Origin of the sequence: Sinorhizobium sp. 7-81 (assembly GCF_030124405.1) — a bacterium.
Lineage (GTDB): Bacteria > Pseudomonadota > Alphaproteobacteria > Rhizobiales > Rhizobiaceae > Sinorhizobium > Sinorhizobium psoraleae.
Map to the genome: position 1 here is coordinate 173015 of NZ_JASKLT010000008.1, position 54639 is coordinate 227653.

The window sequence follows — 54639 nt, forward strand, 5'->3', positions numbered from 1 at the left end:
CCTGTATGTCTGGATGGACGTGCGCTTGCTGCGGATGCGTGAACTATATGAACGGGCGCGCCGCCGAGTTCAAGAAGCGTCGCCCGGCACGCGCGACGACTTGACGCTCCCCGCCGATTTGTCGATATCGGAGGGGAATGGGGAAAATGAAGTGCAATGAACGACGTGACCGAACCGGTTTCCGCGACGCTTGCCGAACGGGCGAAGCTCGCCCTCGGTAAGCGCAACCTCGTTTTCATCGGATTGATGGGGGCGGGAAAATCGGCGATCGGTCGACTGACCGCACAGGCGCTCGGCGTTCCATTCATCGATTCCGATCATGAGATCGAACGGGTTTCCCGCATGACGATCAGCGAGCTTTTCGCGGCCTACGGGGAGGAAGAGTTTCGCGCTCTCGAGGCCCGCGTGCTGAAACGTCTGCTAAGATCCGGTCCGCGGGTGGTCTCGACCGGTGGCGGGGCCTACATCAACGAGCGCTCGCGCCGGCAGATCAAGAAGGGCGGCGTTACGGTCTGGCTCAATGCGGAGCTCGACGTTCTGTGGGAGCGGGTGAGCAAACGCGATACGCGGCCGCTCCTGAAAACCGAGAACCCGAAGCAGACACTCGAAAACCTGATGCGCGCGCGTTACCCGATCTATGCCGAGGCGGATCTGACGGTCCTCTCGCGCGATGTGAGGAAGGAGATGATCGTCGAGGAGGTTCTTACCGCCATCGCCGATCGCCAGAAAGCTCAAAGCCATGACTAGCCATGTGATACCCGCCGCCGAGCGCAAGGTCCGTGTAGACCTTGGAGATCGCTCGTATGACATCCTCATCGGTCCCGGCCTCATCGCCGCGGCGGGCAAGGAAATCGCGTCGCGCCTCAAGGGTCGGAAGATGGCGGTCATAACTGACGAGAACGTCGCCCCGCGCTATCTTCAGCCGCTGATGGCGAGCCTCGGCGAAACTGGCATCGAGGCCGTCTCGCTCGTTCTTCCCGCGGGCGAAAAGACCAAGAGCTTCGACCACCTCATTCCCGTCTGCGAGACCGTGCTTGGCGCCAGGATCGAGCGGAACGACGCGGTGATCGCCCTCGGAGGCGGCGTCATCGGCGATCTCACCGGCTTTGCTGCCGGTATCGTCCGCCGCGGCTCGCGCTTTATCCAGGTTCCGACATCGCTGCTGGCACAGGTCGATTCCTCCGTGGGCGGCAAGACCGGGATCAATTCGCCTCATGGCAAGAACCTGATCGGTGTCTTTCATCAGCCCGATCTCGTCCTCGCCGACACGGACGTGCTCGACACGCTGAGCCCGCGCGAGTTCCGGGCGGGCTACGCGGAGGTCGCCAAATACGGCCTGATCGACAAGCCGGAATTCTTCGATTGGCTCGAACGGAACTGGCAGGCCGTTTTCGCCGGGGGGGCGGCGCGGATCGAGGCCATTGCCGTCAGTTGCCAGGCCAAGGCCGACGTCGTTGCTGCCGACGAGCGCGAAAACGGTCTGCGTGCGCTTCTCAATCTTGGGCATACCTTCGGCCACGCTCTGGAGGCGGCGACCGAATACGACAGCGCGCGCCTGGTGCACGGCGAGGGCGTTGCGATCGGCATGGTGCTGGCCCACGAGTTCTCCTCCCGCATGAATCTCGCAAGCCCCGACGATGCGCGGCGCGTGGAAGCCCATCTCAAGGCAGTCGGCCTGCCGACGCGGATCGCCGACATACCCGGCAAGCTGCCGCCGGCCGAACGGTTGATGGACGCGATCGCCCAGGACAAGAAGGTGAAGGGTGGCAAGCTCACCTTCATTCTCACAAGGGGCATCGGCCAGTCCTTCGTCGCGGATGATGTGCCGTCCTCGGAGGTGCTGGGCTTCCTCAAGGAGAAGCACCCCCAATGACCGGCGACGCGTTTCTAGCCTTTCTGGCGGAATACTGGCTGTCTCTCGTTTCGATCATTTGCCTTCTGCTGCTCTCCGCCTTCTTCTCCGGCTCGGAGACCGCACTGACGGCTGCCTCGCGGTCACGGATGCATATGCTGGAAAGCAATGGCGACCAGCGCGCCGGTCTCGTCAATCGGCTGATCGAGCGGCGCGATCGTTTGACCGGCACGCTGCTCATCGGCAACAACCTCGTCAATATTCTTGCCTCTTCGCTGGCGACGAGCTTGCTGATCGGCCTTTTTGGCGACATGGGCGTGGCGATTACAACGCTCGGGATGACCGTGCTGCTCGTGATATTTTCCGAAGTGCTGCCGAAAAGCTGGGCGATTGCTTCGCCGGATCGCTTCGCGCGCGCGGTGGCGCCGGTAGTGAGCCCCTTGGTCGCCGTTGCTGGCCCGGTATCGGCGCTCGTCAATGCGATTGTCCGGCGCATCCTCAACCTCTTTGGCGTAAAGCTTTCGTCGGACATGCCGATGCTGTCGGCGCATGAGGAACTGAGGGGCGCTGTCGATCTGCTTCACCGGGAGGGATCCGTGATCAAGGCGGACCTCGACCGGCTCGGTGGCGTGCTCGACCTCGGCGAACTCGAGGTCTCCGACGTCATGATCCACCGTACGGCGATGCGTGCGATCAACGCGGAGGAGCCGCCGGAGGTCTGCATTCGGGAAATCCTCGAGAGCCCGTTCACGCGCCTGCCGCTCTGGCGCGGATCGACCGACAACATCGTCGGCGTCGTCCATTCCAAGGACCTCCTGCGCGTATTAGCTGAGCCGGACGTCGAACCCGAGCGCCTCGATATCGTCAAGATCGCGCAGAAGCCGTGGTTCGTGCCGGATACGACCAATCTCAAAGATCAGCTCAATGCCTTCCTGCGGCGCAAGCTGCATCTTGCCATCGTCGTTGACGAATATGGTCAGGTCCAGGGTCTCGTTACACTCGAGGATATCCTTGAAGAGATCGTGGGCGATATCGCCGATGAGCACGATATCGACATCCAAGGCGTGCGGCAGGAGGCCGACGGTTCGATCGTCGTCGATGGATCGGTACCGATCCGCGACCTCAACAGGGCGCTGGACTGGTCGCTGCCTGACGAGGAGGCGACCACCGTTGCCGGTCTTGTCATCCATGAATCGAAGAGCATCCCGGAAGAGCGGCAGGCCTTCACCTTCTACGGCAAGCGCTTCATTGTCATGAAGCGGGTAAAGAACCGGATTACAAAGCTGCGCATCCGCCCCGCCGAGGACGATGCGCCAATCGGCTAGCGCCTCGTCACCAGCGCGTCGGCTCTCCCGGCGCGAATGGTTCGACGGCGAGCGCATGCAGACCCGCATCGAGCTCAGGCTTCAGGAGATCATTTATCGCGCGGTGGCGCGCCACTCGGCTCATGCCGTCGAACGCGCTGGAAACGATCCTGATCCTGATATGCGTTTCGCCTTCGCCGTCGAAACCGGGCTGGTGACCGGCATGCAGATGGCTTTCGTTGATCACCGCGAGGCGCTCGGGATGGAAGGCTTCGATGAGTTTCTGTTCGATACGGCTTTGCAGCGACATTCTTCCGTCCTATTTCCCTGCTTGCTGCGAGACGAAGTGCTGTCCGCATTGGCCCCGCAGCGCCGCACGTCGTATCAGACGCGCAAAGACGCTGTAGCACTTTGAAGTGCAGCATGCTTCCTTAAATCGTAATCGATTTAAGGAAGCATGCTGTGGCGGTGCAAAAAGCTCGCACAAAGCCAGCAACATTCCGCTTTGTCAATTCTTGTTGTGGGGGCCTCCAAACCCCATAATGTCGGCTATGAAACTCGATTCAAAATACTTCGATCGCATCCGTACGCGCCGCAAGGTGGAGCCGCGCGCAGAGCCGTCTGCGCCCGTATGCCAGTGGGACGGCTGCGACAAGAAGGCGATGCATCGGGCTCCCGTCGGCCGCAATGCCGAGGGCGAGTACTTCATGTTCTGCTTCGAGCACGTGAAGGAGTACAACAAGGGCTACAATTATTTCTCCGGGCTGTCCGATACCGAGATCGCGCGCTACCAGAAGGAAGCCGTGACCGGCCATCGCCCGACCTGGACCGTCGGCGTCAACAAGAGCGCCCGCAGCGGCCCAACGCAGTCGCAGATGCGCTCCGGCACGGCGGGGGCGCAAGCCCGCATGCGCGATCCGTTCGGCTTCTTCAGCGAGGCGCGTGCCCGCTCGGCCCGGCACGAACCGCGCCTGCGCAAACTGAAAACGCTCGAAGCCAAGGCCTTCGAGACGCTCGGCCTTGCGGCCTCGGCAACGGCCGCCGATATCAAGACGGCCTACAAGGATCTCGTGAAGAAACATCACCCTGATGCAAATGGCGGAGACAGGGGATCGGAGGACCGTTTTCGCGCGGTTATTCAAGCCTATCAATTGTTAAAACAGGCTGGTTTCTGCTAACAACGCGGATTATGACAGAAAGCACTTTTTGCAGGCGAATGCGCGGGTGCCGACCGGCGGCCGCTCTGGAGACATGATGAGCAAGATTGACCTCGACATTTCGAACCTCCCCGACACGACGATCTCTGTCCGGGAGGTCTTCGGCATTGACACGGATTTGCGCGTTCCTGCCTATTCGAAGGGCGACGCCTATGTGCCCGATCTCGATCCCGACTATCTCTTCGATCGCGAAACGACGCTCGCCATTCTCGCAGGATTCGCTCACAACCGACGCGTCATGGTCGCCGGCTATCACGGGACCGGCAAGTCCACCCATATCGAACAGGTTGCCGCACGGCTCAACTGGCCCTGCGTGCGCGTGAACCTCGACAGCCATGTCAGCCGTATCGACCTCGTCGGCAAGGATGCGATCGTCGTCAAGGACGGGCTGCAGGTCACCGAGTTCAAGGACGGCATTCTCCCCTGGGCCTACCAGCACAATGTGGCGCTCGTCTTCGACGAATACGACGCAGGCCGCCCGGATGTCATGTTCGTCATCCAGCGCGTGCTCGAGTCCTCCGGCCGCCTGACCCTGCTCGACCAGAGCCGCGTCATTCGTCCGCATCCGGCCTTCCGCCTGTTTGCGACGGCGAACACGGTGGGTCTTGGCGATACGACCGGTCTCTACCACGGCACGCAGCAGATCAACCAGGCGCAGATGGACCGCTGGTCGATCGTCACCACGCTCAACTATCTGCCGCATGACAAGGAAGTCGACATCGTCGCCGCCAAGGTCAAGGGCTTTACCGCCGACAAGGGGCGCGAGACCGTATCGAAGATGGTTCGCGTCGCCGATCTCACGCGCGCAGCGTTTATCAACGGCGATCTTTCGACTGTCATGAGCCCGCGTACGGTGATCACCTGGGCGGAGAATGCCTATATCTTCGGCGACATCGCCTTCGCCTTCCGCGTGACCTTCCTCAACAAGTGCGACGAGCTGGAGCGGGCGCTGGTCGCCGAGCACTACCAGCGGGCCTTCGGTGTCGAGCTCAAGGAGAGCGCCGCCAACATCGTGCTGGAAGCCACCGCCTGAGGGTTTCTGCTGCCGGCCTCGGGCAGAAGCCGGCCCCCGCGGACTCTCACGGTCAAGCGGACTTGAGCGCCCCGGATGTCACCGTATCTGGCTGAAAAAGGAATTGTCGTGAGCTCGAACTCCAAGGCGAAGCCGAACACGAGGGAAAACGCCGCTGAGCCGTTCAAGCGGGCGCTTTCCGGCTGTATCCGGTCGATTGCCGGCGACGCCGAGCTCGAGGTCGCCTTTGCGAATGAGCGCCCCGGAATGGCGGGCGAGCGCATCCGGCTACCGGAGGTCTCGAAGCGCCCCAGTCGGCAGGAGTTGGCCGTGGCGCGGGGCCTCGGCGATTCCATGGCGCTGCGCAAGGCGTGCCATGACGCCCGCATCCACGCGACGATGTCGCCGCAGGGGGCGGACGCGCGAGCCATCTTCGATGCCGTCGAGCAGGCCCGTGTCGAGGCGATCGGTGCGCTGCGGATGACCGGAGTCGCCGACAACCTCACCTCGATGCTCGAGGAGAAATACGCCAAGGCGAATTTCGCGGCGATCGACAGCCAGTCTGATGCGCCTCTCGAAGAGGCAGTGGCGCTTCTCGTGCGTGAGAAACTGACCGGGGAGAGGCCACCGGCATCGGCCGGCAAGGTGCTCGATCTCTGGCGCGATTTCATCGAGGGCAAGGCCTCAGCGGATATGCGCAATCTGTCGGCCGCAATCAATGACCAGCAGGCCTTCGCCCGCGTCGTGCGCGACATGCTGTCGTCGATGGATGTCGCCGAGAAATACGGCGAGGACGATATCGAGCCGGACGAACAGGAAAGCGAGACCGACGAGGATCAACCGCGCAGCCAGGAGCAGGACGAGAACGCCAGCGACGAGGAAGAAGGCTCCGATGCCGCGCCCGCCGACGAAAACCAGTCTGCCGAGGAGCAGATGGAAGAAGGCGAGATGGACGGCGCCGAGATTTCCGATGACGACCTCCAAGATGAGGGCGACGAGGAGAGCGAGACGCCAGGCGAAGTCAAGCGGCCGAACCATCCCTTCGCGGATTTCAACGAGAAGGTCGACTACACCGTCTTTACGCGGGAATTCGACGAGACAATCACCGCCGAGGAGCTTTGCGACGAGGCGGAGCTCGACCGCCTCCGTGCGTTCCTCGACAAGCAGCTGGCTCACCTGCAGGGGGCAGTCGGCCGCCTCGCCAACCGGCTACAGCGTCGTCTGATGGCCCAGCAGAATCGCTCCTGGGAGTTCGACCTCGAGGAAGGGTATCTCGACACGGCCAGACTGCAACGCATCATCATCGACCCGATGCAACCGCTGTCCTTCAAGCGTGAGAAGGACACGACCTTCCGCGATACCGTGGTGACGCTGCTGATCGACAATTCCGGCTCGATGCGCGGCCGGCCGATCACGGTTGCTGCGACCTGCGCCGACATTCTCGCCCGCACACTGGAGCGTTGCGGCGTCAAGGTGGAAATCCTCGGCTTCACCACCAAGGCATGGAAGGGCGGGCAGTCGCGCGAGAAATGGCTCGCGAGCGGCAAGCCGCAGTCGCCCGGCCGCCTCAACGATCTCCGGCACATCGTATACAAGTCCGCAGACGCGCCCTGGCGTCGCGCACGCCGCAATCTCGGGCTGATGATGCGCGAGGGCCTGCTGAAAGAGAACATCGACGGCGAGGCGCTGATGTGGGCGCATGACCGCCTGCTGGCGCGGCCGGAGCAGCGGCGCATCCTGATGATGATCTCGGACGGCGCCCCGGTCGATGATTCCACCTTGTCGGTGAACCCCGGAAACTATCTCGAGCGCCATTTGCGCGCCGTGATCGAGCAGATCGAGACCCGCTCGCCGGTCGAGCTTCTGGCGATCGGCATCGGCCACGATGTGACGCGCTATTACCGCCGCGCCGTGACCATCGTCGACGCGGACGAACTGGCCGGTGCGATGACGGAGCAGCTTGCAGCGCTCTTCGAGGACGAAAGCATGCATCGGCGCCCGGGGCGCACGCGCCGCGCGGGCTAGGAGCCGATCGGATTTCTATGGCCCGATACCGACGGCGCCGATGGTTTGGACCGGTTCGATCGGCCCCTCCTGCGAAGTCGTTCCCTGCCTTACCAGGCCCCATCCTGCCCTCCGAAGGTCCCTCTCATATGCTCCGTCGAAGCCTTGTTGTCCTTTCCCTTCTGGCATCGGCCACGATCGCCCAGGCGGGGCCGGCGAGCGAGATCGTACCCGTTCAGAGCCGGCAGGTAACGCAATTCAGATCCGGCTCCGATCAAACGGTGTTTGGCGGGCTCGAATTTATCGGCGGGATCGAAATGACGTCGTCCAACCCGCTGCTCGGTGCAATTTCCGCGATCCGGTTCCGACCCGGCAGCGATTCCTTCGTCGCCGTGATGGACACCGGCCACTGGATCGAGGGAGCCGTTGTCCGCGACGATGCTGGGAGGCTTCAGGGCCTGACCGAGCTGACCGTGACATCAATGACCGATGGAAATGGTGGTGCTGAGCTCAAAAAGTGGAGGGTGGACTCCGAGGGCCTGGCTTTGCGTGAAGGGGAGGCGATCGTCAGCTTCGAGCAGCTGGCCCGTATCGAGATCTATCCCGATCCGGGCTTCGCGCGCTCGAAGCCCGTCCGGCAAATGGCCCTGCCGTTCCCCGTCGAGGAATTGCGCGTCAATGGCGGCCTCGAAACCATAGCGATCGCGCCAAAGGACAGTCCCCTTCGCGGTGCTGCGGTCACAGTCGCGGAACGCAGCGTCGACAAGGCGGATAACCTTCTGGCGGGGATTCTGGACGGGCCGATGAAAGGCGCGTTCACGGTCGTTCGCGAGGGCCCCTATGCTGTCACCGACGGTGACTTCCTGCCCAATGGCGACCTGCTTCTCCTGGAGCGTCGGTTCAATCTCGCCTCCGGCCTCGGCATGCGCATTCGCCGGATTGCCGCCGGTGACATTCGTCCGGGCGCCGTGGTCGACGGCGAGGTGTTGCTCAAGGCCGACATGAGCTATCAGATCGATAATATGGAGGGGCTGGATGTCGTCGTTCGGCCCGACGGCGAGGTTCGCGTGATCGTCGTTTCCGATGACAATCATTCGATTCTCGAACGCAACCTGATGCTTGAATTCCGGCTGATCCTGGATTGACGGGACGAACTCGTCGTCTCCCAAATGAAAACGGGGCCGCATCGCGACCCCGTAAACATCTTTGTACTGGCCTTAGGCGGTGGCGCTGGCTGCCGGCATCGGCTTGATGACGCTCATCAGCGCTCCATAGGGCAAGAGCAGCACGATGCCGCAAAGGATCTTCACCAAAAGATCGCCAAGCGCCCAGGAGATCCAGCGCGGTGCTTCCGCAGCAAGCGCGCCGAGCAGGGGGGCGGTCTCCAGCGCAAAGCTGTCGTTCGGTCCAAAGAACACGAAGAACGGCGCGAAGGCGAAGGAGAAGAACATCGCTGTGTCCAATGCCGAGCCGATGAGGGAGCCGGCGAGCGGTGCATGCCACCAGGTCTGCCGGCGCAGCCGGTTGAACACGGAAATGTCGAGGAGCTGTCCGAACAGGAACGCGGAACCGGAAGCGATCGCAATGCGCGGCGTCGCGAGATAGATCGAGAAGGTAACGCCGACGACAAAACCGGCAACCACCACGCGGCGCGCAATCCGCGGTCCGAAATGGCGGTTGGTGAGGTCCGTGACAAGGAACGCGAAGGGATAGCTGAAAGCGCCCCAGGTCCAGAGATCGCCGAGGTTCATGCCGGCAACGGAGCCTGGAAGGGGATATTGGACGAGGAAATTCGACGCCACGACCACCGAGGTCATGAGCGCGACATAGATAAAGAACGTGCGGTTGGTCAGCATTTTTTTATCCTGGGTGATGCCACCAGTTGGAGACGACATAGCCGGGACAGGCACGGCGGATGAATATGTGGCGACACGAGAAAAAGGCTTGCCGGACAGAGCCCGCAAGCCTTTAAGTCTTGTCAGAAGCGCTGGCGGCGATCAGGCTGCTTCAGCGGTCTTCTTGACGATCTGGCGGCGCAGCAGGCGAGCGCGCATGCTCAGCTCGTTCTCGTCAGCCTTCAGCAGGAAAGCGTCGAGACCGCCGCGGTGCTCGACCGAGCGGAGAGCGGCTGCGGAAACGCGCAGACGGAAGCGCTGGCCGAGAGCATCGGAAATCAGCGTGACGTTGCACAGGTTCGGGAGGAACTTGCGCTTGGTCTTGTTGTTGGCGTGGCTGACATTGTGGCCCGACTGGACGCCCTTGCCGGTCAATTCGCAACTACGGGACATGGTACACCTATTCTCTTTATCGCCGCCGGACAATGCGGTAGCGGGCCCAGAGCCCAGGCCGCGTTCCTGTTGGCCATTATTGGAAAGTCGCGGTTCTATAGTCAGAGAAGGCCTGCCAGTCAAGCCAAACACTGCGCATTCTCGAAAAACCGCAGATTTTCCAGCCGGTCTCGTAAGGCGATCGCTCATCGGGATACACTAATCGGCGTCCATACCCATTCCAAGCCGTTCTTCACTGCGCTATTTCTCTCACAAGACCGTGGAATGAAGAGGCGACGCTTGTTCTCCATTGCCGCGGTTGTATTTTAAGGATTTGGCGCAAAAAAAGCCGCAAACGGCTTGCATCCCAGAGAATTGCAACGACGGCAGAACGACAGGGCTTTCGGGCATGAACAGGCGCAATGGCTTCCGGGCGTCAGCATTGCTGACCGCGATGATGTTTTCCACAGCGTCCTCGGCTGCGGATATCGCGCATCAAACGGATTACAGCATTTCGCTTGCCGGCCTGCCGCTCGCGCGGGCCACTTTCCACACCGAGCTTGAAAAGAATCGCTACACGATTTCCGGCACACTGAATTCGGCCGGCCTCGTCGACATCATCAGCCGCACGTCCGGCCAGACACGCGTTTCCGGGGTGATCGGGAATGATCATCTGCGCGCCTCGCAATATTCGATGTCCTATCGCAGCGGCAGGAAGTCGCGTGCGATCAGCGTCACCTTCCGCAACGGCAATGTCGTGCGTGCGAGTATGACCCCGAAACGCAACCCGCTCCCGAAGAACTGGGTGCCAGTAACGAGCCGCGACATGCGCAACGTGCTGGATCCGCTCTCCGGGCTGATCATTCCGGGGAAGAGCCGGGTCTGTCCCAATACGCTGCCGATTTTCGATGGCGAATCGCGGCTCGACATCAAGCTGTCGCCCAGGGGAACCCGAGCCTTCAAGACCCGGGGATTTAACGGCGAAGTCATTGTCTGTGGTGTCCGCTTCGTGCCGAAGGCGGGATACAGGAAGGGTCGTGAGGACGTCGAGTATCTGCGCCGGCTGGAGACGATGGAGATCTGGTTCGCAAAAGCCGAGACCGTCAATGTCTATGCTCCGGTCTATGTCCGCATCCCGACCAAGCTTGGTCCCGTGACCGTTTCCGCGACGCGATTCGGCGGGTGATCGATCCCGATCTTCTCTTTCGCTCGTCGCGAACGGGCGCTAACTATAGCGCCGCGCGTCTTATCAGACGCGCAAAGGACGCTGTAGCACCTTGAATTGCCGCATGTTTTTATCCTTAAATCGGCTACGATTTAAGGAAACATGCAGTAGCAGGGCATGATTGATTTGACGCGGCTTTCACGAAGGTGAGCCGGGCGTGGGGACAGGAATGAAGTTCAAGGCAACGCTGATCGGTTTTTCCGCGATCCTGATGTGGTCGCTGCTGGCGCTCTTTACAGCTGCTTCGGGCAAGATGCCGCCGTTCCAGCTTTCGGCGATCTGCTTCCTGATCGGCAGCCTGCCGGGCATTGTCGTACTGGCTGTGAAGCCGGAGCGATTCGCGCTTTTGAAACAGCCCGCGAAGGTCTGGATCATCGGCATTGCGGGTCTTTTCGGCTACCACTTTCTCTATTTCACCGCGCTTCGCAACGCCCCGGCGGTCGAGGCGGGCCTTATCGCGTATCTCTGGCCGCTGCTGATCGTGGTCGGCTCGGCGCTGCTGCCGGGAGAGAGGCTTCGCTGGTATCATATCGCCGGGGCGCTCGCAGGACTTGGCGGCACCATCCTGATCGTCGCCCGCAATGGCGTCGCCTTCGACGAGGCGTATACACTCGGCTACGGCGCGGCATTTCTCTGCGCCTTCACCTGGTCGGGTTATTCCTTGCTGACGCGCCGCTTCGACGCGGTTTCGACCGATGTCGTGACCGGATTCTGCCTGGCGACCTCCATCCTTTCATTCCTCTGCCACCTCGGTCTCGAGACGACGATCTGGCCGCAGACGGCTTTCGAGTGGCTTGCCGTCGCCGGGCTTGGCCTTCTGCCGGTCGGCGCGGCCTTCTATGCCTGGGACTTCGGCGTGAAGAACGGGGATATCCAGCTCCTCGGCGTTGCAAGCTATGCGGCGCCCGTTCTCTCAACGCTGGTCCTGATCCTCTTCGGCTTTGCGGAACCCTCGTGGCGAATAGCCGCAGCCTGCCTGCTTGTGACCGGCGGCGCGGTGCTGGCAGCGAGGGACATGGTCTTTCGCAAGAGCAGGACTGCCCCGCAGCCGGCGGAGTAGGCGTCAGTTCTTTGGCGGCTGCCAGTCGGGGGCCGCCATCTCGAATGCGGAAAAATCGAATCCCGGCGCGACGGTGCAGCCGACGAGCGTCCAGTCTCCGAGCGAGGCGGCCGACTGCCACCAGTTGGCGGGGACGACGTGCTGCGGCCTTTGTCCGTCAAGCAAATCCGGTCCAAGGCGAAAGCGCGAAGCCGGTTTGCCCGGCTCGGCGATGCTGAGTTCGAGAGGGGCGCCCGCGTAATAGTGCCAGATTTCGGCCGCGTCACGGACGCGGTGCCAGTGCGACCGCTCGCCCCTTTCGAGAAGATAGTAGATCGCCGTCGAATGGCTGCGCGGCGCGCCGAGGTCGTCGCGGAAGGTCTCCACATACCAGCCGCCCTCCGGATGTCTCGCCAATCCAAGCGCGTCGACAATCGCGGCTGGCGTGAGATCCCGTGAGACGTCCATCAGAAATTATCCTTGCGCTTGCGGATCTCTGCAAACACCTCCGCGTCACTGGCGCCCTCCATCCCGAGATGCTTGCGGATCTTCTGATCGCCCGCGCGAAGGAACGGATTGGTCCGCTTTTCGAGGCCGATGGTCGTCGGCGCGGTGAACCCGCCATCCGAGCGCGTCTCTTCGATCTCAGCGGCGCGCGCCTTGAGGGCCGCGTTTTCGGGATCGACCGTCACGGCGAAATGCGCGTTGGTAAGCGTGTACTCGTGGCCGAAGTAGACCGACGTGTCGTCGGGGAGCGCCGTCAGCCGGTTCAGCGATTGCCACATTGTCTCGGCAGTTCCCTCGAACAGTCGCCCGCAGCCGAGTGCAAACAGCGTATCCGCGGCAAACAGCATCCTGTCCTGTGGGAAATGGAAGCAGATGTGGCCCGCGGTATGTCCCGGCGTTTCGATGACCTCGACCGGATGACCGGCAAAATCAAAATGGTCCCCTTGGCCGACGCTCCTGTCGATGCCGGGGATCTTCGATGCCTCGCCTTTCGGCCCGATGATCGTAACCCCGAAGCGTTCCTTGAGACTGACATTCGCCGCCACGTGATCGCCATGGTGGTGGGTCGTCAGGATGTGCGTGAGGCGCCAGCCCCGCCGCTCCAGTGTGTCGAGGATCGGTTGCTCCTCCGGTGCATCGATCGATGCCGTTGCGCCGCTCTCCGGATCATGGAGAAGCACACCAAAATTATCGGTACGGCAGAGGAAGAGGTCGAGTTCGAGCGCGGCCATGATGAGGTCCTCCGATCGGGTGTGACGAGGGCTGCGGGCGAAACCGCTTCTGCCGAATGTAGCGAGGCTCGCCTTGAAGTCTACCGCCCCAAAGCTAACATGTTGGCCATGCACACGGATATCGTCGATCTTCGCCAATTTTATCATTCCGAGCTTGGCCGGATGGCGGAGCATTCCGTCAGCATGGCGCTCTCCTCGGTCTGGGCGCGCTTGCCCGAGGAGCGGCTGGTCGGGCTCGGCTATGCCGTTCCCTATCTCGAGCGCTTCCGGGCGGACACCGAGCGGACCTTCGCCTTCATGCCGGCCGGGCAGGGTGCGGTGAACTGGCCAGTCGCCGAGTTGTCTTCGACGGCGCTGGTCTTCGACGAGGAACTGCCGCTGCCCGACGCGTCGATCGACCGCGTGCTGATGGTGCATTCGCTGGAATTCGCCGAAAGCCCGCGCGAAACGATGAAGGAAATCTGGCGGGTCCTTGCGCCCGGCGGCCGGCTGGTTATCGTCGTTCCGAATCGCCGCGGCGTCTGGGCGCGGATGGAGCACACCCCGTTCGGCTCGGGACGACCCTATTCGCGCGGTCAGTTGACGGCGCTGCTCCGCGAGACGAATTTCACGCCGGGCGCCACCTCCGAGGCGCTGTTCTTTCCACCGTCGAAGCGCAAGATCGTCCTTCGCCTGCGGCACAGCCTGGAGCGGTTCGGCCGTTCGCTTTGGCCGGTGTTTTCCGGGGTGATCATCGTCGAGGCGCAAAAACGGCTCTATCAGGGCCTGCCGGTGGCCGTCCGCGCTTCGCGCCGCGTCTTCGTTCCGGTGCTGGCACCGCACGGCGTGCCAAGCACGCGCAAACGGTTACCAGAGGTCAAAGCCCCATAAGGCAGGGCTGTCGCACTCGACAAATTTCCTCTGCCCGGCTATTGGCTTTGCCACAATTCCTCCCGTGAAAGCCGATCCGATGAACCTTGTTTCAAAGAGCCCGCAGCCGCGTCCCGGCATTCTGGACATCGCCGCCTATGTGCCGGGCAAGGAGCATGCGCCGGGTGTTGCCAAGGTTCACAAGCTCTCGTCGAACGAGACGCCGCTCGGTCCAAGTCCGAGCGCGCTTGAGGCGTTCCGGAACGCAGCCTTCAATCTCGAACGCTATCCGGACGGTCAGGCGCAAGCGTTGAAGGACGCGATCGCTGCGGTTCACGGCCTGAACCCGGCCAATATCGTTTGCGGCAATGGTTCCGACGAGTTGCTCGGGCTTCTCTGCCACACCTATCTCGGTCCGGGCGACGAGGGAATCATCACCGAGCACGGATTCTTAGTCTACAAGATTCAGATCCTGGCCGCCGGCGCCGCAGCAGTCACGGTCAAGGAAAAGGATGCGCGCGTCGATGTCGATGCGATCCTCGCGGCCGTGACGGAACGGACGAAGATCGTCTTCATCGCCAATCCGGCCAACCCGACAGGCACCTATATCCCGGTGGACGAGGTCCGCCGGCTGCACGCGAGCCTTCCCTCCGGGGTGTTGCTGGTGCTTGACGCTGCCTATGCGGAATACGTCCGGCGCAACGATTACGAAGCGGGCCTGGAACTGGTGTCGAGCAATCGCAACGTCGTGATGACGAGGACGTTCTCGAAGATCTATGGGCTCGCCGGGCTTCGCATCGGCTGGATGTTTGCCCCGCGCGAGATCGTGGATGCCGTCGATCGCGTACGCGGCCCGTTCAATCTCAATGCACCTGCGATCGCCGCAGGCGCGGCAGCGATCCGCGACCAGGCCTTCGTTGCCGTGGCGGTCGATCACAATCTTACCTGGCTCGCGAAAGTCACCGCGGCATTGCAGGCGATCGGTCTGCGTGTGACACCTTCCGTAACCAATTTCGTGCTGATCCACTTTCCGGGGACGGGCGGGAAATCGGCGGAGGAGGCGGATGCGTTCCTGACAGCCCGCGGCTTTATCCTGCGCTCCGTGCGCGCTTACGGTTTTCCCAATGCGCTCCGCATGACCATCGGTTCCGAGGAAGCGAACGAAGGCGTCATCGCCGCATTGACTGAATTTATGGGACAAAAATAATGGCTCAACAGTTCGAAACGATCGCCCTTGTCGGTATTGGCCTGATTGGGTCGTCGATCGCCCGGGAAGTCCGCGAGAAACAATTGGCAGGCACGATCGTAGTCTCCACACGGAGTGCCGCGACGCTGAACCGCGCCCGCGAGCTCGGCCTCGGCGACCGCTACACGCTTTCGGCGGCTGAGGCGGTCAAGGATGCCGACCTCGTTGTCGTTTCGGTGCCGGTCGGCGCTTCCGGCGCCGTTGCCGCCGAGATCGCCGCGCATCTGAAGCCCGGCACAATCGTCACCGATGTCGGTTCGACGAAGGGCTCGGTCATCGCGCAGATGGCGCCGCATCTGCCCAATACGGTCCACTTCATCCCCGGCCACCCGATTGCGGGTACCGAACATTCCGGCCCCGATGCCGGGTTCGTCGGACTTTTCCGCGGACGCTGGTGCATCCTCACGCCGCCCGTCGGCGCCGACGAAGAGGCCATCGCGAAGCTCAGGCTCTTCTGGGAGACGCTCGGCTCGATGGTCGATGAGATGGACCCCGAGCACCACGACAAGGTGCTGGCGATCGTCTCCCATGTTCCGCACATCATCGCCTACAACATCGTGGGAACGGCGGACGACCTGGAAACGGTCACCGAGTCCGAAGTCATCAAATATTCGGCCTCGGGTTTCCGCGACTTCACGCGTCTGGCGGCGTCGGATCCGACCATGTGGCGTGACGTCTGCCTGCACAACAAGGATGCGATCCTCGAAATGCTCGCCCGCTTTTCCGAAGACCTTGCCTATCTGCAACGGGCGATCCGCTGGGGCGACGGCGACAAGCTCTTCGATCTCTTCACCCGCACGCGGGCAATCCGCCGCTCGATCATCCAGGCGGGTCAGGACACGGCAATGCCGGACTTCGGCCGGCACGCAATGGATCCCAAATAGCGGGCAACCGCGAAGCGGCGGGAGACCGCCGCCTCGGCTTCAGAGCGCCGGCAGCACGCCAACCGGAATGAAGGCCAGGAAGGCGGTGCCGTCGCGGACGTTGAGTTTTACCGTTGCCTCATTCTTGCCGCCGGCCAGAGCCTTCAGCATGGTCGCGATGTTGTTGATCAGGTCCGTCTCCTCGGGAACGACCTTCATGAGGCTCGTGTGCCAGGCATCGATATTCATAATGGTCAGCGAAAACTCGCCGGATATCAGGCCCTGATCATTCACTGAGAACGGACCCGAGAGCTTCGCGCTCATTCCGTCGCCCGCATCAAGGGTCAAGTGACGCAGTTCGCCGCTGCTACCGCGCAGCATGTGTTCTGAAAGGGCACCCGCCTGCATCCACCCGGCTTTGCCAACGACGGTGACGTCCGCTGCGACATCGACCGGGGAGGCGAGGCTCGGTCCTTGCGCCGGGCGCAGGTCGAGCTTCTCCACGCTCAGGGCGGCGTCGAGGTCTTCGCCGTTCTGACGCAAGTGCATCTCGCCGTGGCTTGCGCCGAAGCCCAGACTGTCACCCGTCAGCGGCCAACGCGCCGTTCCGGTGAGATTGTCGTAGGCGATCGACGAGCGCTCCAGGCCCGACATCGTCGCGTTGAGGCTCGCATGCAGCAGCGTCCAGTCGGCCGAAACCGTAAGGCCCGGAGACATCCGGACCTCGGCGGGGCCGTCGAGTTCGACAACCGCGCGTCCCGGTTGATAGACCTGAGAAGCCGTCCTCAGGGAGCCGAAGGATGCGGATGCGCCGCGAAGATTGTCGTCGAGGCGCAGCTTGTCGCAGAAAAGACCGATGCGGAACGGGAAGCCCCGCACTTCCATGTCCGTGCACTCACCGCCAAGACCGTTTTCCCGTTTTTCGGAAAGATAGGTTGTCAGTCGCTTTTCGATCTGGTCCGCGGCAAAGAACCAGCCGGCGGAATAAATGCCAGCGGCGAGCACGATGCCCACTGCCAGCCAAAGAAATTTCTTGCCGGCTGGTGATCCGTTGGCGACATCGGTGACGGTCATTCTAATCGCGTACTCCAATTGGTGCTGTGGCGGAAACCGCTTCGGATCATCGCGATCGAAGACGAAAGGGCCGAAAGAACTTTTTGGTTTTCTCTCATCCCATTCCGGGTGGCGGTTGCCGATCCTGCAAACTATCTTCCATTCCTGTATACGGCGGCCGGCTGCCTCTTCCGTGTTCCGCAGTGTGTGCCGTAGAAGTTTCGGCTCGATCGGTCGCGACCGTGCCGGTGAATGATGCGACATGTGGCAAAGCGGCGTGTATGAATGGCAGTGGATATGGACGAATTTTGGGTCTTTGGCTACGGGTCCTTGATGTGGAACCCGGGTTTCCGTTTTGAGGAGAAGTCGACGGCACGCGCCTTCGGGTACCGCCGCTCCCTCTGCGTACACTCCTGGGTGCATCGCGGCACGGAGCAGCGGCCCGGTCTGGTGCTCGGCCTCGACTACGGCGGCTCCTGCATCGGCACCGCATTTCGCGTGCCGGGAAGCGAAAAGTCCGATGTGATCGGCTATCTGCGCGAGCGCGAGTTGGTGACGCAGGTCTACAAGGAGCGGACGATGCCGGTCCAACTCGCCGACGGACGCCGGGTGCCGGCGCTTGCCTATGTGATCGATCGCGGCCACGCCCAATATGCCGGGGCGCTCAGTGCGGCGGAAGCGGCGGAAACCGTCGCGATTGCATCCGGCAAGTCCGGGCCGAACAGCGAATATGTCCTTAATACGCTCGCTCATCTCAAAGAAATGGGCATCCGCGACCAGTGGCTGGAGGACGTAGTTGCACGATTGACCGCGACTGCAGCGCCGCGCGTCTTATCGGACGCGCAAAGGTCGCTGTAATCATTTGAATTATGCGTGTTTGCCTGAATCGGCTCCGCTTCAGGCAAACATGCAGTAGGGCGGTCGCAGCTCAGGCCTGACCGAGTTCGCGCAGCCGCTGCTCCGCCGTTGGCGGCAACGGCAGATGCGGATTGGCCTTGACCGTCTCGACAAGCAGCTCATCGCTTGCGGCCTCAGTCACCTCGATCAGCTTTTTGAGGAATGCATCCGGATCCAAGCCGGCCTCGACCGGAGGCAGGACGCGTACCTTGAAATGACCGGGGAAGCGCAGGAATCTGCGTCGCGGCCAGAAGAGGCCCGGGTGCATGGCGACGGGCACGACCGGAACCTGCAGGTCACGGTAGAGGCGGGCGATGCCATATTTGTATTCAGGTGGCGCGCCCGGGGGACGGCGGGTGCCTTCCGGATAGATAATCAACTGCCGCCCGGTCGCCATCTCGTTCTTGGTGCGCTCCATGACATCGGTCATCGCCTTGCCGCGCGCCGCGCGGTTCACCGGCACCATGCGCTGCTTGATGATGTACCAGCCGAACAGCGGTATCCAGGTAAGCTCACGCTTCAGGATATAGAACGGATCGTCGAGCCAGGGCAGGAGCGCGTAGGCATCCCAAAAGGACTGATGCTTCGGCGCGAAAATATAGGGACCATCCGGAATATTCTCCAAGCCTTCGATTTCGAAGGTCGTGCCGACGATCTTCTCCAGGAGCCAATGATTGCTGCGCACCCAATTCTTCGGCACGAACCAGGCCTTCTTGCGGGGAAGAAGGAAATAGATCGGCGTCAATACGATCATCTGGACGACCAGATTGGCATAAAACACCAGGTTGAAAAGGATCGAACGCAGGATGATCATCAGGTGGCTCTCGATGCGGACTACAGCGCCCCCCCGTCTTAAGACGCGCAAAGGACGCTGTAGAACTTTGAAGCGCTGCATGTTTCCTTAAATCGGCTACGACTTAAGGAAACATGCAGCAGGCGGCGATTGGTGACCGGGGGCCGGCCACTCCGCTGCCTACACGAATATATCGCCAAGGAAAACCGCTGCCACGGCACCGCAGGCCTTTACCAGCGCAAAAGTCGCCGTCCGCTTGCTCCGGGGCGTAGCCACGCTTTTACTCTTCCGCCGGGGTCACCCGAGAGGAAATGGCCGCCCTCAGGCCGTTCGTCGGACGCGCGCCCATCATGTCGAGCACGGAGGCGACGGAATATTTGGCGTATTCAAGCAGAATGGCCTTCAGGACCAGCGGGTTGCGCAGCCAGTTTGTCGTCCTCAGATCGGAATTGATGACCGGATAGGCCATGAAATCCGTGTCGGGCTTGGCGCGCCGCAACTCCAGAAGGCTGCGCGGCATATGGTAATTGTTGGTGACGACAAGCACGCTCTTGTAGCCCCGGTTGCGGATCCACTGGGCGGCCTCCCGGGCGTTGCCGATGGTGTCTATCGCTTCATGCCCGATGTCGACGCAGCATTTGAAGAGATCGGCCGAGCTCTGCGTGTTTCGGCGTATCTGGCTTCCCGTCGTCGTCGGGTGGACGCCGGAAATCAGCAGACGCTTGCCTGCTCCCGTTTTCAGGAGATCCACCGCCTGATCGATCCTCTGGAAACCGCCCGTCAGGACGACGATTGCATCGGCCTTGGGATGTGTGGGCGGCTGCAGCGTTGCGACCGTATCGGCAAATTGCAGGAAACCGCCGATGAAAATGGCGAGGAATACGAGCAGCACGAAAAAGGTCCGGCGCAGCAGCTTGCGCAACAAGCTGCGGGACCGGCGGCGGCGCGCGGCTCTCTCCCGCCATCTGCCCCTCTCGGCCATTCCGCTCTCGCGTAATTCTCGCCCCATCGTGATTCTCTTCACACACAGCGCCGCGCGTCCAATCGGACGCGCAAAGATCGCTGTAGCACTTTGAATTGCTGCATGATTCCTTAAATCGCTTCCGATTTAATGAATCATGCAGTAGCCGCAGATTGCGGCAAGGAATAGATGGCGTGAGCGGTTCATGGCTGTCAGCTTTGAAAGGTATCCGTCCGGCCGGGATCCGACCGGATGAGGTCGATTTCGTAGATCGTCCTCATGACTGTAAGGCGCGCCGTCAGAGTCGTCAGCAGAGCGATGACGATTATGATCGCGAAAATGCCGAGATAACCGGTATAGCCGATGGCAAACCGTCCGAACAACGCCGTCGCCTGGTCCGTTTCGGGGGTGGCAAGCGTTTGAGATTGCCAGAAGCTGGCGGCAGCGAAGGAAAGTGCGGCCAGCAGACCGCCGGTACCGGCGCCTTTCAGGCTGATTCGGAGGAAGTGCTTCTGGAACTCGGAGGCCACGAAACCCGCCTCCGCACCGACGAAGTGAAGTACTTCGACGATGTGGCGGTTGCCGGACAGTGCACCGCGGGTTGCGAAGACGACGGTGAGGACCATGGCGGAGAATACCAGCGCAAGGACGCCGCTTCCGATCATCGCGGTGGTGTTGGCCATCGCCACCAGGCGGTCGACCCAGGTGCGATGATCGTCAAGAAAGGCCTGCGGGATGGTTTCCGTCAACGCCGCGCGCATGGCGGCGAAATCGGGCGGGTTGTTCTCGTCGATGGTAATGACGACCAGTCGGGGCACAGGCAGTTCGTCAAGGTCGAGACCTTCGCCGAGCCACGGCTCCAGGAGGCGGGCCGTGGCTGCCCGGTCGATGATCTTCCCGCCCGTGGTGCCGCTGAAGGTCAGAGCCAAGTCCTGCGCATCGGCCAGCGCCTTCTCCATGTCGAGATTGTCGTCCGGCTTGATCTGGATGGTGATTTCCCGCGAGATCTGGGACTGCCAGCTTTGCGCCGTCGCTCGCACCATGCTGACGCCGCCGAGCGTCAAGCAGGCGAGGAACGACATGATGGCGATAACGCACATCAGCGCATGGCCGGAGACATTGGCCGAAGGAACGATTGGACCGGTCGGGCGCACGCGCATCTCGGCGCGGCGTTGCTGCTGCGGCTCGGGTTCGCGGCGGGGGACGCTGTTCTCATTCATAGATGTCGAGCCGCCCCTGTGACAGGATCATGCGCCGGGCTTCGACCTGATCCATCAAGGACAGGTCGTGGGTGGCGATCACCACCGCCGTCCCGAGCCGGTTGAGCTCGAGAAAGAGGTTCAGCAGCCGGCGTGCCATCGGCGGATCGACGTTGCCCGTCGGCTCGTCGGCAAGCAGGATCTCCGGCCGGTCGATCAGAGCTCTTGCGATCGCCGCACGTTGTTTCTCGCCGCCCGAAAGCACCGGCGGCAGGACGTTGATGCGCTCGCCGAGGCCGACCCATTTGAGAAGTTCGAGGACATCCGCGCGGTAGCTTGCCTCCTCCTTGCCGCGCACCCGCAGCGGCAGGGCAACGTTCTCATAGGTCGTCAGGTGGTCAAGCAGGCGGAAGTCCTGAAAAACGATGCCGACGCGCCGGCGCAGCATCGGGAATTCGTCTCTCGGGATGGAGGAGATGTTGCGATCGAACATTCGGATCAGGCCGCGCGTCGGCTGCAGCGACAGAAAGAGCAGCCGCAGCAAGGTCGTCTTGCCGGCGCCCGAGGGGCCGGTGAGAAACTGGAACGACCGGCGCGGAATGTCGAATGTCAGGTCCCGGAGGATCTCCGGTCCCATGCCATAGCGCAATCCGACATTCTCAAAGTGAATCAATGGGACAGCCCAGTCTCTCTTCACGACCTTCGACACCCGCGAAGCGATCGTCCGAGCGTACGGCGCCGCGCGTCCCATAAGACGCGCAAAGATCGCTGTAGCACTTTGAATCGCTGCATGTTTCCTTAACTCGGCTCCGGTTTGAGGAAACATGCAGCAGGACAGCACGCCTGCCAAGGCTAAACCGCGTGCGGCACGATGGTTAAGCAGCGGTTCATTTTCCATGAAAAGGCGCCGCTTTCACGGCCTCTTTCCGAAACATTAACCATTTCGGTTTACGTGTCGTAAGGATTTGATGCAATGCCCTGTTTCTTGCACAGGCCGGTTACAGGCATTGCCCGCAAGCTCCGCTCAAGGCTGGCGCCGGTCGAGCCGTCGATCCGGCCACATGATGCGTCGGAAGGAGAGCCGGAGTGATCCCGAGGGGGAACGATGCAGGCATTTCGTTCAAAAACCGCCGCACGTGTCGATCTGCTTCCGCCGGAGCGGGATGCGCGCCCAAGCGGAGCCGTGTCTAGAAACCCGAATTATGTCGACGCGGAATTCGAGACCATCGCCAACACGGTCCGGCCCAGCCCCTATCCGGTCTTCAACGACAATCGGCGTGGTCAACGCCTCTCTGCGGCGCAGGCCGGCAAACCGGCTCGGCAGGTTCTGACCGTTATCGAGACGAGATTGCGCGCCATGCCGCCCCGACGTTTTGCTGGGCTGGTCGGCGGCCTCGGCCTTGGGGCGTTCCTTCTGATCGTGGGCCTCTTCAACGAAGACCAGGCGGACGCCCGACCTCTGTCGATCGGTGGCGTCACGACTTCCTTCGATTATGCCGGCGGCATGCGTGTGCTTTCGGTCCACGGAAGCATCGACAACCGTTCCGGCACCGAGCAGCATCTGCCGCTGGTCGTGGTCGACGTCAGGAGCAATGGCCGGAAGGTGACTGCAACGCGTTTGATGCCCGACGGCGCGTCGATTGCACCCGGCGAGAGCCGTCATTTCGCTGCCCGCCTTCCTTACGCGGGCGGGAAAATGCCTGACGTGACGGTTTCTTTCGCCGAAACCAGTGTTTCTCGGCTCTGATTGTGCTAAGCGGCGCCTGAAAGGGAAGGCGCTCCTGTCTTCCGCAATTAAGCGCTGGAGAGCCCCGCATGCCCGTCGTTCGCGGTAAGAACATCGAAGTCCTTTACAGCGCCGAGACGATCGCTGCCCGCAATCACGAACTGGCCGACGCGATCGTTCGCGGTCCGCACAAGGATCTGCTGGTCATTTCGATATTGAAAGGTTCGTTCATCTTCGCTGCCGATCTGATCCGCGCCATGCACGACGCCGGTCTCGCGCCGGAGGTCGAATTCATCACGTTGTCGAGCTACGGCATGGGCACCGAGTCCAAGGGCGTAAAGATCACCAAGGATATCGACAGCGACGTGCACGATCGCGATGTCTTGCTGATCGACGACATTCTCGAGTCCGGCCGGACATTGCGCTTCGCGAAGGATCTGCTTCTGGAGCGCGGCGCGCGCAACGTCACGGTCGCCGTTCTCCTGGACAAGCGGATGAAGCGGCGAGTCGATCTGGAGGCGGATTATGTCGGCTTCGAGTGCCCGGACCATTTCGTCGTGGGTTACGGCATGGACGTCGCCTACGCCTTCCGCGAACTGCCGTTCGTCGGCGTCGTCACCGGCGACGCTGAGTGATAGCGAGGCTCCGACGCGCAAATGTCGTTGCCGTCCTTGGATCGGAAGAACGACCGATGTCTGGCCTTTTCTGAAAATCGACGTTCCGGCGTTTACCGAAAGCAAACGAAAAGCTGTTTGTTTGAAGGAGCGTCACGGCTTCGGCCACTCTGAAGCGCGACGTCGGCATATGCTCGAAATCGGAAGCGATTTTCGGAAGGCATGATGCTCGAGTTCAAACGATGAGCGTCCTTTGCATTCCAGGGGGCGCATGGCGCTCTATGGGAGCGAAGACGGGAGGCCATGATGGCGAGAATCCTGATTACCGAGGATGAGGATGCCTTGCGCTCATTTGTGGCGCGCGCATTGCGACTCGATGGGCATGAAACTGTCGAGGCCGGGGATGGAGCCGACGGGCTCGCCTGCCTTCAAAGCCAGGCCTTTGATTTGCTCTTGTCCGACATCCGTATGCCGGTGATGGACGGCATTGAATTGGCCCATCAGGCATCTGCCGCGTTTCCCGCGCTCAAGATCCTGCTGATGACCGGCTACGCGGAACAGCGCGAACGCGCGGACGATCTCTCCGGCAAGGTTGTCGATGTGATTTCCAAGCCGTTCTCGCTGCCCGATATCCGCAAGGCGGTCGCCCTGGCACTCGTCGCCTGAGGCCTCCGCTTTCCGGCCTTCGCCGCCTCGGCGAGGGCCGACTCCTGCTTAAATCGAATCCGGTTTAAGGAAATCACGCAGTCGTCAGCGCATGTCGAGCAGGCGTTCGAGGTATTGCCGCTCAGCTTCCGGAGACAGGCTGTCGCCGAGCTTGCGGCGGATCGCGTCGAGGATTTCGCGGGCGCGCTGTGTATCGATTTCGTCCGGAACCTTGACCTGATCGCCGAAGTCGGGGCCGACGTTCTGCTGGCGACGGCCGAGCGGGTCACGACCGTTCTGGCCATATTGCGGAACGCCCTGTCCGGGACCTTGTCCCTGTCCCTGGGCCTGCATCTGGTTCATCATGTCCTGTGCGCCCTCGCGCAGCGCCTGCAGCGCCCGGCCCTGGTTGCCGACAGCCTGTTCCCCTTGGCCTTCGCCCAAAGCGTCGGCGGCGCCTTTCATTTCACGCTGTGCCTGGCCGAAGCCCTTGCCGGGTTTGATGCCAAGGTCTTCAAGGCCCTTCTGCAGTTCACCAAGTTGCTTGCCAAGCCCCTCCTGCTGCTGCCTCAGTTGCTTTAAGGCCTCCTTCAACTGTTCGGCGGTCATGTCGTCAAGCGGGCTGGGCTGAGCGTTGGGATCGTTCCGCTGCCCGGGATCCTGAGGCATGTCCTGACCGAAAAGTTCGTTGTCTTCGCCCTGCAGCGGGTCGCCACGCTGCATGCGGTCGCGCAACGCCTGGTCCAGTTTGAAGGTCTCGTCCATCAACTGTTGCTGCTGCTGCATCAATTGGCCAAGCTTGTCCATCTGCTGGCGCATGGCGTTGTTCTGCTCGCCCATCTGCGGCATGCGCCCGGCCTGCAGGTTGTTCATCATTCTTTGCAGTTCGGACAGGAGTTGGCGCGCCTGATCGCGCGCACCCGACCGGGCCAGATTTTCGATCTGGTCCATCATCTTCTGCAGATCCTGCTGGCGCAGCACGTTGTTCTGGTCGGGGTTGGCCGCCGTGCGCGGATTTTTCGCGGCTTCCTGGGCAAGTGCCTGCATGTATTCCTGCATCGCCTGGCGCAACTCCTGCATCAACTTGGCGATTTCCTCATCGGAAGCATTGCGTTCGAGTGCGTCCGAAAGCGCCTGCTGAGCGTCGCGCAGCCGCCGTTCGGCAAGCGACAGGTCTCCGTCCTCTATGCCGAGCGCAATTTCCCACAGATGGTCGGCCGCGTCCCGCAGCATGTCGTCATTGCGCGCGAGCGTCATGCGCGTACGTGCCGATTGGATCAGAAGGAAATGCGTGAGGTTCGGGATCGTCTCCTCCGCATAGAGCGTCAGCGCGTCATTGAGATCGATCGCGCGTGGCAGGTCATTGACATTGAGCGCGAAGACCTGGCGTTGCTCCGCAACCGCGGCAGCGAGCGGTTCGAAGAACTGGCGTGCGGGGAGGATTGTTTCCTGAGGCACGCTTCGGCCTTCCTGACCGGCGGCATCGCGGGCGACCAAGGTGATAAGCACACGCTCTCCGGCGAGCGGATGCTCGCTGAGGTTCCGGCTCGTGGTTCCCTTGGCCTCACGGGCATTGCGACGCGGCAAGTCGAGGCGGTACTCAGGAGGAGGGTAGAGCGACCGGGCGCCGGCAGGCGGCTCATCGACCGGCTTGATCTCCGCCCAGGCCTGCGCGATGCCGTAGTCGTCATGCGCGAGGAAGCTTATTTCGAGCGCTGCATTCACGGTTGGGCGCGGTGCGCCATCGAAAGCGATGTCCGGGACGCTGTCGGGCGTGATTTTGAAGTTCCAGCTTTGCCCACCGACCGAAAGCGTTCCGTCCTTGGTTATTTTGTAGAGATGGTTGCGGACGCCGTTTCGCGGTGCCTGAGCTGTGTCCTGCGTTTCCTTCTTCGGCTCCGATCCCGCCTTGTCGTCGGAAGTCGGAACGACGATCGGCTCCGATCCGCCAGCTTCGGCATAGCTGACGCGAGCCTCCGGTCCGGCGCCGGTTATCCTGACGGTCAAATCGCTGAACTGCGGCACGGTGATGAGAGCTTTTTCTTGAGCCGGGGGCTGCTCCTGAGCCGGCCCCGTATCCTGTCGGCCAGTCAGGAAAATCGGCGCGCGGCCCGTGTAGGCCGGCGGCGTCACCCAGGCATCGATGCGGATGTCCGCCGCGACGACCTGTTGCTGAGGAAGCCGGAAAGCGTCCGTTACCAGCCCCGCGCGGTTCGAATAGGAGTAGGCGAAGGCCAGGCAGGCAAGCAGCACGGGGACCGCCCTCAGCGCGAGGGGATCGTGACGGGCGATGTCGGGACGCGGCAGGCCGGTGTCCAGACCGCGCACCAGTCGCGCCATGCGCGCCTGGTGCTCGCGCCACAGCGCCGCCCCGAAAGCTCCATCCGTCGCCGGCGTGTCATCCTGAACGCGGATCGCCTGGTGGGGCAAATAGTTCCGCTCCTCGAGCATCCGGTCCGCATCGGCGTTTTCCGGCCAGCGGATCCGCGTCAGCGGCAGCAGCGAAAAGAACAGTCCGGCGAAGAAGGCGAGAAGCATCGCGGCATGCAGCCACAGCGGCGCTACACGGAAGAAGCCGAGCCAGCCTGCGGAAAGGAACAAGAGGACAAGCGAGGCTGGCATCAGAGTGCGAGGCAGCACCTGCTCCGCCAAAAGGACCGAACGAGCGAAAAACCTCTTGGTTGCCAGCATTCTGGCAAACGGCTTCGGTTGTGGCGTGTTATCCCGCCCGAATTGCGTCATCCGCCCAAGTTCCCTTTCGGTCGCTCATGATCACTCTCCTGCATGTTTCCTTAAATCGCAGTCGATTTAAGGATAAAACATGCAGCAATTCCAAGTGCTACAGCGTCCTTTCCGCGTTTGATAAGACGCGCGGCCTGTAGTCGATCCTCGCACCGCAGGATAGCACCGTTTGTGGCGAAGACGAGGGCGACAACAAAAACGTGATCGCCACACGGCTTTGCGCGGTGAGGATCAGAAAACCGAATGAGATTGGCTCAGTCGAGCCAGTCCGGCACGGAGTCGAGGCCTATCAGGCTATCGTAATCCGTGCGCGGACGGACGACATGGAAGCGGTCGCCCTTGACGAGCACTTCCGGCACGAGCAGGCGGCTGTTGTAGGTCCCCGCCTGTACGGCGCCGTAGGCACCGGCCGAGCCGATCGCGAACAGATCGCCCGGTTTCGGCATCGCCATTTCGCGATCAAGCGCCAGATAGTCGCCGGTTTCGCAAACGGGGCCAACCACGTCGGCCTTGATGCGCGGCGCGTTGGCTGCGGAAATCCTTACCGGCCGGATTTCGTGGTAGGCCTCGTAGAGGGTAGGGCGGATCAGGTCGTTCATCGCGCCGTCGACGATGACGAAGGTCTTGTCACCGCCGTCCTTCACGTAGATCACTTCGGTGACGAGAATGCCGGCATTGCCGACGATCAGCCGGCCGGGTTCCGTCACGATCCGGCAGTCGAGACCCTTGAGCTGGCTCTTGACGATCTCGGCATAGGCATCGGGCAGCGGCGGCGGATTGTTGTCGTCCTTGTAGGGAATGCCGAGACCGCCGCCGATATCGACATGATCGATCACGTGACCGTCGGACCTGAGGGTATCGACGAGTTCACGCAGCAGCTTGAAGGCATCGTCGAAGGGCTGCAGCTCGGTGATCTGGCTGCCGATATGCATGTCGATGCCGGTAACCTTGATGCCGGGCAGGGTGGCGGCATGGGCATAGACGCCACGCGCCCGCTCCCAGGAGATGCCGAACTTGTTTTCCTTCTTGCCGGTCGAAATCTTGGCATGGGTGCGCGCATCGACGTCGGGGTTGATGCGGAAGGAAACATGTGCCTGCTTGCCGGCGCGCAGCGCCCGCTGGTTCAGGACCTCCAGTTCCGGTTCGGACTCGACGTTGAAGCAATAGATGCCCACTTCAATCGCGAGATCCATTTCGCGCGCGGTCTTGCCGACGCCGGAAAACATGATCCGGTTTGCCGGAACGCCTGCGGCAAGCGCGCGACGAAGTTCGCCTTCGGAAACCACGTCGATACCCGCGCCAAGCCGGGCCAGCGTCTTCAGCACGGCCTGGTTCGAATTGGCCTTCATGGCATAGCAGACCATGGCGTCAACGTCGGCAAAGGCTTGCGCGAAAACCCGGTAATGCCGTTCCAGCGTCGCGGTTGAATAGCAATAGAAGGGTGTTCCGACGGCTCTTGCGATGTCCGTTACGGGGACGTCTTCGGCGTAGAGAATTCCGTCACGGTATTCGAAATGGTTCACGGCGTTTGCTCGGTTCAGAGGAGGGGATCAAGCAGGAAGGGTCGGTCCTCTACCGTAGCCTTCTCTTCGACGGTTCCGGCCGGCGCTTTCGTGTTGAGCGTCGTGGCGCCGGGTCTGTCGAGATCGCCCTTACGCCCACAACCGATGAGAACCAGCCCGGGGATAGCGAGCACAAGCGCAAGCCGGGCTGCCTTCGTCAATGTCATCGTCATTTTCCTTTGCCGGAACGGGAGCCGATTGAGTTGGAGCGGGCGGATTTCTCGCGCCGCTCCGGTGCGATGTCTTATCGATTTTTCAGGGCCTTGTGCACCCTTTTTCTGCGCCGCCCAAAGCGCGTCGCATTCAATGGGAGCCAGGCGGCGCGCTTTAAGTCTTTGCTTGCATGCATGTCGTTGTCCCGAACCGCTGCACACTTTCGGGCGACATGCATTAGTTGCGGGCGCGCCACCAGGCGATCTGCTTGCGCACCTCGGCCGGCGCGGTGCCGCCGAAGCTGGTGCGGCTTGCGACCGAGGCCTCGACGGTGAGCACGTCGAAGACCTTCTCGGTGATCGCCGCGTTGATCGACTGCAGGTCGGCGAGCGAGAGATCGGCGAGATCGCAGCCCTTCTGCTCGGCAAGCGCGACGGCGCGGCCGGTCACGTGATGGGCATCGCGGAAGGGGAGGCCCGCTTCCCGCACCAACCAGTCGGCAAGATCGGTCGCCGTTGAATAGCCGGAGCCGGCGGCGGCCTTCATCCGGTCGGCACGCACGGTCATGTCACGCACCATGCCGGTCATCGCCGCGATCGCCAGTTCGAGGCTCTCGGCCGCGTCGAAGACTTGCTCCTTGTCCTCCTGCATGTCCTTGGAATAGGCGAGCGGCAGGCCCTTCATCACGGTCAGCAGCGCGACCAGCGAGCCGTTGATGCGTCCGGTCTTTGCACGCACGAGCTCGGCGGCGTCGGGGTTCTTCTTCTGCGGCATGATCGACGATCCCGTCGAAAAAGCGTCCGACAGACGGATGAAGCCGAATTGGGGCGTCGACCAGATGACGATCTCTTCCGCCAGGCGCGACAGGTGGGTCGCCGCGATCGAGGCGATCGAAAGGAACTCCAGCGCGAAGTCGCGGTCGGAGACGGTGTCGATCGAATTGCGGGTCGGCTCGCGGAAGCCGAGCGCCTTTGCGGTCATGTGCCGGTCGATCGGGAAGCCGGTGCCCGCGAGGGCGGCAGCGCCGATCGGACTCTCATCCATGTGCTCGATCGCGTGGCGAACACGCGAGCGATCGCGGCCGAACATTTCGACATAGGCCATGCAATGGTGGCCGAATGTGACCGGCTGTGCCGTCTGCAGATGGGTGAAACCGGGCATTACAGTATCGGCATGCTCTTCCGCGCGATCCAGGAAGGCGGCAATGAGCGCCGTCAGAGCCTTTTCGGTCTTCTGCAGCTCCTCCTTCACCCAGAGGCGAAAATCGAGGGCCACCTGGTCATTGCGCGAGCGTGCCGTGTGCAGCCGGCCGGCAGCAGGACCGATCAGGCTTGCCAACCGCGCCTCGACGTTCATGTGGATGTCTTCGAGACGCCGCGAGAATTCGAATGCGCCGCTTTCGATCTCTGACAGGATTGTGTTGAGCCCGTGAACGATCTTGTCTTTGTCGTCCGCTGAAATGATGCCTTGATGCGCCAGCATGGTCGCATGCGCTATTGAGCCGCGGATATCCTGGGCATAGAGCTTCTTGTCGAAGCCGATCGAGGCGTTTATCTCCTCCATGATCGCATCCGGGCCCGAGGAGAAGCGCCCGCCCCACATCTGGTTGGAGGATTTCGTCTCGGAACTGCCGTCAGCCATGAGGATGCCCGCCCTTGGAGAATGAAATGCCAGACCAGAAGAAAAGTCCGCTGGCCATCAGGTTGTTCGCGCTTGCCGCCCTTTTCGGCGTGATCGTCGGCGCGGCTGCGGTATACGTGAAGGAGACGGGGTCTGGCAATGCCATAGGGCCTGGCGATGGCGCTGCGCCGCAAACGGCTCAAGGCGGGAGCTGCCCGCAAGCCAAACAGAAGATCGCCTCGCTGACTCCCTTCATGAAAGGGCAGGTTGCGGCCATGACGCCGGCGGCCGACCCGCGCCCAATCGGCGGCCTCGACTTCAAGGGGCCGGATGGTAAACCGCTGACGCTCGCGGCCTTTGCCGGCAAGACGATCCTCGTCAATCTTTGGGCAACCTGGTGCGTGCCCTGCAGGGAAGAGATGCCGGCCCTGAACGGGCTGCAGAAGGCGCTCGGCGGCGACCGCTTCGAGGTCGTTGCGGTCAACATCGATACTGGCGACGACGACAAGCCGAAGGCCTTCCTCGACGAGATCGGCGTTCGCGAACTCCGCTACTACCGTGACGCGTCGATGGGAGTCTTCAACGCGCTCAAGAAGGAGGGCCTCGCTTTCGGCCTTCCGGCAACAGTGCTTCTCGACGAGAAGGGGTGCTTGATCGGATCGATGAACGGCCCCGCCGCCTGGGAGAGCGAGGATGCCAAGCGGCTCATCGAGCAAGCGCTCGGCTCGATGGCCGGGAGCTGACCGTCAGCGCGTCGGAACGGGAACGTCGCCGCGATAGTCGTAGAAGCCGCGGCCTGACTTGCGACCGAGCCAACCAGCCTCGACATATTTGACCAGCAGCGGGCAGGGGCGGTACTTCGAGTCCGCCAAGCCATCGTGCAGCACCTGCATGATCGAAAGGCAGGTATCGAGACCGATGAAGTCGGCCAATTGCAGTGGCCCCATCGGATGGTTCGCACCGAGCTTCATCGCCGTGTCGATGGCTTCGACGGTGCCGACTCCCTCATAAAGCGTATAGATCGCCTCGTTGATCATCGGCAGCAGGATTCGGTTGACGATGAAGGCGGGGAAGTCTTCCGCGACGGTGACTGTCTTGTCGAGATGGGCGACGAATTCCTTCGCGGCCTTGAACGTTTCTTCCTCGGTCGCGATGCCGCGCACCAATTCGACCAGCTTCATCACCGGCACCGGATTCATGAAGTGGATGCCCATGAAGCGCTCCGGACGATCGGTCGCGGAAGCGAGCCGCGTGATCGACAGCGAAGAGGTGTTGGTCGCGAGAATCGCTTCCGCTTTCATAAGCGGACAAACCTGCCCGTAGATCTTGCGTTTGACCGTTTCGTCTTCCGTCACCGCCTCAATGACGAGATCGGCCTGCGAGAGATCGTTCATGTCGGCGGAACCCTTGATCAGGGAGAGCGCCTTCTTGCGGTCCTCGTCGGTCATCTTGCCGGAGGAAACCTGACGGGCGAGATTGCCGTTGATGGTGGCAAGCCCGGCCTCGATGCGGTCCGCAGCAAGATCATAGAGCTGTACCTTGTATCCGGCCGCTGCTGAAACATGGGCAATACCGCAGCCCATCTGCCCAGCGCCAATAATTCCGACAGTCTTGATCATCGAAGCGAACATCCATCTTCAAGAGATTTCGGCGGCTTTGCTGCCGCAGATATAAAAATACCGGGCCGATTGGGTCGGCCCGGTACGATTGTTAATGCCAAGCCCGCGCTTTTTCCAGCCTTTTTCATGCCGGAGGTAAACGCGTTTTACGCGTGGTTACAGCGCCTTTTCGAGTTCCGGCAGCGCATCGAAAAGATCGGCGACGAGGCCGTAGTCGGCGACCTGGAAAATTGGCGCTTCCTCGTCCTTGTTGATGGCGACGATCACCTTGGAATCCTTCATGCCGGCAAGATGCTGGATCGCGCCGGAAATGCCGCAGGCGATGTAGAGGTCGGGGGCGACCACCTTACCGGTCTGGCCGACCTGCCAGTCGTTCGGGGCATAACCGGCATCGACGGCGGCGCGAGATGCGCCGACGGCGGCACCGAGCTTGTCGGCAACCGGCAGGATCACTTCCTTGAACTTTTCCGACGAGCCGAGCGCCCGGCCGCCGGAGATGATGATCTTCGCCGAGGTCAGTTCCGGCCGGTCAGAGGACGACAGCGCATCGGAAACGTGGCTGGAAAGGCCGGGATTGGCGGCGGCCGCAACCGTCTCGATCGGCGCCGAGCCGCCTTCTGGAGCGGCGGCGAAAGAGGCGGTGCGGACGGTGATCACTTTCTTCGCTTCGGTCGTCTGCACCGTCTGGATGGCGTTGCCGGCATAGATCGGCCGCTTGAAGGTGTCACTGGAAACCACCTCGATGATTTCCGACACCTGCGAGACGTCGAGCAGCGCTGCGACGCGCGGCATGACGTTCTTGCCGACCGAGGTGGCGGCGGCAATGAGCGTGTCATAAGAGCCGGCGAGCGAAACGATCGTTGCCGCCAGCGGCTCGGCGAGGTTGTTGGCAAGGCTTTGATCGTCGACAACCAGCACCTTGGCGACGCCGGCAAGCTTTGCCGCCTGTTCGGCAACGGCCTTGGCGCCAGCGCCGGCGACCAGCACATGCACGTCGCCGCCAATCTTCGTCGCTGCCGTCAGCGCCTTGGCGGTCTGGTCGGAAAGGTTCGTATTGTCGTGGTCAGCCAGAAGCAGAATGGCCATGAGTAGTGTCTCCCTTTCCTGATGTTATAGAACGCCGGCTTCGGTCTTGAGCTTTTCGACGAGCTCGGCGACCGACTTGACCTTGACGCCGGCCTTGCGGCCCGACGGCTCTTCAGTCTTCAAAACCTTCAGCCGCGCCGTCGTCTCAACGCCGAAATCGGCCGGGCTCTTCTTGTCGAGCGGCTTCTTCTTCGCCTTCATGATGTTCGGCAGCGAAGCATAGCGCGGCTCGTTGAGGCGCAGGTCGGTCGTGACGACCGCCGGCAGCTTCAAATCCACCGTCTGCAGGCCGCCATCGACCTCGCGCGTCACCTGAGCCTTGCCGTCGGCAATCTCGACCTTGGAGGCAAAGGTGCCCTGGGCCCAGCCGAGCAGCGCCGACAGCATCTGGCCGGTCTGGTTCGAATCGTCGTCGATCGCCTGCTTGCCGACGATGATCAGCCCCGGCTGTTCGGCTTCGGCCACGCCCTTGACGATCTTCGCAACGGCGAGCGGCTCGACCTGGTCTTCGGTCTCGACGAGGATCGCGCGGTCGGCGCCCATGGCGAGCGCGGTGCGGAGCGTTTCTTCGGCCTTGGCCGGGCCGATCGAGACAACGACCACTTCACTCGCCTTGCCGGATTCCTTCAGCCTGAGCGCCTCTTCGACCGAGATCTCGTCGAACGGGTTCATCGACATCTTGACGTTGGCAAGCTCGACGCCGGAACCGTCCGCCTTCACCCGGATCTTGACGTTGTAGTCGACGACCCGCTTAACCGTCACAAGTACTTTCATGGATTCATTCCCTCCAAGAGCTTTCGCAGGAAAATGCCCCTTAACAGAGCTGCCTGATTGTCGGTTGGCGACATCGATACGCGTTTTTTCTCCAATTACAATCGTCGCCCGCGAAGCTAAATCGATATAATCCCGAGATTTTGAATTACGTTTACGTACACGTAAGCTTGCGGTCTGGCAAGAGGTGAGGCCGGGAACGTCAAGTGGCCCGAAGGGCGCCATCCGCCACAGGGGCAACGCATTGAAATCGCGTTTTATATCGGCGCCAATAGGGCACGTTGAGATCAGGTCTCAGGTAGGACGTCCCCAAGGTGTAGGCGGTTTTCGCGTGCCAGTGGCGCTGGCGTCGATCTCGTCGGTTCGCTCCGCGCGATGCTCGACGGCGCGCGGGGTGACGATCGTGCGGTCGAAAAGCGGAACGCCGCGACGTCGCAAAATGACCACCAGCAAAAGCCCCGCGACAATGCCGCCGACATGAGCGCTCCAGGAGACACCGCTGCCGGAGTCGACCACCAGCATGAAGAATTGCTGGCCGATCCAGAATGCGAGCGGGATCGCGGCGGGGAGCGGCAATGGAATGCGGAAGAGGACGAGCACCCAGACCCGCACCTTCGGATGGAGCAGGAAGTAGGCGGCGACGACGCCCGAGATGGCGCCGGAAGCGCCGATCAGCGGCGCTTCCGAGGCGGGATCGAGCAGTCCGTGTGCGAGCGCGCCTGCCGCCGCGCACAGCAGGTAGAAGACGAGGAAACGGAAATGCCCGAGCGCGTCCTCGACATTGTCGCCGAAGACCCAGAGAAACAACATGTTCATCGCCAGATGCATGAAGTCGCCGTGCAGGAACGAATAGGTGACGAACGTGAATTGGTCGGGGACGATGACGAGCGACGGATCGAGGGTGGCGTAGTCGAAGATCAGTGCCGGGATGTAGCCGAGCCCGAGCACTGCCGCATTCGCGAATTCCTCGGTGGCGATCGGGCCGGTAACCAGCCAGACGGCGATGTTGGTGACGATCAGGGCGATCGTCACATACTGCATGCGTATGTGCTTCAGCGTGTTCCTGTCGTGAAGCGGTATGAACATGCGGCCCCCGAGCGCGATTCTTGACGAACGTTATCTGTTCTTGCCCGGAACCCAAAGCACATCGGCGCGTCCCTTGTCATTTGCCCAGCGGGCCGCGACGAAAAGGAAGTCCGAGAGACGATTGATATAGGCGATTGCATCGCGGCTGACGATCTCGCCGGCCGTCTGCCCAAGCGCCACCATCTGCCGTTCGGCGCGGCGCGCGACGGTACGGGCTACATGCAGGGCTGCGGAAGCCGGGCTGCCGGCCGGCAACACGAAAGAACGCAGGGGCTCGAGTTCGGCATTGAGGCGGTCTATCTCCGCCTCGAGCCTTGTGACCTGGGCGGCCGCGATCCTCAGCGGCTCATACTCCTGCTTCTCGCCGGTGTCGGGCGTCGCCAGGTCCGCGCCGAGGTCGAAAAGGTCGTTCTGAACGCGCATCAGCATTGCGTCGAGTTCGGCCATGTCGCCGGTATGGAGGCGCGCGAGGCCGACCAGCGCGTTCGCCTCGTCGACCGTTCCGTAAGCCTCGACGCGAAGGTCGGACTTCGAACGGCGCGGGCCGGAAACGAGGCTCGTGGTGCCGTTGTCACCGGTTCTCGTGTAGATCTTGTTGAGCCTTACCATGGTGCCCCTGCCTGCGCTTAGCTCGGCCGTCCGCCGCCGGTGATCCAAAGTGTCAGCATGATTAGAGCGATGGCGATCGCCTGCAGGACGATGCGCGCCTGCATCAGCTTGTTTGACGTGTTGCCGCTGCCGCCCGTGGCCATGTTGAAGAGGCCACGGATCAGGACGATGACGACCAGGCCCATGACGAGCAGGGTCAGGCCGGTGAAGAAACTGGACATGATGAATATCCTCCGGTTCGGTCAGCCGAGGCGGCCGATGATGCGATAGAACAGAGCGGCCGGCAGGAGTTTCTTCAGCAGCGCACCCTGCTTGGCGGGTCTTGTTACTATATAGTGCGGCCGCGGCCTGCGTGACGTCAGCGCATGTTTCAAGACGACATAGACCGCCTCGGGGCCGAGCTTGCCGGACGCCGGTTTGCTTTCGCCGCGCAGGCGTCGCATCTGCCGCTCGTACTCCGTGCGATGGACGGAATTCTTGAGATCGATGAAACGCTCGATATAGGGTATCGCATTGGCCGTGAATTTCGATGCGATCGGCCCGGGCTCGATCAGGCTGACGTCGACGCCGCTGCCGGCAAGCTCCATTCTCAGGGTCAGCGACAGTCCCTCGAGCGCATATTTCGAGGCGTTATACGCGCCCCGCCAGCGGTAGGGGACGATGCCGAGGATCGAGGAGCACTGGACGATGCGGCCATGGCCGCGTGCGCGCATCGCCGGTATCACGCGGCGCGTCAGGTCATGCCAGCCGACGACGTTGGTTTCGAGCTGCAGCCTGAGCGCCTCGGGCGGAAGGTCCTCGACCGCGCCCGCCTGTCCATAGGCACCGTTGTTGAAGAGCGCATCGATCCGCCCGCCGGAACGGGCCATCACCGCCTCCACAAGCGCTATGATCGTTTCCGGTCTGGTGTAGTCCATGATGAAGGTTTCGATGCCTTCGGCCTCCAGTTCCGCCTGATCTTGCGGCTGGCGAACGGTCGCGAATACGCGCCAGCCGTCCGCCTTCAGGGCGCGGGCGCAATAGGCTCCGATGCCGGAAGAACAGCCGGTGACGATGATGGCGGGGCGATCGGGCATCCGGTCGATTCCTGTAGAAATCCATCCCCCGTTTCCCATATTCATCGCTGGGATACAAATTGAATTGCATGTGTACACTCGCGTCATTCCGAGTGGATGCCGCAAGCTCGGAGATGGAATGCCAGCCCTCGTTCGCGTCATCTGGAAGGTCATATTCGATGCGCTCTGGCACTTCAGCGAGGACGACGGCTGGGCTATGGCAAGCCACGTTGCCCTTTCCTCTCTGATGGCCGTGTTTCCGTTCCTGATTTTTGGTACGGCACTCGGCAGCTTTCTCGGCGCCGACCAATTTGCGGTGACTGCCGTCCATCTGATTTTCGACGCCTGGCCGGAATCGATCGCGAAACCCGTGGCGGACGAGATCGTGGAGGTGCTGACGGTTCAGCGCGGCGGCCTGCTCACCATTTCGGTGCTGGCGGCCGCCTATTTCGCCTCGAATGGGGTCGAAGCGCTCCGGATCGCGCTCAACAGAGCCTATAGGGTCGCCGAAAGCCGTCCCTGGTACTTCACCCGTCTCTCCAGCCTTGCCTTCGTGCTCGCGGCCGTCCTCATTCTCGCCGCCGTCAGCATCCTGCTCGTCGCCGTACCGCTCGCCGTCCGCAATGCCGACGAGTGGCTGCCTTGGCTCGATGCGGTGCTGGCGACGGTGGACAATTGGGGGTTGGCGCTGGCGCTGGTGATGGTGACTTGCGGGCTTCTGGTATCGCATCTGTGGCTACCCGCCGGGCACCGCAAGATCGTCGACGTGCTGCCCGGCATCGTTCTGACGCTGCTCCTGTGGTCGGTCGGCGCCTATGCATTCGCTTCGTACATCTCGACCTTCTCCAATTACGTCGCGACCTATGCCGGTCTCGCCTCGGTCGTGATCGTGCTGGTTTTCCTCTACATGATCGGTGCCATCTTCATCATCGGAGCGGAGATCAACGCCGCAATCATGAAGTTCAGGGTGAGGCGCATGGTCATGCGCAGCTTCCAGGCGACGCGGGACGAGTGACCGCCGGCTTGCAATGATCGTGATCCACATGAGCCGGTGCGGTAAGCGGGCGAACATCGTTCATGATGCGCCCTCGAGGACCATGGCGCGGACGTCCGCCGGCGAACGCCCGGCGACGCGGAAGGCGGCAATGCCCGTGTCCTGATTGCTCTTCGACAATTTCCGCCCGTCCGGTCCAAGAACAAGTCGATGATGCAGGTAGACCGGCTCCGGCAGATCGAGAAGCCGTTGAAGCAGACGGTGGACGGAGGTTGCAAGATAGAGGTCGCGTCCACGCACGACATGGGTGACGCCCTGCAGGGCATCATCGACCACCACCGAGAGATGGTAACTCGACGGCGCATCCGAGCGCGAAAGGATCACGTCGCCCCAACCGGCCGGATCGGCTGTGATCAGGCCCGTTTCACCTGTCGGGCCGGCCCCCGTTTCCCGCCATGTCAGCGGTTCGGCAACGAGCTTGATCGCCTTGGCGACGTCGAGGCGCCAGGTATAGGGCCGGTCGCCGGCCACAAGGGCGGCCTGCGCGCGAGGCGAGAGCTCGCGCTCGTGGCCCGGATAGAGAGGCGATCCGTCCGGATCGCGCGGCCAGACCGTGCCCTCGGCTTCTGCCGCAGCCACGGCTGAGCGGATATCGCCGCGGGTCATGATGGACGGATAGACGACGCCCATGGTCCGCAGCCGCTGAAGCGTCTCGGCGTAAAGATCGAGATGGTCTGACTGGCGCCGGACCGGCTGTTCCCAGGCAAGCCCCAGCCAGGCGAGATCCTCGAAGATCGCCGCTTCGAACTCCGGCCGGCAGCGCGCCCGGTCGATGTCTTCGATCCTCAACAGGAAGCGACCATTCGTGGCGGCCGCCATGTCATGATTGAGGATGGCGGACAGGGCGTGGCCGAGATGCAGCAGGCCGTTCGGGCTCGGCGCGAAGCGAAAAACGGGTTGCTCTGGCAAAATGGTCATCGTTTCCCTTTGCATGGAAGAGGTATAGAGGTCATCCGCTTTCTACAGCGCCGTGCGTCTTTTCAGTCGCACGGAGGACGCTGCAGCACTTTGAATTCCTGCATGTTTTTGTCTTTAAATCGGTTAGGATTTAAGGAAAGATGCAGTGGAGGGCGTATGCGGATCATCCGGACACACGAGGACATCGAGGCCGGGCTTGCCGGTCTGGTGATGCTCGACGCCCGTCTCGAGCATGTGGTCGCCAAGGCAGGGCCGGTGCCGCTCAGGCGTACCGATCCCGGCTATCGCGGTCTTGCCAATATCATCGTTTCGCAAATGGTCTCGAAGGCGAGCGCTGCCGCGATCTGGCGGCGCATGGAGGCCTCCCTTGGCGAGATCAGTCCGGCCGCAGTTCTTTCGCTTGGCGACGAAGATTGCCGGCAGTTCGGTCTTTCCCGCGCCAAGGCCGACACCCTGCGTCGCGTCGCGGCAGCCGCACATGCAGGCGAGATCGACCTCGACGCCATCTGCGATGCGGACGCCGCTGTTGCGGTTCGCGAACTGACGGCGATCAAGGGCGTTGGCCGGTGGACGGCGGAAGTCTACCTGCTTTTCTGCGCGGGCCATCCGGACGTCTTTCCGTCCGGCGATGTTGCCCTGCAGAACGCCATCGGCCACGCGCTCGACTTCGATCTGCGTCCGACGGCAAGCGAGATCGATTCGCTCGCGACCTCCTGGTCACCGTGGCGCAGCGTCGCCGCCCGGCTGTTCTGGGCCTATTATGCACAGGAAATGCGGCGCGATGCGATGCCGGTGACGCCTTGAAGAAAAAAGCGAATCCTTCGCGTCGTTTTTCTTTGTGGCTTCACAATCCTGTCGCAACGCGCCTAATATAGAAGGTGCAGATGCCGAATCGATCAGGAGAATACGCTTGACGATTGCAGTCTCACCTCAGGCCTTGCCGGCGCTCGTCTTGAACGCTGACTACCGGCCGCTGAGTTATTACCCCTTGTCGCTCTGGTCCTGGCAGGACGCGATCAAGGCCGTCTTCCTTGACCGCGTCATAATCCTTGCTGAATACGAACATTCGGTCTCGTCGCCTAGCTTTTCGATGCGGCTGCCGAGCGTCGTTTGCCTGAAGAGCTACGTGCAGCCGTCGCGTCATCCGGCATTCACCCGGTTCAACGTTTTCCTCCGCGACAAATTCGAATGCCAGTATTGCGGATCGCCTGACGATCTGACCTTCGACCATGTGGTGCCGCGCGCCCATGGCGGCCAGACGACGTGGGAGAATGTCGTGGCGGCCTGTTCGCCCTGCAATCTGCGCAAGGGCAGCAAGTTGCCGAAACAGGCCAACATGTTCCCTCACCAGAAGCCCTATCACCCGACGGTGCAGGACCTGCACAACAACGGCCGGCTTTTCCCGCCGAACCATCTGCATGAAAGCTGGATGGACTATCTCTATTGGGATGTCGAACTGCAGCCGTAACGGTCGGGCCTACTGCCTGTTTCCTTAGATCGTCGCCGATTCAACGATAAAAACATCCAGCAATTCAAACCCTACAGCGTGTTTGCGTTTGATAGGACGCGCAGCGCTGTAAGGCGAAAGCAGCGTCAGGCCTTGGCGGCCCCGCGCAGAGCGATCGCCGCGAGAACGAGGCTTGCGATCACGTTCCAGCCGGCGAAGGAAAGGCCGAACACCCGGAGCGCTGCATCCGTGCAGGAGGGGGCGTGCTTGGCATCGAGATCGCCGAGCAGATCGCCGACATCGGACGAAACGCCCTGGGCGGTCGTCGCGCAGGTCGACGGTCCCTCCCAGAAATGCCATTCGACACCTGAGTGATAGACGCCCAGGCCGGCGCCGACGAGCATCAGGATGCCGACGAGAAGGAGCAGCGTTCGCGTGATCCATGCCGGCAGCTTGAGGGCGCTCGCGACGATTGCCAGGATGCCGAGCGGAATGCCGTAGTAATAGGGGTTGCGCTGCAGCAGGCAAAGCGCACAAGGGATGTAGCCGCCGATGTGCTCGAAACCAAGCGCGCCGCCGACAGTTGCCGCCATGCCGAGCGTGACGAGTACGGCGCCAACAAGGTGTTGGCGTTGAGCGACGGAAGCTGCGGTCATGGATACCTCGCGCTTATGCGAAACGGCGGACGGCGATGCCGGCCGTACAAATACGACGCCTTCTTAAAAAGGATCAGCGTCGCTGTAAATTGCCCGCATAATACAGAGTTTGCACGCTTTTGTGATCGCCGGAGGCCGAAATGCAATTTCGCGGTTGACCGCCGCGAAATCGATCGTGTAAATCGCAAACCGCTGACATCATAGCCTTGGCCCCATTGGCGGAATTGGTAGACGCGCTCGACTCAAAATCGAGTTCCGAAAGGAGTGCTGGTTCGACCCCGGCATGGGGCACCACTACATCCCCGCAGATCGTCGGACACGTACCCGCAGCCGCCCCTCCATTGAACAGACGGGGGTGAAAATGCTAGCTGCGTGGCGGAAAAGTTCTGTTGCGGCGGCCCATGCTCCCGAAAATCGAAAATTACGACGAACTTTACCGCGATTTCCGCTGGCGGATTCCGAAGCACTTCAACATCGGTGTTGCGGTCAGCGATGCCTGGGCGGAGCGCGAACCGGAGCGCGTCTGCCTTCAGCATTTCAGGCCTGACGGCGGGCATCTGTCCCTGACCTACGGTGAATTCGCGGCGCGCTCTTCCGCCTTTGCCGGTGGATTGGCGGATCATGGTGTGAAGCGCGGCGATCGTGTCGCCATCTTCCTGCCGCAGGGCTTCGAGGCCGCGATTTCGCATGCCGCGATCTACAAGCTTGGCGCGATCGCCTTGCCGCTTGCTTTGCTGTTCGGCGTCGATGCGCTCGAATATCGCCTGCTGGATGCCGGGGCGACGGCGATCGTCACCAATCGGTTCGGCTATGAGCGGCTTGCGGCGATCCGGGCGAAGTTGCCGGAACTCGGCCTCATCGTGCTTGCGGAAGAGGCGGATGAGCCCGGGACGGTTCGTTTCGACCGGCTCGCGAACAGCGGGAAGCGTTTTGCGGCGGCCGAGACGACGCCGGATGATCCGGCGCTGATGATCTATACCTCCGGGACAACAGGGCCGCCAAAGGGCGCGCTGCACGGCCATCGTGTCCTGCTCGGCCATTTGCCGGGCTTCCAGTTCCATCATCATTTCCTGCCGCGCCCGGGCGACCGGATGTGGACCCCGGCCGATTGGGCCTGGGCTGGCGGTTTGCTGAACGCACTATTGCCGTCGCTGCTGCTCGGCGTGCCGGTCGTTTCGTCGCCGGCCCAGAAGTTTGATCCGCATGTGGCTTTCCGGATCATGGAAGAGATGGACGTCCGCAACGCCTTCATCCCGCCGACGGCGCTTCGGCTCCTGAAGGCCGTCGACCGACCCCGCGACCACTACGCCCTCACGCTGCGCACGATCGGTTCTGCGGGTGAGTCGCTCGGGCGCGAGACCTTCGAATGGGCAAAGGCTGCGCTCGGGATCGAAGTCAGCGAATTCTACGGCCAGACGGAATGCAATATCGTGATCTCTTCGGCGGCAAATCTCGGCGTCTTGAAGCCCGGCTCCATGGGCAAGGCGGCGCCTGGCCATCGTGTGGCGATCATTGACGGCGAGGGTCGCGTCCTGCCGCCGGGCACGATCGGGCAGGTGGCTGTGCGGCGCCCGGACCCGGTGATGTTCCTCGGCTATTGGCGCAACGAGCAGGCGACGGAAACGAAGTTCATCGGGGACTGGATGACGACCGGCGATCAGGGCGTGATGGACACGGAGGGTTATTTCACCTTCTTCGGGCGTGACGACGACGTCATCACCTCGTCGGGCTACCGCATCGGTCCCGGCGAGATCGAGGATTGCCTGGCCGGCCACCCGGACGTTCAATTGGCGGCGGCTGTCGGCAAGCCCGATCCGCTCCGCACGGAAATCGTCAAGGCCTATGTGGTGCTGAGACCCGGCGCCTCTGCCGATGAGGAGACCGCGGCCGGGATTCGCAACTGGGTGAAGACGAGGCTCTCCATGCATGAATACCCGCGCGAGATCGAGTTCGTCGACAGCCTGCCGTTGACCACGTCGGGGAAGGTGATCCGCCGGCTTCTGCGCGACCGGGCGGCTGCGGAAGCGTCCGCTGCATGTTCCCTTGAATCGTAGCCCATTTAAGAGAACATGCAGCAATTGAAAGTGCTCAGCGTCCTTTGTCGTCTGGCAAGACGCGGCGCTACAGAGCAGTAAAGCCGGCTGCGCGTCAACGGCCGGCAAGCGCGCGTATCTTTTCGCGGAGCAACCGCGCCATGTTGCGGGTGTTGCGATAGAGGTGGAGCTGGGCGGCGACCTGCCGGACATCGCGGTCACGGTTCTGCTGCAGGCCGATGACGAGTGTTCCCATTTCCTCGCGCTCCTGCCAGAAGCGGCCTATTACCGGATGGTCGGGCACGGCGCAGGAATCGGAGCGGGCTATATTGGCATCGTCGAGGTGCCATTCCGTCAGTTCGGCGAGCAGCAGCTTGCCTGGCGAATATTTGGCATATCGCTCGTCATAGGTCGTCTTCCACGTATAGGCTTCGCCGGCCATAAGCAGAACGACCATGGCGGCGATCGCCCTGCCATCGAGATCGAGCGTGTGGATGCGGACGCTGTCCGTCTCGGCAAGATTGGTGATCGCCTCCCTGGCGAAGGCGGCGCGGAAGCGATCCATGATCATGGCGCTGCGCTCTCGCCCCTTCCAGCCGTAAGCCTCCAGCGCCAGGAATTCCTCCATGCGCAGCCGGATTTCCTCCGGCCGGCGCGCGACGTTGTAGATCAGCTGGCCGTGCTTTTCGAGGTTCTTCCACTGGCGCCGCAATTCCTTGAAATGTGGGCGTTTGATCGCCTTGCGCAGATAGGTCGGGCCGTCGAGCAGGCTTTCGAGCATCGGCCGCTCGAAGGTGTCGGTCACGGTCAATGGCAGGTTTTCGCCGATCGCGATCGCGCGGGCGAGCTGCGCGAACTGGCCCTTGAGCCTCACGTCCGGCAGCACGAGCACCGGCGGCAAGCCGGACGAGGGGGCGGCCAGCGCTTCATAGAGATTGCTGAGCGTTTCGGCCGCGTCTTCCGCGTCGAGCAGCGGTACGCCCAAGGGGCCGAATGGGTTCGACCAGGCACGAATGATGGTCGCGCCGATCGCGAAGCCGGGCTTCTCGATCGAGAACGGCATGAGGAAGCGCATCCGGCTGCGGTGTTCGTCGCTGTCCCGGATCACGGCGAGCCGGATGACCCGGTCTTCAAGGCGCGGCATGGCCGGAGCGAGAAAGCGGCCGGTAAAGAATATGTTCGGTTCTATGGCACGGTTCGAGAGGAAGTCGAGCTCTCGCTGCAGCTCGTAGCCAGCCTTTGCGGAATAGATCGAGAGATATCGGCCGGGCCGCCCGACACTGACGGTCTGCTCGGGCTGCAACGAGTCGAAGCCCGGCTGGGCCAATCCGGCGAGCAGGCGGCTCGCCCTGCTGTTTGCGTCTCCGGGAAGGGGGGTGTTGCCGATCATGGACGGATCGCCTCGTTCTTGTCGTTGCCGCGTCCTCTGCCCGCGAAAGCGAGGAGCGGGATGTCGAAAGTGCGTCTTGCAGCGAGGTGCAGAATTGCCGCCTCGACGAACATCGCTCCAGCGGTGGCGAGCGCCGCGCCCGTCAGGCCGAAAGCCGGGATGAGAACGAGGTTCAGCGCGATGTTGACGGCGAGAGCGGTAGCATAAAGGATCACACAGAGCTTCTGCCGGCCAGCCATGGTGAGCAGCGTTTCGACGGGGCCGACGAAAGCCTTGGCCAGAATGCCGGCAAAAAGGATCGCCATCAACGGCGCGCCGGCGGTAAAGGCCGGGCCGAACAGCGACAGCAGGAACTGGCCGACGAGGAGCACCGCGCCGCCCATCGCGAGCGAGGGCCAGAAGGACCAGTGCGCGCTTTCGGTCGCGATTTCGGCGAGTTGGCGGCGATCGCGGGCAGCCATCGCCTCGGAAAAGCGCGGCCCGGCCGCTGCCTTTACGGCGAACATGACAAAATGCACGAGAGCCATGGTCTTGGCGGCCGCGAAGTAGATCGCCACGTCATCCGGCGGCAGGTAGAGCCCGACGATCACGACGTCGGAATTGGTCAGCAGGAAACCGAAACCGTCGACGAGAAATATCGGCACGGAGAGGCGCAGCCACGGTCCGAGTTCGATCTTCATCGGCCCGCGGACGTACCGCCTGCGGAGGCGTCGTGTCATTGCGAGAAACTGCCCGAGCGTCGTGACGTAGGTGGCAGCCAGGGCGGCGATCATTGCGGTCTTCGCCGTGTTGGGCAATCCGGCGGCGGTGGTGGCGAGCACCATGAAGGCGAGGATGAGCAGCGGCCGGATGATGAAGGTGGGACTCAACGCGGCGAATGGCCAGCTGTGCGCGCGCGCGGTGCCGTCCATGACATCGCCAAGTGCGATCATCGGCAGGGCGACAAGGCCGAGATAGAGGGCGACGAGATAATAGCGCTCGATCATGTCCGCAAAGAACCAGAGACCAATGCCACCGAGTGTGGCCAGCGCAGTCGCCGAAAGGAGCGCAAAGACGCGCGAGACCGTGGTGAGGCCGCGGATTTCCGCCACGGCGTCCGCCGTTTGATATTCCGGCAGAAAGCGGATCACGGCCGTGTGCAAGCCGAGGCAGGACAGGTTGCCGAACAGGATGGCCAGGACCCAGACGAAGACGAAGACGCCGTATTCGAACTCGCCCATGAGACGAGCGAGAACGATCTGCGAGACGAGGGCAATGGCTGCACTGAAGATGCGGATCGCAAAGGCGATCAGGGCCGTGCGTTGCGCGCGGCCCTTGGGGTCGGTGCTGGAGGCGATCGATCCAAGCCTGCCGGGCAGCGGAGACAGGCGGTGCCTCAGCGCCGACGGCAGCATTCGTCCGGCCGATTGACATACCGCCATGAACACGAGGACACCCTGATTCTACGCAATACAGGGCTTCACTTCTGCCAGATCAGCGTTAACAAACGGTTCAGCGCGGCCATTTCGACGACGGCCATCACCATCCGATCCGTGAAAATCAGCGCCGGATCATGCGGTAGGAAAAGCCGAAGGCGCGCCTATGAAAATGCCGCCCGAAGGCGGCATTCGATCATGCTTCATACGTTCCATGGCAATGCTTGTATTTCTTGCCGGAGCCGCAAGGGCAGGGCTCGTTGCGCGATACCTTGCCCCAGGTCGAGGGATCGGCCGGATTGCGGTTCGTTGGCGCGACGGCCAGCAGCGACGCTCCGGATTGGGCGAAGTCGTCCTCGCCGGTCAGCGGGTCGATGTGATGACCTTCCATCGGCGGCAGCGGCTGCGGTGCTTCGGGTGCCTCGCGCACCAGTTCGACGCGCATCAACTGTGCCGTCACGGCCTGGCGGAGATTGCCGAGCAGGGCCTGGAACAGTTCGAACGCCTCGGACTTGTATTCCTGCAGCGGATCGCGCTGGGCGTAGCCGCGGAAGCCGATGACCGAACGAAGATGGTCGAGGTTGACGATGTGTTCGCGCCAGAGATGGTCGAGCGTCTGCAGTACGACGGAGCGCTCGACATATTGCATGACGTCGGGGCCGAAGCGTTCGGTCCGGTCGGCCGCTGCCTTGTCGGCGGCCTCCCTAACGCGTTCGAGAATATCGTCCTCGGCAATACCCTCTTCCGCAGCCCACTCGGTGATCGGCAGGTCGAGATTGAGATACTGCTGGACGTCCGCTTTCAGGCCTTCGACGTCCCATTGCTCGGCATAGGCGCGCTCGGGAATCCGCTTGCTGACGACATCCTCGATCACTTCGTTGCGCATGTCGGTGACCGTCTCGGTGACGCTCTCCGCATCCATCAGTTCGATGCGCTGCTCGAAGATGACCTTGCGCTGGTCATTGAGCACGTCGTCATATTTCAAGAGGTTCTTGCGGATGTCGAAGTTGCGTGCCTCGACCTTCTTCTGGGCGCGTTCGAGTGCCTTGTTGATCCACGGATGGACGATTGCTTCGCCTTCCTTCAAGCCCAGCTTCTGCAACATGCCGTCCATGCGGTCGGAGCCGAAGATGCGCATCAGATCGTCCTGGAGCGACAGGAAGAACTTCGAGCGGCCGGGATCCCCCTGACGGCCGGAGCGGCCGCGCAGCTGGTTGTCGATGCGGCGGCTCTCGTGGCGCTCGGTGGCGAGAACATAGAGACCGCCAGCGGCGAGCGCCTTCTCCTTGAGCTTCTGCACCTCTTCGCGGATCGCCTTTTCGCGCGCTTCGCGCTCGGGGCCGGGCTCTATCTCGTCCAGTTCCTGCTGGATGCGCATGTCCGGGTTACCGCCAAGCTGGATGTCGGTACCGCGGCCGGCCATGTTGGTCGCGATCGTGATCGCGCCGGGCACGCCGGCTTGCGCGACAATATAGGCTTCCTGCTCGTGGTAACGGGCGTTCAGGACCTGGAACTTCGAGAAGCCGCTCTTCTTCAGCATTTCGGCGAGAAGCTCGGATTTCTCGATGGAGGTGGTGCCGACGAGCATCGGCTGGCCACGCTCGTGCGCCGACTTGATCTCGTCGATGATCGCCTTGTACTTCTCGCCGACCGTCCGATAAACCTCGTCGTCCTCGTCGATGCGCATGATCGGCAGGTTGGTCGGCACTTCGATCACTTCGAGCCCGTAGATGTTGCCGAACTCCTCGGCTTCGGTCGATGCGGTGCCGGTCATGCCCGCAAGCTTATCGTACATGCGGAAGTAGTTCTGGAAGGTGATCGAGGCAAGCGTCTGGTTCTCGGGCTGGATCTGGACCTTTTCCTTGGCTTCCAGCGCCTGGTGCTGGCCTTCGGAATAGCGGCGGCCCGGCATCATGCGGCCGGTGAACTCGTCGATGATGACGATCTCGCCGTTGCGCACGATATAGTCCTTGTCGCGCGTGAAGAGCTTATGGGCTTTCAAAGCATTGTTGACGTGGTGGACGATCGCGACGTTCTCGATGTCGTAAAGCGACTCGCCTTTCAAGAGGCCCGCCTGCCGCAGCATGTTCTCGAGCTTCTCGGTGCCTTCTTCGGAGAAATTGGCCGAGCGCTGCTTCTCGTCGATTTCGTAGTCTTCCGGCGAGAGCAGCGGAATGAACTCGTTGATCGTATTGTAGAGGTCGGAGCGGTCGTCGAGCGGACCGGAGATGATCAGCGGCGTGCGCGCCTCGTCGACCAGGATGGAATCCACTTCGTCGACGATCGCGAAGAAGTGACCGCGCTGCACCATCTGCGAGCGCTCGTATTTCATGTTGTCGCGCAGATAGTCGAAGCCGAGTTCGTTGTTGGTCGCGTAGGTGACGTCGCAGGCATAGGCGTCGCGGCGCTGCTCGTCGGTGAGGCCGTGAATGATGACGCCGGTCGTCATGCCGAGGAAGCCGTAAATCCGGCCCATCATGCCGGCGTCGCGCTGGGCCAGATAATCGTTGACCGTCACGACATGCACGCCCTTGCCGGCCAGCGCGTTGAGGTAGACGGGCAATGTCGCGACGAGCGTCTTGCCTTCGCCGGTCTTCATCTCGGAAATGGCGCGCTCATGCAGGATCATGCCGCCGATGAGCTGGACGTCGAAGGGACGCAAGCCGAGGACGCGGCGCGCGGCTTCGCGCACGACCGCAAAGGCCGGCACGAGGATGTCGTCGAGCGTCTTGCCTTCGGCCAATTGCTGGCGGAATTCCGCGGTTTTTGCCGCCAGCGCTTCGTCGCTCAAGGCCTTCATTTCGGCTTCGAGAGCGTTGATGGCGTCCACCCGGCCCTTGTAACCACGGACGCGGCGCTCATTGGCGGAACCAAACAACTTGCGGGCGAGGCCGCCGAGACTGACCATACGAATGGCCCTTTCTTTATTTGTCGCCTGGGGTTTCAGGTTGGGTTTGAAAAACCGCATAATGCCATGAAACGCCCGGAAACTGTTCTGGACGCGAGGTTGCGTGACAGATAAGAGGGGGGTCGGATTATGTCAACGCACTTGCACAGCCGGAAGGCTACAGAACGGCCATATTCTGGTGTTGTGCAGCCGCAAGGGCCAGAGGCAATCGAGCTGGCGGCCAAAGGTGAAAGGTTAGTGAAATGTCCAGATACAAGACTTTGGCGGCCGCGGCATTCGTCGTGGCAATCGCTGTGCACGGAGCGCGCGCCGAAGGGACCGATCCGGTGATCGCGACAGTTGGCGGGCAGGAAGTCCGTCAGTCCGAACTCAATCTCGCTCTCAGTGGTCTTGATCCGCAGCTTCAGCAGATGCCGGAAGAACAGAAACGCGCCGCGGCGCTTTCGGCCGTTATCGATGTCAAGCTTCTGGCAAAGAATGCCGAGAAGGAAGGCCTGCAGGACGACGCCGTTTTCAAGCAGCGTATCGCTTACCTTACCGAACGCGAGCTGCACAATGCGTTCTTCAAGAAGCATGTCGTGGACGCGGTGACGAAGGAAGAAGTCAAGGCTCGCTACGACAAGGAAGTTGCCGCCATCCCGGCACAGGAAGAGATCAAGGCCCGCCATATCCTGGTGAAGACCGAGGATGAGGCAAAGGCCGTGATCAAGGAGCTCGAGGCAGGCAAGAGCTTCGTCGAGCTCGCCAAGACCAAGTCGTCCGATCCGAACAAGGATGAGGGCGGCGATCTGGGCTACTTCGCCAAGGGGCGGATGGTGCCCGAATTCGAAGAAGCAGCATTCGCCCTCGAAAAGGGCGCCTATACCAAGACCCCGGTGAAAACACAGTTCGGCTTCCACGTCATCCTTGTCGAGGACAAGCGTCCGCAGGCGCCGCCGACCTTGGAACAGGTCGAGCCGCAGGTGCGTCAGCTCGTCATGCGCGACAAATACCTGGAGCTTCTGGCTTCCGCGAAAAAGGAAACCGGCGTCGAAATTTCGGATCCTGCGCTCAAGAAGGCCTACGACGAGGCCAACAAGCCGCAGGAAACGAAGTAAGGTATCGCAGGATGTCGTTTCGCCTGCTGCATGTTTCCTTAAATCGTAGCTGACCTAAGGATAAGAACATGCAGCAATTCCAGGTGCTACAGCGTCCCTTGCGCGTCTGATAGACGCGCGGCGCTCTAGAGGGGCGGAGCGACGTCCGGTCCCGCTCATCGTCGATGCCCGACGGCGCGATGCCGCTCGGGCATTGTCGCAACATTATCCAGGCTTCTCCAAAGCAGGTTTACCCATGTCCGGCTCCGTTTCTCCGCTTGCTCCCAAAACCTTCGCCGAAATGCCGCCGCTTCGAGGCGTGCGCATGGCAACGGCCGCAGCGGGGATCAAGTACAAGAACCGCACCGACGTGCTGATGATGATCTTCGACGAACCCGCTGCGGTTGCCGGCGTCTTCACCCGATCGAAATGCCCGTCCGCACCGGTCGATTTCTGCCGCAGGAACCTCACGGGGGGCGTTGCGCGCGCCGTGGTCGTCAATTCGGGCAATGCGAATGCGTTCACGGGCAAGAAGGGGCGGGAGGCGACCGAACTCACCGCGCAGTCCGCCGCCAAGGCTGTCGGATGCAGCGAGAGCGAGATCTTTCTGGCCTCGACCGGCGTGATCGGCGAGCCGCTCGATGCGACCAAATTCGCCGGCGTGCTCGATGGTCTTGCGGTTTCCGGCAAGGAGGATTTCTGGTTCGAGGCGGCCAAGGCGATCATGACCACGGATACCTATCCGAAGGTCGCGACCCGCAGTGCCGAGATCGACGGCATCACGGTGACGATCAACGGCATCGCCAAGGGGGCCGGCATGATCGCGCCCGACATGGCGACGATGCTCTCCTTCGTCGTGACTGATGCCGACATCGCGCCGGAAGCACTTCAGGCCCTGCTTTCGGCTGGCGTCGGTCCGACGTTCAACTCCGTGACGGTCGACAGCGACACCTCCACCTCCGACACTCTGATGCTGTTTGCGACCGGCGCGGCGGCGAAGGACGGTCAGGCAAAGGTGGTCGACGCCGCCGATCCGCGCCTCGAGGCCTTCCGCACCGCCCTCAATGATGTGCTGCGCGATTTGGCTCTCCAGGTCGTGCGCGACGGCGAAGGCGCCCGCAAGATGGTCATCGTGACCGTCGAAGGTGCGGAGACCGATGCCGCCGCCAAGCGCATTGCGTTGTCGATCGCGAATTCGCCTTTGGTCAAGACGGCCGTTACCGGAGAGGATGCGAACTGGGGCCGCGTGGTCATGGCCGTCGGCAAATCCGGAGAGATGGCCGAGCGCGATCGGCTGGCGATCTGGTTCGGCGATGTGCGTGTCGCCGTGGAGGGCGAGCGGGATACGCATTATTCGGAAGCGGCTGCGAGTGCCGTCATGAAAGGCGAGGACATTCCGATCCGCGTCGACATCGGCCTCGGTTCGGGCCGCGCGACCGTCTATACCTGCGATCTGACCAAGGAATATGTCGAGATCAACGGCGACTACAGAAGCTGACGATTTCGCGCGATGCGGTATCCGGGACCCGGGGTTAAGGGCGAATGACATCGAACGACAGGCGGCCGCCGACGGAAGGCGCGGCGGTTGGGGAAACGATCATGGTTGATCTTCCGAGTGTGCGTCGGCTGGAAGCCGTCGGCTTCCGCGCCTGGCCGGCTCCGAACGTTCAGTACGACGGCAGTTGGCTGATCCGTCTTACGGCCGGACACGCCTCCAAACGTCTGAACTCCGTCAATCCGCTTGATCCGTCGGATTACCGCGACATTGCCATCCGGCTTGAAAAGGCAGGCAAGCGCTTCTCCGACTACGGTCGTCAACTCACGGTTCGCCAGACGCCGCTGACGCCGCCGCAACTGATCGCCTACATGGACAATGAAGACTGGGCCGCATTCGGACACAGCCTGGTGCTGACGGCCGATCTCGTCGAGCGCGACTTCGGCGATGGCATCGATCACCTCCCGATCAAGGATATAGGCCGCTTCGTCGATGCGCGTATCCTGATCGGCAGGGAGGAGCCGCAGACCAAGGCGGCGCTCACCGAAATCATCAATGCCATCAAACCGGAATGCGGTCTGTTCCTGTTCGAAGACCTCGAGATCGGTCCGACCGCGGTGTCGCTGGTAGTTCAGGACAATGATCTTGCCGGCATCATGCAGTTCGCCGTGGCCGAGGCCGTGCGCCGAAAGGGCGTCGGTTCGGCGCTGCTCGATGCGTCGCTCCGCTGGGCACGCCTCAAGGGCGCGAAGAAGGCCTGGCTGCAGGTGGAGGCCGAAAACGAGGCGGCGGTCGAACTTTACCGTAGGGCCGGCTTCACCGAAGTCTATCGTTATCTCTATCGGACACCTACAGCGCCGTGCGTCTCTTCAGACGCACAAAGGTCGCTGTAGCACTTTGAATTGCATGTTTTTTCCTTTAATCGGCTCCGCTTTTAAGGAACATGCAGAAGGGGCTGAATGGATATGCAGGGAAAGAAGATCGTGCTGGTTGCGGCCTGCGCTCTCGTCGATTCCGACGGCCGCATTCTCCTGGCGCAGCGTCCGGAAGGAAAGCCGCTTGCCGGGCTCTGGGAGTTTCCGGGGGGCAAGGTGGAGCCGGGTGAAACGCCCGAGGTGACGCTGATCCGGGAGCTTGAAGAGGAACTCGGCATCCGCACCAAGGTCGCATGTCTTGCGCCGCTCACCTTCGCGAGCCACAGCTATGACGACTTCCATCTGCTGATGCCGCTTTATGTATGCCGGCGCTACGAAGGCTTCGCCGAGGGGCGCGAGGGCCAGACGATCAAGTGGGTGCGGCCGAAGGCGCTGCGCGACTATCCGATGCCTCCGGCGGACGAGCCGCTGATTCCGTTTCTGATGGATTTGCTTTGACCGATCCAACCTCGGCTGTAGCCCTTGCCTGATCGCTTTGGTCCCGTAAAAGCTCGATTTTTAGCGGAAAATCTCAAACTTTATTAATCAAAAGTTTATCACCCTCCTGCAATGATAGGGGCATCAGTTTCGGTGCTCGGCGGCTTCTGACGTGGCACCGGTTTCGAGCAGGTGTGGTCAGGTCGAGGCTTGGGAAGGATGCTTTCGCCCGCCGCTCTTTACGTGTTTGCGAGGCTGGGATGGTGGACGAAGATTTCTGGAGGACAGTTCAGGACAAGGATCTGGCGGCGAGCCAGGCCCGCCGGACGGGCGTGCTCAATCTGTCGCTGCTGTTCGGAACGGCGGTGATCGCGCTGACGCTGATCCTCACGCCGATGCTGTCGTCAAAGACGGACAAGCGCATGTTGGCGAATACGCCGATGGCCTACGACAATATTTCGACCGGCTCGATTCCCTCGAACGGCACCAGCCGGCGCTACACGGTCCGCCGCAGCGTGCTGCAAGAGACTCCGGGCGCCGTCTGCATCATCGATGCGGATGGCAGCAAAAGCGGATGCTGAGCTGAACGCGGGGGCAAGTCAAAGTGCTCCAGCGTCCTTCAAGCGTCTGATGAGGCGCGCGACGCAGCGTCGTTTACTTCTCTTTCAATGGATGTTCATCGACGCCGAGCGCCTCGGACAGTCTTTGCTTCGCGGAACCGGGTTTCAATGGCTTTTGCTGGCTCTCGTGCGGCGCCCAGCCGGAGACGTAAATGATCGAAAACGTTGCGCGAACGCGGCCGTCGGGGTCGGAGAAGCGCTCCGCGTAGAGCTCGGCCGCCCTCAGGAAAAACCGTCGAGAGACGGGCGCGCGGCTACGCGCCGCCAGCGGGTTGGCCATGCCCATGGCCCTCAGGTCCTTGAGCAAACCGAAGAGGGAATCGTAACGGACCGTATAGGTTTCGGCGTCTGCCACCGGCAGGGCAAAGCCAGCCCGCTGCAGAAGGGCGCCCATTTCGCGGACGTCGGCAAACGGAATGACCCTCGGGCTTGCTCCGCCGGTCAGTTCGGCTTCGGCCGCCAGAAGCGTGTCGCGAAGCTCCTGCAGCGTGCCGCTCCCCGGGATCGCCGCGAGGAACAGGCCATCCGGCTTCAACACCCGACGGGCCTGAATGAAGACGCCTGGCGTATCGTTTGTCAGATGCAGCGAAAGCGGCGACACGACAAGATTGAGGGATTCCGGCGCGGCGGGAATCTGCTCCAGTGGGGCGACCGTAACAGGTTGATCGGCGGAACCGAAGCCCTTGTCCGTTTCCACCCTCTCGATGGTTCCGACCTTGCCTGTCGCCGCAAGGCACTCGGCTGTGAGCCCGGTGTAACCGTGCAGTTCCATCGCGCGATCGAACTGCCGCTCGACCACGCTCACCCGATCGGCGAGCTCCCGTGCCACGATATCGAGCAGGAAGGTCGCCTTCTCGTCGGCGTGAAGCAGGGCCCTGTGGCGGCGCGCCTCAACGAGGCTCTGGTCAAAGATGATTTCCACGATACTCTCTCCGAAATCACGGATGCAAAGAAACCCTGACGTGGACAAAGTCAACCATATGGAACCGGAAGGATGGCGAAATCGGGCCCTGCGTTGGGCGGCGCTGTTGAGCCGATTCGGGACCGACGCTGTCGGCATCGTCTTTCCGCCGGTCTGCTGCGGTTGCGGCCGGTTGACTGGACATCATCATGCCGTTTGCCCGGCTTGCTGGTCCGGCCTTCGGCTGATCGAGCGGCCCTATTGTGAAATCCTGGGGCTCCCCTTTGCTTTCGACCCCGGACCGGGTTCCGTCTCTCCCGAAGCGATCGCCGAGCCGCCCGTCTTCGACCGGCTTCGTTCAGTCGCGATCCACGAAGGCGTCGTGCGCGACCTTATCCACGGTTTGAAATATCGCGACCGCACCGATCTGGCGCCGATGATGGGCGAATGGATGATCCGTGCGAGCGACGGAGCGGTGGCGGCGGCCGACATGATCGTGCCGGTTCCGCTGCATGCATTCCGCCTCTGGCGGCGAAAGTTCAACCAGGCCGCGGAACTCGCGCGCGTCATTGCGGCGCATGCGGAAAAACCCTACCGGCCGGACGTGCTTCGTCGCATCAAACGCACCAGCCGGCAGATCGGACTCGGCGCCCGGGCGCGTGAGGAGAATGTCCGCGGCGCCTTCGTCGTCCCTGAAAGCGGCAGACCGGGTCTCGGCGGGAAAAGAATTGTGCTCGTGGACGATGTATATACGACCGGTGCAACCGTCTTGGCCGCCACCCGCGCGCTGAAGCGGGCAGGGGCCGGGGACGTCACGGTTTTGACCTTTGCAAGAGCAATGTCCGGTCCTATATGACTACAGCGCAGCGCGCCTAATAAAACGCGCAAAGGTCGCTGTAGCACCTTGAAATGCTACATGCTTTCTTGACTGGGAAGCGGTTCAAGGAAGCATGTAGCGGCAGACGTCCGGCATCGATGCCGGTGAAGGAGCGGTTCAGGATCATGGCTTCGGTTGTCATTTATACGCGTCAGTTCTGCGGCTATTGCTCGGCGGCAAAGAAACTTCT

56 protein-coding genes and 1 tRNA gene (2 of these 57 only partly in view) are annotated in these 54639 nt (G+C 62.0%); 30 read left to right on the plus strand and 27 right to left on the minus strand.

Going from position 1 to position 54639, the window contains the following annotated elements:
* The 4 genes in view from QN224_RS23920 to QN224_RS23935 are tightly spaced (each overlapping or abutting the next) and all read left to right on the plus strand, a layout consistent with a single transcriptional unit that may run on beyond the window.
* Positions 1 to 160: the 3' portion of a hypothetical protein gene (locus QN224_RS23920; RefSeq protein WP_283978640.1), read on the plus strand. It extends 32 nt beyond the left edge of the window; 160 of the gene's 192 nt are visible here — the last part of the coding sequence; its start codon lies beyond the left edge, outside the window; the stop codon is at positions 158 to 160.
* Entirely contained in the window at positions 157 to 747 is a 591-nt protein-coding gene (locus QN224_RS23925) for a shikimate kinase (protein WP_283978641.1), read from the plus strand. The genes QN224_RS23920 and QN224_RS23925 overlap by 4 nt, the downstream gene beginning before the upstream one ends.
* On the plus strand, positions 740 to 1873 hold the full coding sequence (aroB, locus tag QN224_RS23930; RefSeq protein WP_283978642.1) for a 3-dehydroquinate synthase: 1134 nt from the start codon (positions 740 to 742) through the stop codon (positions 1871 to 1873). The genes QN224_RS23925 and aroB overlap by 8 nt, the downstream gene beginning before the upstream one ends.
* Entirely contained in the window at positions 1870 to 3177 is a 1308-nt protein-coding gene (locus QN224_RS23935; protein WP_283978643.1) for an HlyC/CorC family transporter, read from the plus strand. Before aroB ends, QN224_RS23935 begins: the two co-directional genes overlap by 4 nt.
* Before the next feature lie 7 nt (positions 3178 to 3184).
* Here QN224_RS23935 and QN224_RS23940 read toward each other — a convergent pair whose 3' ends face one another.
* A complete protein-coding gene (locus QN224_RS23940; protein ID WP_283978644.1) occupies positions 3185 to 3466 on the minus strand; it encodes a BolA family transcriptional regulator in 282 nt (93 codons plus the stop codon).
* A gap of 232 nt (positions 3467 to 3698) precedes the next feature.
* Between QN224_RS23940 and QN224_RS23945 the strand changes: the two genes are divergently transcribed.
* The 4 genes from QN224_RS23945 to QN224_RS23960 all read left to right on the plus strand — a co-directional run bounded on the left by QN224_RS23945 (position 3699) and on the right by QN224_RS23960 (position 8534).
* Positions 3699 to 4334 (plus strand): J domain-containing protein, encoded by a 636-nt coding sequence (locus tag QN224_RS23945; protein WP_173509248.1) that lies wholly within the window; start codon positions 3699 to 3701, stop codon positions 4332 to 4334.
* A gap of 76 nt (positions 4335 to 4410) precedes the next feature.
* The gene (gene cobS / locus QN224_RS23950) at positions 4411 to 5406 is read left to right on the plus strand and encodes a cobaltochelatase subunit CobS (protein ID WP_136508830.1); all 996 of its coding nucleotides are present in this window, start codon (positions 4411 to 4413) and stop codon (positions 5404 to 5406) included.
* 75 nt (positions 5407 to 5481) lie between these two features.
* A complete protein-coding gene (cobT, locus tag QN224_RS23955) occupies positions 5482 to 7410 on the plus strand; it encodes a cobaltochelatase subunit CobT (protein WP_283978645.1) in 1929 nt (642 codons plus the stop codon).
* Positions 7411 to 7538: 128 nt separating this feature from the next.
* On the plus strand, positions 7539 to 8534 hold the full coding sequence (locus tag QN224_RS23960; protein ID WP_283978646.1) for an esterase-like activity of phytase family protein: 996 nt from the start codon (positions 7539 to 7541) through the stop codon (positions 8532 to 8534).
* A gap of 72 nt (positions 8535 to 8606) precedes the next feature.
* Here the strand turns inward: QN224_RS23960 and QN224_RS23965 are convergent, their stop codons facing one another.
* Positions 8607 to 9245 (minus strand): VUT family protein, encoded by a 639-nt coding sequence (locus QN224_RS23965; protein WP_283978647.1) that lies wholly within the window; start codon positions 9243 to 9245, stop codon positions 8607 to 8609.
* 141 nt (positions 9246 to 9386) lie between these two features.
* A complete protein-coding gene (rpmB, locus tag QN224_RS23970) occupies positions 9387 to 9677 on the minus strand; it encodes a 50S ribosomal protein L28 (protein ID WP_136508834.1) in 291 nt (96 codons plus the stop codon).
* Between the two features lie 388 nt (positions 9678 to 10065).
* Here rpmB and QN224_RS23975 point away from each other — a divergent pair, with 388 nt between their 5' ends.
* Both QN224_RS23975 and QN224_RS23980 read left to right on the plus strand, forming a co-directional pair.
* A complete protein-coding gene (locus QN224_RS23975; RefSeq protein WP_173509252.1) occupies positions 10066 to 10842 on the plus strand; it encodes a DUF3108 domain-containing protein in 777 nt (258 codons plus the stop codon).
* A gap of 208 nt (positions 10843 to 11050) precedes the next feature.
* Positions 11051 to 11941, plus strand: coding sequence for a DMT family transporter (locus tag QN224_RS23980; RefSeq protein ID WP_283978648.1), 891 nt, complete (start codon positions 11051 to 11053; stop codon positions 11939 to 11941).
* 3 nt (positions 11942 to 11944) lie between these two features.
* On the opposite strand, the gene QN224_RS23985 is transcribed toward QN224_RS23980, so the two are convergent.
* Positions 11945 to 12388 carry a cupin domain-containing protein gene (locus QN224_RS23985; protein WP_283978649.1) on the minus strand — a complete coding sequence of 148 codons (444 nt, stop codon included), beginning with the start codon at positions 12386 to 12388 and terminating at the stop codon, positions 11945 to 11947.
* Complete coding sequence (gloB, locus tag QN224_RS23990; RefSeq protein WP_283978650.1) at positions 12388 to 13158, minus strand: hydroxyacylglutathione hydrolase; 771 nt, start codon at positions 13156 to 13158, stop codon at positions 12388 to 12390. The genes QN224_RS23985 and gloB overlap by 1 nt, the downstream gene beginning before the upstream one ends.
* A 99-nt stretch (positions 13159 to 13257) precedes the next feature.
* Here gloB and QN224_RS23995 point away from each other — a divergent pair, with 99 nt between their 5' ends.
* From QN224_RS23995 to QN224_RS24005, 3 genes are all read left to right on the plus strand, one after another.
* Positions 13258 to 14028, plus strand: coding sequence for a class I SAM-dependent methyltransferase (locus tag QN224_RS23995; protein ID WP_173509256.1), 771 nt, complete (start codon positions 13258 to 13260; stop codon positions 14026 to 14028).
* A gap of 79 nt (positions 14029 to 14107) precedes the next feature.
* Positions 14108 to 15214 carry a histidinol-phosphate transaminase gene (hisC, locus tag QN224_RS24000; RefSeq protein ID WP_283978651.1) on the plus strand — a complete coding sequence of 369 codons (1107 nt, stop codon included), beginning with the start codon at positions 14108 to 14110 and terminating at the stop codon, positions 15212 to 15214.
* Positions 15214 to 16137: a prephenate/arogenate dehydrogenase family protein gene (locus tag QN224_RS24005; protein WP_283978652.1), complete on the plus strand. Its 924-nt coding sequence runs from the start codon at positions 15214 to 15216 to the stop codon at positions 16135 to 16137. The genes hisC and QN224_RS24005 overlap by 1 nt, the downstream gene beginning before the upstream one ends.
* Before the next feature lie 39 nt (positions 16138 to 16176).
* On the opposite strand, the gene QN224_RS24010 is transcribed toward QN224_RS24005, so the two are convergent.
* Positions 16177 to 17190 carry a DUF2125 domain-containing protein gene (locus tag QN224_RS24010; protein ID WP_283978653.1) on the minus strand — a complete coding sequence of 338 codons (1014 nt, stop codon included), beginning with the start codon at positions 17188 to 17190 and terminating at the stop codon, positions 16177 to 16179.
* 264 nt (positions 17191 to 17454) lie between these two features.
* Here QN224_RS24010 and QN224_RS24015 point away from each other — a divergent pair, with 264 nt between their 5' ends.
* Positions 17455 to 18027, plus strand: a complete 573-nt coding sequence (locus QN224_RS24015) for a gamma-glutamylcyclotransferase (RefSeq protein WP_173509260.1) — start codon at positions 17455 to 17457, stop codon at positions 18025 to 18027.
* 70 nt (positions 18028 to 18097) lie between these two features.
* Here the strand turns inward: QN224_RS24015 and QN224_RS24020 are convergent, their stop codons facing one another.
* The 4 genes from QN224_RS24020 to ftsE all read right to left on the minus strand — a co-directional run bounded on the left by QN224_RS24020 (position 18098) and on the right by ftsE (position 21692).
* Positions 18098 to 18880 carry a 1-acyl-sn-glycerol-3-phosphate acyltransferase gene (locus QN224_RS24020; RefSeq protein WP_283978654.1) on the minus strand — a complete coding sequence of 261 codons (783 nt, stop codon included), beginning with the start codon at positions 18878 to 18880 and terminating at the stop codon, positions 18098 to 18100.
* Positions 18881 to 19139: 259 nt separating this feature from the next.
* Positions 19140 to 19841 (minus strand): YdcF family protein, encoded by a 702-nt coding sequence (locus QN224_RS24025; protein ID WP_283978655.1) that lies wholly within the window; start codon positions 19839 to 19841, stop codon positions 19140 to 19142.
* 191 nt (positions 19842 to 20032) lie between these two features.
* A complete protein-coding gene (locus QN224_RS24030) occupies positions 20033 to 21040 on the minus strand; it encodes an ABC transporter permease (RefSeq protein WP_283978656.1) in 1008 nt (335 codons plus the stop codon).
* Positions 21033 to 21692: a cell division ATP-binding protein FtsE gene (gene ftsE, locus QN224_RS24035; RefSeq protein ID WP_167528349.1), complete on the minus strand. Its 660-nt coding sequence runs from the start codon at positions 21690 to 21692 to the stop codon at positions 21033 to 21035. The genes QN224_RS24030 and ftsE overlap by 8 nt, the downstream gene beginning before the upstream one ends.
* Before the next feature lie 432 nt (positions 21693 to 22124).
* Between ftsE and QN224_RS24040 the strand changes: the two genes are divergently transcribed.
* The 3 genes from QN224_RS24040 to QN224_RS24050 all read left to right on the plus strand — a co-directional run bounded on the left by QN224_RS24040 (position 22125) and on the right by QN224_RS24050 (position 24025).
* Positions 22125 to 22766, plus strand: coding sequence for a hypothetical protein (locus tag QN224_RS24040; RefSeq protein ID WP_283978657.1), 642 nt, complete (start codon positions 22125 to 22127; stop codon positions 22764 to 22766).
* A gap of 68 nt (positions 22767 to 22834) precedes the next feature.
* On the plus strand, positions 22835 to 23380 hold the full coding sequence (gene hpt, locus QN224_RS24045; RefSeq protein WP_283978658.1) for a hypoxanthine phosphoribosyltransferase: 546 nt from the start codon (positions 22835 to 22837) through the stop codon (positions 23378 to 23380).
* A gap of 285 nt (positions 23381 to 23665) precedes the next feature.
* Positions 23666 to 24025, plus strand: coding sequence for a response regulator (locus tag QN224_RS24050; RefSeq protein WP_136508849.1), 360 nt, complete (start codon positions 23666 to 23668; stop codon positions 24023 to 24025).
* An 84-nt stretch (positions 24026 to 24109) separates the two neighbouring features.
* On the opposite strand, the gene QN224_RS24055 is transcribed toward QN224_RS24050, so the two are convergent.
* From QN224_RS24055 to argH, 4 genes are all read right to left on the minus strand, one after another.
* Positions 24110 to 26746, minus strand: coding sequence for a TIGR02302 family protein (locus QN224_RS24055; RefSeq protein WP_283978659.1), 2637 nt, complete (start codon positions 26744 to 26746; stop codon positions 24110 to 24112).
* Between the two features lie 254 nt (positions 26747 to 27000).
* A complete protein-coding gene (gene lysA / locus QN224_RS24060) occupies positions 27001 to 28269 on the minus strand; it encodes a diaminopimelate decarboxylase (RefSeq protein WP_283978660.1) in 1269 nt (422 codons plus the stop codon).
* Between the two features lie 14 nt (positions 28270 to 28283).
* Positions 28284 to 28475, minus strand: a complete 192-nt coding sequence (locus QN224_RS24065; RefSeq protein ID WP_283978661.1) for a lipoprotein — start codon at positions 28473 to 28475, stop codon at positions 28284 to 28286.
* 223 nt (positions 28476 to 28698) lie between these two features.
* Entirely contained in the window at positions 28699 to 30102 is a 1404-nt protein-coding gene (gene argH / locus QN224_RS24070) for an argininosuccinate lyase (RefSeq protein ID WP_283978662.1), read from the minus strand.
* 26 nt (positions 30103 to 30128) lie between these two features.
* On the opposite strand from argH, the gene QN224_RS24075 reads away from it, so the two are divergent.
* Positions 30129 to 30824: a TlpA disulfide reductase family protein gene (locus tag QN224_RS24075; protein WP_283978663.1), complete on the plus strand. Its 696-nt coding sequence runs from the start codon at positions 30129 to 30131 to the stop codon at positions 30822 to 30824.
* 3 nt (positions 30825 to 30827) lie between these two features.
* On the opposite strand, the gene QN224_RS24080 is transcribed toward QN224_RS24075, so the two are convergent.
* The 7 genes from QN224_RS24080 to QN224_RS24110 form a co-directional block, all read right to left on the minus strand.
* Positions 30828 to 31700: a 3-hydroxybutyryl-CoA dehydrogenase gene (locus QN224_RS24080; RefSeq protein WP_173509271.1), complete on the minus strand. Its 873-nt coding sequence runs from the start codon at positions 31698 to 31700 to the stop codon at positions 30828 to 30830.
* 156 nt (positions 31701 to 31856) lie between these two features.
* Positions 31857 to 32786: an electron transfer flavoprotein subunit alpha/FixB family protein gene (locus QN224_RS24085; protein WP_173509272.1), complete on the minus strand. Its 930-nt coding sequence runs from the start codon at positions 32784 to 32786 to the stop codon at positions 31857 to 31859.
* Positions 32787 to 32810: 24 nt separating this feature from the next.
* Positions 32811 to 33560 carry an electron transfer flavoprotein subunit beta/FixA family protein gene (locus tag QN224_RS24090; RefSeq protein ID WP_283978664.1) on the minus strand — a complete coding sequence of 250 codons (750 nt, stop codon included), beginning with the start codon at positions 33558 to 33560 and terminating at the stop codon, positions 32811 to 32813.
* Positions 33561 to 33851: 291 nt separating this feature from the next.
* Positions 33852 to 34643, minus strand: a complete 792-nt coding sequence (locus QN224_RS24095; RefSeq protein ID WP_283978665.1) for a rhomboid family intramembrane serine protease — start codon at positions 34641 to 34643, stop codon at positions 33852 to 33854.
* A 30-nt stretch (positions 34644 to 34673) separates the two neighbouring features.
* The gene (locus tag QN224_RS24100; RefSeq protein ID WP_283978666.1) at positions 34674 to 35252 is read right to left on the minus strand and encodes a cob(I)yrinic acid a,c-diamide adenosyltransferase; all 579 of its coding nucleotides are present in this window, start codon (positions 35250 to 35252) and stop codon (positions 34674 to 34676) included.
* A gap of 17 nt (positions 35253 to 35269) precedes the next feature.
* Positions 35270 to 35473 (minus strand): twin transmembrane helix small protein, encoded by a 204-nt coding sequence (locus tag QN224_RS24105; protein ID WP_173509276.1) that lies wholly within the window; start codon positions 35471 to 35473, stop codon positions 35270 to 35272.
* A 21-nt stretch (positions 35474 to 35494) separates the two neighbouring features.
* The gene (locus tag QN224_RS24110) at positions 35495 to 36328 is read right to left on the minus strand and encodes an SDR family oxidoreductase (protein ID WP_283978667.1); all 834 of its coding nucleotides are present in this window, start codon (positions 36326 to 36328) and stop codon (positions 35495 to 35497) included.
* A 118-nt stretch (positions 36329 to 36446) separates the two neighbouring features.
* Between QN224_RS24110 and QN224_RS24115 the strand changes: the two genes are divergently transcribed.
* Entirely contained in the window at positions 36447 to 37322 is an 876-nt protein-coding gene (locus tag QN224_RS24115; protein WP_269281783.1) for a YihY/virulence factor BrkB family protein, read from the plus strand.
* 60 nt (positions 37323 to 37382) lie between these two features.
* Here the strand turns inward: QN224_RS24115 and gluQRS are convergent, their stop codons facing one another.
* Positions 37383 to 38279 carry a tRNA glutamyl-Q(34) synthetase GluQRS gene (gene gluQRS / locus QN224_RS24120; protein ID WP_283978668.1) on the minus strand — a complete coding sequence of 299 codons (897 nt, stop codon included), beginning with the start codon at positions 38277 to 38279 and terminating at the stop codon, positions 37383 to 37385.
* A gap of 156 nt (positions 38280 to 38435) precedes the next feature.
* Here gluQRS and QN224_RS24125 point away from each other — a divergent pair, with 156 nt between their 5' ends.
* Positions 38436 to 39083: a DNA-3-methyladenine glycosylase gene (locus QN224_RS24125; protein WP_173509280.1), complete on the plus strand. Its 648-nt coding sequence runs from the start codon at positions 38436 to 38438 to the stop codon at positions 39081 to 39083.
* A gap of 106 nt (positions 39084 to 39189) precedes the next feature.
* Positions 39190 to 39747 (plus strand): HNH endonuclease, encoded by a 558-nt coding sequence (locus QN224_RS24130; RefSeq protein WP_173509281.1) that lies wholly within the window; start codon positions 39190 to 39192, stop codon positions 39745 to 39747.
* A gap of 125 nt (positions 39748 to 39872) precedes the next feature.
* Here the strand turns inward: QN224_RS24130 and QN224_RS24135 are convergent, their stop codons facing one another.
* The gene (locus tag QN224_RS24135) at positions 39873 to 40382 is read right to left on the minus strand and encodes a disulfide bond formation protein B (RefSeq protein ID WP_283978669.1); all 510 of its coding nucleotides are present in this window, start codon (positions 40380 to 40382) and stop codon (positions 39873 to 39875) included.
* Positions 40383 to 40591: 209 nt separating this feature from the next.
* Between QN224_RS24135 and QN224_RS24140 the strand changes: the two genes are divergently transcribed.
* Both QN224_RS24140 and QN224_RS24145 read left to right on the plus strand, forming a co-directional pair.
* Positions 40592 to 40676: transfer RNA gene (locus QN224_RS24140), tRNA-Leu, on the plus strand.
* 107 nt (positions 40677 to 40783) lie between these two features.
* Positions 40784 to 42436, plus strand: a complete 1653-nt coding sequence (locus QN224_RS24145) for an AMP-binding protein (protein WP_283978670.1) — start codon at positions 40784 to 40786, stop codon at positions 42434 to 42436.
* A gap of 94 nt (positions 42437 to 42530) precedes the next feature.
* Here the strand turns inward: QN224_RS24145 and QN224_RS24150 are convergent, their stop codons facing one another.
* The 3 genes from QN224_RS24150 to secA form a co-directional block, all read right to left on the minus strand.
* Entirely contained in the window at positions 42531 to 43805 is a 1275-nt protein-coding gene (locus QN224_RS24150) for a GNAT family N-acetyltransferase (RefSeq protein ID WP_283978671.1), read from the minus strand.
* Positions 43802 to 45199, minus strand: coding sequence for a lipopolysaccharide biosynthesis protein (locus QN224_RS24155; protein ID WP_283978672.1), 1398 nt, complete (start codon positions 45197 to 45199; stop codon positions 43802 to 43804). The genes QN224_RS24150 and QN224_RS24155 overlap by 4 nt, the downstream gene beginning before the upstream one ends.
* 217 nt (positions 45200 to 45416) lie before the next feature.
* Positions 45417 to 48128, minus strand: coding sequence for a preprotein translocase subunit SecA (secA, locus tag QN224_RS24160; protein ID WP_283978673.1), 2712 nt, complete (start codon positions 48126 to 48128; stop codon positions 45417 to 45419).
* 242 nt (positions 48129 to 48370) lie between these two features.
* Between secA and QN224_RS24165 the strand changes: the two genes are divergently transcribed.
* The 5 genes from QN224_RS24165 to QN224_RS24185 all read left to right on the plus strand — a co-directional run bounded on the left by QN224_RS24165 (position 48371) and on the right by QN224_RS24185 (position 52632).
* Positions 48371 to 49225, plus strand: coding sequence for a peptidylprolyl isomerase (locus QN224_RS24165; protein ID WP_283978674.1), 855 nt, complete (start codon positions 48371 to 48373; stop codon positions 49223 to 49225).
* A gap of 235 nt (positions 49226 to 49460) precedes the next feature.
* Positions 49461 to 50702 (plus strand): bifunctional glutamate N-acetyltransferase/amino-acid acetyltransferase ArgJ, encoded by a 1242-nt coding sequence (gene argJ, locus QN224_RS24170; protein WP_283978675.1) that lies wholly within the window; start codon positions 49461 to 49463, stop codon positions 50700 to 50702.
* 44 nt (positions 50703 to 50746) lie between these two features.
* Positions 50747 to 51592, plus strand: a complete 846-nt coding sequence (locus QN224_RS24175) for a GNAT family N-acetyltransferase (protein WP_283978676.1) — start codon at positions 50747 to 50749, stop codon at positions 51590 to 51592.
* Positions 51593 to 51658: 66 nt separating this feature from the next.
* On the plus strand, positions 51659 to 52072 hold the full coding sequence (mutT, locus tag QN224_RS24180) for an 8-oxo-dGTP diphosphatase MutT (RefSeq protein WP_269281863.1): 414 nt from the start codon (positions 51659 to 51661) through the stop codon (positions 52070 to 52072).
* A gap of 239 nt (positions 52073 to 52311) precedes the next feature.
* Positions 52312 to 52632 (plus strand): hypothetical protein, encoded by a 321-nt coding sequence (locus tag QN224_RS24185; RefSeq protein ID WP_283978677.1) that lies wholly within the window; start codon positions 52312 to 52314, stop codon positions 52630 to 52632.
* A gap of 73 nt (positions 52633 to 52705) precedes the next feature.
* Here the strand turns inward: QN224_RS24185 and QN224_RS24190 are convergent, their stop codons facing one another.
* Positions 52706 to 53593, minus strand: coding sequence for a methyltransferase domain-containing protein (locus tag QN224_RS24190; RefSeq protein WP_283978678.1), 888 nt, complete (start codon positions 53591 to 53593; stop codon positions 52706 to 52708).
* Here QN224_RS24190 and QN224_RS24195 point away from each other — a divergent pair.
* Positions 53583 to 54428, plus strand: a complete 846-nt coding sequence (locus QN224_RS24195) for a ComF family protein (protein WP_283978679.1) — start codon at positions 53583 to 53585, stop codon at positions 54426 to 54428. The two genes, QN224_RS24190 and QN224_RS24195, sit on opposite strands and share 11 nt — an antisense overlap.
* 146 nt (positions 54429 to 54574) lie before the next feature.
* Positions 54575 to 54639 carry the start of a glutaredoxin 3 gene (gene grxC / locus QN224_RS24200; RefSeq protein WP_173509292.1) on the plus strand. It continues 193 nt past the right edge of the window, so only the first 65 of its 258 coding nucleotides appear in the window; the start codon lies at positions 54575 to 54577; its stop codon lies off the right edge, out of view.

What these genes read in the sequence shown, in the direction of transcription:
- QN224_RS23925 (WP_283978641.1), top strand. Translation starts at nt 157, where the DNA reads ATGAACGACGTGACCGAACCGGTTTCCGCGACGCTTGCCGAACGGGCG.
- aroB (WP_283978642.1), top strand. Translation starts at nt 740, where the DNA reads ATGACTAGCCATGTGATACCCGCCGCCGAGCGCAAGGTCCGTGTAGAC.
- QN224_RS23935 (WP_283978643.1), top strand. Translation starts at nt 1,870, where the DNA reads ATGACCGGCGACGCGTTTCTAGCCTTTCTGGCGGAATACTGGCTGTCT.
- QN224_RS23940 (WP_283978644.1), bottom strand. Translation starts at nt 3,466, where the DNA reads ATGTCGCTGCAAAGCCGTATCGAACAGAAACTCATCGAAGCCTTCCAT.
- QN224_RS23945 (WP_173509248.1), top strand. Translation starts at nt 3,699, where the DNA reads ATGTCGGCTATGAAACTCGATTCAAAATACTTCGATCGCATCCGTACG.
- cobS (WP_136508830.1), top strand. Translation starts at nt 4,411, where the DNA reads ATGAGCAAGATTGACCTCGACATTTCGAACCTCCCCGACACGACGATC.
- cobT (WP_283978645.1), top strand. Translation starts at nt 5,482, where the DNA reads ATGTCACCGTATCTGGCTGAAAAAGGAATTGTCGTGAGCTCGAACTCC.
- QN224_RS23960 (WP_283978646.1), top strand. Translation starts at nt 7,539, where the DNA reads ATGCTCCGTCGAAGCCTTGTTGTCCTTTCCCTTCTGGCATCGGCCACG.
- QN224_RS23965 (WP_283978647.1), bottom strand. Translation starts at nt 9,245, where the DNA reads ATGCTGACCAACCGCACGTTCTTTATCTATGTCGCGCTCATGACCTCG.
- rpmB (WP_136508834.1), bottom strand. Translation starts at nt 9,677, where the DNA reads ATGTCCCGTAGTTGCGAATTGACCGGCAAGGGCGTCCAGTCGGGCCAC.
- QN224_RS23975 (WP_173509252.1), top strand. Translation starts at nt 10,066, where the DNA reads ATGAACAGGCGCAATGGCTTCCGGGCGTCAGCATTGCTGACCGCGATG.
- QN224_RS23980 (WP_283978648.1), top strand. Translation starts at nt 11,051, where the DNA reads ATGAAGTTCAAGGCAACGCTGATCGGTTTTTCCGCGATCCTGATGTGG.
- QN224_RS23985 (WP_283978649.1), bottom strand. Translation starts at nt 12,388, where the DNA reads ATGGACGTCTCACGGGATCTCACGCCAGCCGCGATTGTCGACGCGCTT.
- gloB (WP_283978650.1), bottom strand. Translation starts at nt 13,158, where the DNA reads ATGGCCGCGCTCGAACTCGACCTCTTCCTCTGCCGTACCGATAATTTT.
- QN224_RS23995 (WP_173509256.1), top strand. Translation starts at nt 13,258, where the DNA reads ATGTTGGCCATGCACACGGATATCGTCGATCTTCGCCAATTTTATCAT.
- hisC (WP_283978651.1), top strand. Translation starts at nt 14,108, where the DNA reads ATGAACCTTGTTTCAAAGAGCCCGCAGCCGCGTCCCGGCATTCTGGAC.
- QN224_RS24005 (WP_283978652.1), top strand. Translation starts at nt 15,214, where the DNA reads ATGGCTCAACAGTTCGAAACGATCGCCCTTGTCGGTATTGGCCTGATT.
- QN224_RS24010 (WP_283978653.1), bottom strand. Translation starts at nt 17,190, where the DNA reads ATGACCGTCACCGATGTCGCCAACGGATCACCAGCCGGCAAGAAATTT.
- QN224_RS24015 (WP_173509260.1), top strand. Translation starts at nt 17,455, where the DNA reads ATGGCAGTGGATATGGACGAATTTTGGGTCTTTGGCTACGGGTCCTTG.
- QN224_RS24020 (WP_283978654.1), bottom strand. Translation starts at nt 18,880, where the DNA reads ATGATCATCCTGCGTTCGATCCTTTTCAACCTGGTGTTTTATGCCAAT.
- QN224_RS24025 (WP_283978655.1), bottom strand. Translation starts at nt 19,841, where the DNA reads ATGGCCGAGAGGGGCAGATGGCGGGAGAGAGCCGCGCGCCGCCGCCGG.
- QN224_RS24030 (WP_283978656.1), bottom strand. Translation starts at nt 21,040, where the DNA reads ATGAATGAGAACAGCGTCCCCCGCCGCGAACCCGAGCCGCAGCAGCAA.
- QN224_RS24040 (WP_283978657.1), top strand. Translation starts at nt 22,125, where the DNA reads ATGCAGGCATTTCGTTCAAAAACCGCCGCACGTGTCGATCTGCTTCCG.
- hpt (WP_283978658.1), top strand. Translation starts at nt 22,835, where the DNA reads ATGCCCGTCGTTCGCGGTAAGAACATCGAAGTCCTTTACAGCGCCGAG.
- QN224_RS24050 (WP_136508849.1), top strand. Translation starts at nt 23,666, where the DNA reads ATGGCGAGAATCCTGATTACCGAGGATGAGGATGCCTTGCGCTCATTT.
- QN224_RS24055 (WP_283978659.1), bottom strand. Translation starts at nt 26,746, where the DNA reads ATGACGCAATTCGGGCGGGATAACACGCCACAACCGAAGCCGTTTGCC.
- QN224_RS24065 (WP_283978661.1), bottom strand. Translation starts at nt 28,475, where the DNA reads ATGACATTGACGAAGGCAGCCCGGCTTGCGCTTGTGCTCGCTATCCCC.
- argH (WP_283978662.1), bottom strand. Translation starts at nt 30,102, where the DNA reads ATGGCTGACGGCAGTTCCGAGACGAAATCCTCCAACCAGATGTGGGGC.
- QN224_RS24075 (WP_283978663.1), top strand. Translation starts at nt 30,129, where the DNA reads ATGCCAGACCAGAAGAAAAGTCCGCTGGCCATCAGGTTGTTCGCGCTT.
- QN224_RS24080 (WP_173509271.1), bottom strand. Translation starts at nt 31,700, where the DNA reads ATGATCAAGACTGTCGGAATTATTGGCGCTGGGCAGATGGGCTGCGGT.
- QN224_RS24085 (WP_173509272.1), bottom strand. Translation starts at nt 32,786, where the DNA reads ATGGCCATTCTGCTTCTGGCTGACCACGACAATACGAACCTTTCCGAC.
- QN224_RS24090 (WP_283978664.1), bottom strand. Translation starts at nt 33,560, where the DNA reads ATGAAAGTACTTGTGACGGTTAAGCGGGTCGTCGACTACAACGTCAAG.
- QN224_RS24095 (WP_283978665.1), bottom strand. Translation starts at nt 34,643, where the DNA reads ATGTTCATACCGCTTCACGACAGGAACACGCTGAAGCACATACGCATG.
- QN224_RS24100 (WP_283978666.1), bottom strand. Translation starts at nt 35,252, where the DNA reads ATGGTAAGGCTCAACAAGATCTACACGAGAACCGGTGACAACGGCACC.
- QN224_RS24105 (WP_173509276.1), bottom strand. Translation starts at nt 35,473, where the DNA reads ATGTCCAGTTTCTTCACCGGCCTGACCCTGCTCGTCATGGGCCTGGTC.
- QN224_RS24110 (WP_283978667.1), bottom strand. Translation starts at nt 36,328, where the DNA reads ATGCCCGATCGCCCCGCCATCATCGTCACCGGCTGTTCTTCCGGCATC.
- QN224_RS24115 (WP_269281783.1), top strand. Translation starts at nt 36,447, where the DNA reads ATGCCAGCCCTCGTTCGCGTCATCTGGAAGGTCATATTCGATGCGCTC.
- gluQRS (WP_283978668.1), bottom strand. Translation starts at nt 38,279, where the DNA reads ATGACCATTTTGCCAGAGCAACCCGTTTTTCGCTTCGCGCCGAGCCCG.
- QN224_RS24125 (WP_173509280.1), top strand. Translation starts at nt 38,436, where the DNA reads ATGCGGATCATCCGGACACACGAGGACATCGAGGCCGGGCTTGCCGGT.
- QN224_RS24135 (WP_283978669.1), bottom strand. Translation starts at nt 40,382, where the DNA reads ATGACCGCAGCTTCCGTCGCTCAACGCCAACACCTTGTTGGCGCCGTA.
- QN224_RS24145 (WP_283978670.1), top strand. Translation starts at nt 40,784, where the DNA reads ATGCTCCCGAAAATCGAAAATTACGACGAACTTTACCGCGATTTCCGC.
- QN224_RS24150 (WP_283978671.1), bottom strand. Translation starts at nt 43,805, where the DNA reads ATGATCGGCAACACCCCCCTTCCCGGAGACGCAAACAGCAGGGCGAGC.
- QN224_RS24155 (WP_283978672.1), bottom strand. Translation starts at nt 45,199, where the DNA reads ATGCTGCCGTCGGCGCTGAGGCACCGCCTGTCTCCGCTGCCCGGCAGG.
- secA (WP_283978673.1), bottom strand. Translation starts at nt 48,128, where the DNA reads ATGGTCAGTCTCGGCGGCCTCGCCCGCAAGTTGTTTGGTTCCGCCAAT.
- QN224_RS24165 (WP_283978674.1), top strand. Translation starts at nt 48,371, where the DNA reads ATGTCCAGATACAAGACTTTGGCGGCCGCGGCATTCGTCGTGGCAATC.
- argJ (WP_283978675.1), top strand. Translation starts at nt 49,461, where the DNA reads ATGTCCGGCTCCGTTTCTCCGCTTGCTCCCAAAACCTTCGCCGAAATG.
- QN224_RS24175 (WP_283978676.1), top strand. Translation starts at nt 50,747, where the DNA reads ATGACATCGAACGACAGGCGGCCGCCGACGGAAGGCGCGGCGGTTGGG.
- mutT (WP_269281863.1), top strand. Translation starts at nt 51,659, where the DNA reads ATGGATATGCAGGGAAAGAAGATCGTGCTGGTTGCGGCCTGCGCTCTC.
- QN224_RS24185 (WP_283978677.1), top strand. Translation starts at nt 52,312, where the DNA reads ATGGTGGACGAAGATTTCTGGAGGACAGTTCAGGACAAGGATCTGGCG.
- QN224_RS24195 (WP_283978679.1), top strand. Translation starts at nt 53,583, where the DNA reads ATGATTTCCACGATACTCTCTCCGAAATCACGGATGCAAAGAAACCCT.